Here is a 57671-nt window from a genome sequence, read left to right as displayed (position 1 = left end):
TCAGATGAAGAATTGTCAGCGGAATACGTTATCCCTGCACCATTTGATGCACGAGTAGCGCCAGCGGTAGCCAAAGCAGTGGCAAAAGCAGCAATGGAAACGGGCGTTTCAAGAATCAAAGTAGACCCAGAAGCTGTTGCAGAAAAAACAAGAAAATTAACGATTATCGGCGAGTAATCGAATTGGAAAAGTGTGCACGTTTTTTCTGAATTTGGAGGAAAAACGTGCACCATTTCCTCTCTTTCACGAAATTTTTTTCATCCTAAATGAGATTTTTTTGTAGACGTTCACAATTCACATATACCAACTACTCAGCGCCCCAAACCTATACTCATTTCTCATCAATTCCCCACTGAAAAAATTGAATGAAGGATGACAGCGTTTGACAAAAAAAGTACAATAGTTTCGGTACAGTTATGACATGTCCTATAATAGTGGATGTGCGTGTAAAGAAAAAACCCTTCAAAAAGGGAGGTAGTCATTTGTCAATCAAGAATATTTTCAGTAAAAAGAAAAAATATGCATCTGTACCCTCTGAACAGGCAAGTCAAGATGTGCCTGAAGGCATCATGACCAAATGTCCGCAATGTAAAAAAATAATGCTCACCAAAGAACTAGATAAAAATTTACGTGTTTGCATGAATTGCGGCAGACATTTGCAAATGAATGCAAAACAACGTATTGAAAGCCTTGTAGACGAAGGCACATTTGAAGAATTTAACGGTCACCTCATTTCTGAGAACCCGCTCGGTTTCCCAGGCTACGAAGAAAAGCTTGAGAAAGACAGAGAAAAAACATCTTTGAATGAAGCCATCGTGACAGGAAAAGGTGAAATTAAAGGTCAAAGTGCTGTCATTGCTGTCATGGATGCCACGTTCCGTATGGGCAGCATGGGCTCGGTCGTTGGTGAAAAGATTACACTAGCTATTGAGAAAGCAAAAGCGGACAAGGTGCCATTTATCATCTTCACTGCATCTGGAGGAGCAAGAATGCAAGAGGGGATTCTTAGTCTGATGCAGATGGCAAAAACAAGTTCAGCATTAAAGCTGTTCAGCGAGGATCAAGGTCTGATTATCTCTGTGATGACCAATCCGACAACTGGCGGTGTATCAGCTAGTTTCGCGTCTCTCGGTGATTACAACTTTGCAGAGCCTGGTGCATTAATTGGTTTTGCTGGTCGCAGAATCATTGAACAAACCATTCGTGAAGACCTACCAGAGGACTTCCAAACGGCTGAATTTTTAATGAAGCATGGTCAGCTAGATGCTGTGATTCACCGTGCAGAAATGAAAGAAACATTAGGCCAAATCTTAGCATTACACAGCACAGGAGGTGAACGAGAGTGGCTGGAGAACTAGAATTTGAAAAACCTGTCATTGAACTTCGAGCGAAAATTGATGAATTGAAAAAGTTCACACAAAACTCAGAGATGGATTTAAGTGCGGAAATTGAGCGCCTTGAAACGCGTCTGAGTAAGCTTGAAACAGACATTTATACAAATTTAAAGCCGTGGGACAGAGTACAAATTGCTCGTCATGCGATGCGCCCAACAACTCTCGATTACATTCAAGAGCTGTTTGATCACTTTTTCGAATGTCACGGTGATCGTTTTTATGGCGACGATGAAGCCATCGTTGGAGGAATTGCCACGTTTAAAGGACTTCCTGTCACAGTCATTGGTCATCAGCGCGGAAAAGACACAAAAGAAAACTTGCGCCGTAATTTCGGGATGCCGCATCCAGAAGGTTACCGTAAAGCATTGCGCTTGATGAAACAAGCAGATAAATTTAATCGTCCAATCATTTGCTTTATTGATACAAAAGGAGCTTATCCTGGTAAAGCAGCTGAAGAACGCGGGCAAAGTGAAGCAATTGCGAAAAACCTTTTCGAAATGGCAGGACTTCGTGTACCGGTTGTCTGTATTGTCATTGGAGAAGGCGGAAGTGGCGGAGCACTAGGGTTAGGCGTAGGAAACCACCTATTTATGCTAGAGAACTCAACATATTCAGTGATTTCACCTGAAGGTGCAGCAGCACTGCTCTGGAAGGACTCATCACTTGCGAAAAAAGCTGCAGAATCAATGAAAATTACCGCTCCAGACCTAAAAGAATTAGATATTATAGATGATGTTATTAAAGAAGTGCAAGGTGGAGCACACCGAGACGTGAAACAACAAGCAGCCTACATTGAAAAAACATTAAAACAGTCACTTACATCTTTGCTCAAACAATCGCCTGAAGAATTAGTCGAACAAAGATATCAAAAATACAAAGCAATCGGCAAAGTATCGATTGAAAATCAATATATTGGGGTAAACTAAATAAACGTACAGCCTTTTGGCTGGCGTTTATTTTTTTCGTCTTTTTTCATCAAAACGATCTGATGTAAGCGCTATTTGAAAATAATTTTCTTTTGTTTTCATAAAATTCGAAACGTCTGAAAACGTTGATTTGACAAGGTTTAGAGCACTTGAATCAACTGTTTTTTGAACAAAGTGCTTTCATGACTTTCTTAACTTTTGTTTAAAAACATTTTATTTAATTGTATAATAAGTACGGTTTTAGAAATTCGTATTGAAAACATCCGGTTTTGCTCATGATTGTTTTCAAGCAGTGGAAATGGTATGTTTAATTCATATATGGTCTCTGAGGTGAAAAAGATGAAGCGTATAGGAGTTTTAACGAGCGGTGGGGATTCCCCAGGAATGAATGCAGCTGTGCGCGCAGTTGTAAGGAAAGCAATTTACCATAATGTAGAAGTTTACGGTATTTATAATGGATATTCAGGTCTAATTAACGGTAAAATTGAGAAACTCGAAATAGGTTCAGTAGGCGATATCATTCATCGCGGGGGAACAAAACTTTACACGGCAAGATGTCCTGAATTCAAGACAGTTGAAGGTCGTGAAAAAGGGATTGAGAACTTAAAAAAATTCGGTATTGAAGGACTTGTTGTCATCGGTGGAGATGGCTCATTCATGGGAGCGAAGAAATTAACAGAGCTCGGTTTTCCATGTGTAGGTGTCCCTGGCACGATTGACAATGACATTCCTGGTACTGATTTCACTATTGGCTTTGATACAGCACTAAATACAGTCATTGATGCCATTGATAAAATTCGTGATACAGCCACATCTCATGAACGTACATACGTAGTGGAAGTAATGGGAAGACATGCAGGGGATATTGCCCTTTGGTCAGGTCTTGCAGGCGGAGCTGAATCGATTTTGATTCCTGAAGCAGACTATGACATGGACGAAATTATTGCCAGATTGAGAAGAGGACATGAGCGCGGCAAGAAGCACAGTATTATCATTGTCGCAGAAGGCGTAGGCAGCGGTGTCGAATTTGGTAAGAGAATTGAAGAGGAGACAAGCCTTGAAACGCGTGTATCTGTCTTAGGACATATTCAGCGTGGAGGTTCTCCAAGTGCGTTTGACCGAGTGCTCGCAAGTCGCTTAGGAGCGTATGCAGTAGAACTTCTTCTTGAAGGAAGAGGCGGACGCTGTGTAGGCATTCAAAGCAACGAACTCGTTCATCACGATATTTTAGACATCTTAGATAAAAAGCATACAGTCGATCAAAATATGTACCGACTTTCACAAGAGCTCTCTATATAAAACGAGAAGACCTTAGGAGGAACAGTAATGAGAAAGACAAAAATCGTTTGTACAATCGGTCCAGCAAGTGAAAGCATTGAAAAGCTGACTGAATTGATTGAAGCAGGAATGAATGTAGCCAGACTAAACTTCTCTCATGGAGATTTTGAAGAGCATGGTGCACGTATTGAAAACATTCGCAAAGCAGGTAAAACTTTAGGCAAGGACATTGCGATCCTTCTTGATACAAAAGGTCCAGAGATCCGTACACGTACAGTTGAAAACGGCTCAATTGAGTTAGTTGCTGGTGCTGATCTTATCGTGAGTATGGAAGACATTGTGGGAAACACTGAAAAAATCAGTGTGACGTACGAAGATTTAATTCATGATGTAGAAGTGGGCTCAACCATTTTATTAGATGATGGTCTGATTGGTCTAGAAGTAAAAGAATTAAATAAGGACCGAAAAGAAATCGTCACAAAAGTGATGAATACAGGTACACTGAAAAACAAAAAAGGTGTCAACGTACCAGGTGTGAGTGTGAACTTGCCGGGTATTACAGAAAAGGATGCCAATGATATTCTGTTTGGAATTGAACAAGGTGTCGATTTCATCGCAGCTTCTTTTGTAAGACGAGCTTCTGATGTTCTTGAGATTCGTGAGCTGCTTGAAAAGAACAACGCAGCTGACATTCAAATCATTCCGAAGATTGAAAACCAAGAGGGCGTTGATAACATCGATGAAATCCTTGAGGTATCAGATGGACTGATGGTCGCGCGTGGAGATCTTGGTGTAGAGATTCCGGCAGAAGAAGTACCACTTGTTCAAAAAATGCTAATCAAAAAATGCAACCGTTTAGGCAAGCCTGTCATCACAGCAACTCAAATGCTGGATAGCATGCAGCGTAACCCGCGTCCAACTCGTGCGGAAGCAAGTGACGTGGCAAATGCTATTTTTGACGGTACAGATGCGATCATGCTATCTGGTGAAACAGCAGCAGGAACATATCCAGTTGAAGCTGTGCAAACGATGCACAACATTGCCTCACGTTCAGAGGAAGCACTTAACTATAAAGCGATCCTTTCTCGCAGAAGCGAAGAAGTAGAAGTCAGCATTACAGATGCGATCGGTCAATCTGTTGCGCATACAGCAATGAAGCTTGATGTGGCGGCAATTGTGACACCTACTGAGAGCGGTCATACAGCGAGAATGATTTCAAAATATAGACCAAAAGCACCAATCGTTGCAGTCACAGCAAACGAATCAGTGGCAAGAAAACTTTCACTCGTATTCGGTGTATTTGCAAAGAGCGGTTCAAAAACGACATCTACTGATGAAATGCTTGAGAATGCAGTAGAAAAGTCAATTGAAACAGGCTATGTAAGACATGGTGATTTAATCGTGATTACAGCTGGTGTGCCAGTTGGTGAAACAGGTACAACCAACTTAATGAAAGTGTATGTTGTCGGTGACATCATTGCGAAGGGTCAAGGAATTGGCCGCAAATCTGCATTTGGACCGGTTGTTATTGCACAAAGCGGAAAAGAAGCAGAGGAAAAAATGTACGATGGTGCGATTCTTGTCGCAAACTGCACAGATCGTGATATGATGGGTGCTTTAGAAAAAGCGTCTGCCCTTATCACGGAAGAAGGCGGTTTAACAAGCCATGCAGCAGTCGTTGGGCTCAGTCTTGGCATTCCAGTCATTGTTGGTCTCGACAGTGCCACAACACTTCTAAAAGAAGGCGAAGAGATTACAGTAGATCCAGCACGCGGAGCGATCTACAAAGGCCGTGCAAGCGTCCTTTAAATCACACACGAGGGGAGTTGTCTGACTCCTCTCTTTTTTTATGTTACACTAAAAAAAGTAAACAGCTTTCGATGAAAGAGACCCCATGAGGTGATATGGCTTGAAAAAATATTTTCTACTATTATTGATTCTGTTCCCAGCAGTTGAAATTAGTTTATTTTTAATCTCAAGTAACATCATTGGTATTTTACCAACGATGCTAGTCATTGTGCTGACAAGTGCACTAGGTGCTTACTTTGCAAGAAAACAAGGAATAGAAGCATTTCAGAAAGTGCAGCGAGATTTACAATATGGCAAAATGCCAGGGGCCACCATTGTCGATGGCTTCTGCATTCTGATCGGTGGTTTGCTGCTGCTCATACCTGGATTCCTTTCTGATCTGATTGGGGCTGTTCTGCTCATTCCCATGACAAGAAAACGGATCAAACCGCTCTTTGAGCGCTGGCTTAGAAACATGTCCAATCGCAAACGCTATACGATTATACGCTAAAGAGACCTTCTCATCAGGTCTCTTTTACTTTTGCGCACCATACCGAATGTACTGATAAAGGTCTCTGAAAACCCCTGCATTACGAAACGCCTGCCAAACGACAAGAGAAGCGGGACCGAGTGCAAGTCCAAGAAAACCAAAGCATTTTAACCCGACAAACAATGCCACGAGTGTTGCTAAAGGATTAAGACCGATTGATTTACTTAAGACTTTTGGCTCTGATATTTGTCTTTGAATGAGCACCACAATATACAAAATGCCCAGTCCAATGGCGAGTGAAAGATTTCCTGTCATGGCGGAGTAAATGATCCACGGAAGAAAAACCGTGCCACTCCCGATGTAAGGAAGTAAATCAACTAGACCAATACATAGAGCGATCACAATCGCATGCTCGACCTTTAAGATGAAAAGTCCAATCAGCACGATACCAATGGTCATGGCAACAAGGAGAAGCTGGGCTTTCATAAAGCCAGAAATGGCTTTTTTGATTTCAGATAAAATGGCACGTGTATGAAGCATCCATTTGGCGGGAAAGATACGAGAACCATATTTTTTTAACGTAAACCAATCTTTTGTGATAAAAAAAGTCGCTAGTGCGGAAAATAAAAGCGTCGCTGCTGCATCAGGCAAAAGACCTAAAAAAGCTGGAATGAATTCAAGAGTTTTTGAAAGGAAAGTCCCGATTTTTGCCGCTGCTTCGTCACCAAGTGCTTGGATTTGTCCTAAAATCGATTCCTTTTGACCTGCTTGAAGAGTATTAAATTGAGCAGTCAAATCATGATATAAAGGCAAAATCTGATCTGTGAAAAAACGTTCCACGATCCCAATCATTTGGTCAAGATGACCTGGAAGTACCTTTGCTAAATAAGCACTTCCTGAAATGATTTCCGCTACTAAAAGTGTCATGAATCCGGCTGCTACCACTAAAAAGAGTAATAGCACAATGATGACAACAAAACCTCTTGGCATCCCGGTCATGTTTTCGATTTTACATACGGCTGGATGAATCAAACACGACACGGCAAATGCAATCCAAAATGGATATAAAAACGGAAAAGACTGATATAAAAAAACAACCGCACAAACGGCGATGCTGAAAATCATCAAACTTCGCAAAAAAATGGCCACATACGTGTGATTCACACAATCCCCTCCAAAAAACAAGCATGTCCGATACTTCATTTTATTCAAAAAGATTAGTAATATGAAAAGGTCGCAATAAAAAGAAAGGAAGGGGCGGCATATGTTCACTCAAGCCAATTTATTTTTAATTCTTTTACTCGTCATTGCACTCATAGCGAAGAACAATTCGTTAATTTTAGCGGTTTCTGTGCTGATTGCGATTAAACTCATTGGATTAGATCAAAAAATTTTCCCGGTTCTGCAATCAAAAGGTATCAATTGGGGTGTGACGGTCATCACGATCGCAGTGCTTGTACCGATCGCAACAGGGGACATTGGATTTAAACAGCTTGGAGAAGCAATGAAATCCTCTTATGCTTGGATTGCACTCGGAGCGGGTATATTAGTAGCATTAATTGCAAAAAACGGCATTGTGCTACTCGAAAACGATCCGCATATCACCGCAGCACTTGTATTCGGTACGATTTTGGCAGTCAGCTTATTCAAAGGTGTGGCTGTTGGCCCGCTGATTGGTGCTGGAATTGCCTATTTAGCGATGCAAGCAGTGAAATTTTTCAGCGGTTAAAAAGAGAGTGGCTCATGCCACTTTCTTTTGATATTTTTTCTGACGTGAGCTTTTGCAAAAAAACATAATTAAATATATTAAAAGAAGCAAAATCCCTTTATTCCATGCCCGAACCGGAAGGCTGGAAAAAAAAATATCAAAAAAAATTATAGTTAAACATTTAACAAATGTCTGATTATTGTTTATAATGGGAATAGGCTTAATTTTGAACTCATTGATCAAACACGAGATATGAGGCTAAAAGCGCTCTAACCGTATAGGTAAATGTAAGCATTTTCTTTTCTAAACCTGCCAGCCTATTTTGGTTGGATAGCGCTTTCAAAAAGCGAGAATTTTGCAACGAAGGGGAATCTTTTTAAAAAGGGGAGATTGAACATGACAGCAACAAGAGGTCTTGAAGGTATCGTGGCAACAACTTCATCCGTAAGCTCAATTATTGATGATACTCTTACTTATGTAGGGTACAATATCGATGATTTAACTGAAAAAGCGACTTTCGAAGAAATTGTCTACCTGTTATGGCACTTAAAGCTGCCGAATGAGCAGGAGCTAAGCGAGTTAAAGCAGCAGCTCAATGAAAATGCTCATATTCCGCAAGAGATCATTGAGCACTTTAAATCTTATTCGCTGGATGGGGTTCATCCAATGTCTGCGATTCGTACAGCGGTATCCTTATTAGGTTTACTTGATGACGAATCAGAGATTATGGACAAAGAAGCGAATTACAGAAAAGCCATTCGCTTACAAGCGAAAATTTCTGGACTTGTCGCTGCATTCTCACGTATTCGAAAGGGACTTGAGCCTGTACAGCCAAAAGAAGAATACAGCTATGCTGCAAACTTCTTATATATGCTAAACGGCGAAGAGCCTTCACCAGTAGAAATTGAAGCGATTGATAAAGCGCTCATTCTACATGCGGATCACGAATTAAACGCATCGACATTTACAGCACGTGTATGTGTTGCTACACTATCAGATATCTACTCTGGTGTAACAGCGGCTATCGGCGCATTGAAAGGACCACTTCATGGCGGCGCAAATGAAGGCGTAATGAAGATGCTGTCAGAAATTGGCGAAGTTGAAAACGTAGATTCCTATATTCATGGTAAGCTAGAGAAGAAAGAGAAAATCATGGGCTTTGGCCACCGCGTTTACCGCCAGGGTGACCCGCGTGCAAAACATTTAAAAGAAATGAGCCAGCGCTTAACAAATCTCACAGGCGAGCCAAAATGGTATGAAATGTCTGTACGCGCAGAGGAAATCGTGACATCAGAGAAAAATCTTCCACCAAATGTTGATTTTTATTCTGCTTCTGTCTATCACAGTCTTGGGATTGATCATGACTTGTTTACACCAATTTTCGTGATCAGCCGATTCTCTGGATGGATTGCTCACATTTTAGAGCAATATGATAACAACCGTCTGATCCGTCCAAGAGCTGACTATATTGGACCAGATCTTCAAACGTTTGTTCCGATCAGTGAAAGAGACTAATGTTTATAGAATAGTGGAGGCTGATCCATCTAAACCAATCAGCCTCCATATCAACAAAAAACGAATCATGTGAAAAACTTCTTGGCTTGCAGACATCAAGCTTGGAAGTTTCAAATATTCACTACATAACCTGGGAGGTAATATCATTGTCACAAGGCGAAAAAATTACAGTTACTGGCGGCGTATTGAATGTACCAAATAATCCAATTATCCCGTTTATCGAAGGGGACGGAATCGGTCCTGACATTTGGAAAGCAGCATCAAGAGTTCTTGAAGCAGCTGTAGAAAAAGCATATAAAGGTGAAAAGCAAATCACTTGGAAAGAAGTATATGCAGGTGAAAAAGCTTACAATAAAACTGGCGAGTGGCTTCCAGAGCAAACACTTGAAGACATTCGTGAATATTTAATCGCGATCAAAGGACCACTGACAACACCAATTGGCGGAGGAATCCGTTCATTGAACGTAGCACTAAGACAAGAGCTTGATTTATTCACATGCTTACGTCCAGTTCGCTGGTTCCAAGGCGTACCATCTCCTGTGAAACGTCCAGAAGACACAGACATGGTCATCTTCCGTGAAAACACTGAAGACATCTATGCAGGAATTGAGTATGCAAAAGGATCAGACGAAGTGAAGAAGTTAATCGACTTCTTGAAAAACGAATTAGGTGTGAATAAAATCCGTTTCCCAGAAACATCAGGTATCGGAATCAAACCAGTTTCTGAAGAAGGAACATCTCGTCTTGTCAGAGCAGCGATCCAATATGCGATTGACCAAGGCCGTAAATCTGTGACACTTGTTCACAAAGGAAACATCATGAAATTTACAGAAGGAGCCTTCAAAAACTGGGGCTACGAAGTGGCTGAAAAAGAGTTCGGCGACAAAGTCTTTACATGGGCACAATATGATCGTATTGTAGAACAAGATGGAAAAGATGCGGCAAACAAAGCGCAAAGTGAAGCAGAAGCTGCTGGCAAAATCATTGTCAAAGACAGCATTGCAGATATTTTCCTTCAACAAATTTTAACTCGTCCAGCTGAGTTCGATGTTGTCGCAACAATGAACTTAAACGGAGACTACATCTCTGATGCACTTGCAGCACAAGTTGGTGGAATTGGTATCGCACCTGGTGCAAACATCAACTACGAAACAGGACACGCTATTTTTGAAGCGACTCACGGAACAGCACCGAAATATGCTGGTCTTGATAAAGTGAATCCATCTTCTGTTCTTCTATCAGGCGTGCTTTTACTTGAGCACCTTGGATGGCAAGAAGCTGCTGATCTAGTGATTCAATCTGTTGAAAAAACAATTGCATCTAAAGTCGTCACGTACGATTTTGCTAGATTAATGGATGGTGCAACAGAAGTGAAATGTTCTGAGTTTGCTGACGAGCTCATCAAAAACTTGTCTTGATTCTTAAACTTTAAAGTTAAAGGGGAAAAAGGAAATGGCAAACAAGCGTAAAAAAGTATCTGTCATCGGAGCAGGCTTTACTGGAGCAACTACAGCATTTCTAACAGCTCAAAAAGAATTAGCGGATGTCGTATTAGTGGATATCCCTCAGCTTGAGAACCCGACAAAAGGGAAAGCACTTGACATGCTGGAAGCAAGCCCTGTTCAAGGCTTCGATGCGAATATTACAGGAACTTCTAACTACGAAGATACAGCCGGTTCTGATGTCGTGGTCATTACGGCAGGAATTGCAAGAAAGCCGGGAATGAGCCGTGACGACCTCGTGTCAACAAATGAAAAAATCATGCGCAGTGTGACACGTGAAATCGTTAAATATTCTCCAGAAGCGATCATTGTTGTGTTAACAAACCCTGTTGATGCAATGACATATGCAGTTTATAAAGAATCAGGATTACCAAAAGAAAAAGTCATCGGACAATCAGGAATTCTTGATACAGCACGTTTCCGTACGTTCGTTGCTCAAGAATTAAACCTATCTGTGAAAGATGTGACGGGCTTTGTTCTTGGCGGACATGGGGACGACATGGTTCCTCTTGTACGTTACTCTTATGCAGGCGGTATCCCGCTGGAAACATTAATTCCTAAAGAGCGAATTGATGCAATTGTTGAAAGAACAAGAAAAGGCGGCGGTGAAATCGTCAACCTATTAGGTAACGGTAGTGCGTATTATGCACCTGCTGCTTCACTCGTTGAAATGGTTGAGGCGATCTTAAAAGATCAACGCCGCGTCATGCCGACGATTGCATACCTTGAAGGTGAATATGGCTACGAAGGCATTTACCTTGGAGTTCCAACAATCGTAGGTGGAAACGGCCTTGAGCAGATCATCGAGCTTGAGCTGACAGAAGAAGAAAGAAGTCAGCTTGACCGTTCTGTTGAATCTGTAAAGAACGTCATGAAAGTATTGTCTTAATATGAATAAAAAAGAAGGCTTCTCGTAAGAGAAGTCTTCTTTCAGATTGTTGACAAAGGGCTAAAATGTTGTTTATTTTAGCCCTTTGTCTTCTTTTCAGCGTGATAGAAAACCTTTGCAGTCTAGGAAGGGCGAGTACTGGCGCGGAGCGAATTTGACATTCGTGAGCACCAGCGCGCAGGACTGACACCGAATGCGAGGGTTTGTCTACACGCTGAGAAGGCTTCTCGTATGAGGAGTCTTCTTTTTGTTTACAAAACCAATCTTGTCGAAATTTTAAATTGTTCTCTTGTTAAGCTTTCGTTAAAATGAAAGAGAAAGCATGACTTCTCGCTTTTCACATAAGATACAAAAAAACGGATGCAGGGGAAATCACTAATTGGAGGCACAACATGAATAAAAAAATATTAGTTGTGGATGATGAAGAATCAATTGTAACACTTCTAAGCTATAACCTTGAAAGGGCGGGCTACGATGTCGTCACAGCAAGAGACGGAGAAGAAGCGCTTGAAAAAGCAGCAAGTGAACAGCCTGATCTAATTGTGCTTGATTTAATGCTTCCGAAAATGGATGGCATTGAAGTGTGCAAACAACTGAGAATTCAAAAAATGATGTTCCCTATTTTAATGCTGACAGCAAAGGACGATGAATTTGATAAGGTGCTCGGTCTTGAACTTGGAGCCGATGATTACATGACAAAACCTTTCAGTCCTAGAGAAGTGGGTGCTCGGGTAAAAGCCATTTTGAGAAGAGCACAGCAATCTCAGCCGGCTCCCGTGCAAGAAGAGAAGGAAGAGATCATTGCAGACCAAATCAAAATTGGAGACCTGCGCATTTTACCTGAACATTACGAAGTCTATTTCCAAGAAGAACGTCTAGAGCTCACGCCAAAGGAATTTGAACTGCTTCTTTATTTGGCTAAGCATAAAGGCCGTGTCTTGACGCGTGATCTATTGTTAAGTGCGGTTTGGAATTATGACTTTGCAGGTGATACTCGTATTGTGGATGTGCATATCAGCCACTTGCGGGACAAAATTGAAAAGAACACGAAAAAACCAACATATATTAAAACCATTCGAGGCTTAGGCTACAAATTGGAGGAGCCAAAGCCAAATGAGTAAAGTGAGAACCCGCCTTTTTTCTGGGCTCATTTTTCTCCTGTTTATTGTGTTTGTTGCGCTTGGTCTTTTCTTGGATCATATGTTTCATATTTTCTATGAAACAAAATTAACCGAACGAATGGAAAAGGAATCGAGTTTTCTCCTTTCTTCAATGAATGTTGAAGATTTGAACGCGGAGCAAAACAAGAAGATTCTCAATCAAGCAAAGCAGCATCTCGATATGAATGCGTCGATTGTGGACGTGAAGGGGAATATCATACATACAACGGGTCAAGCAGAACAAAGAGCCGTCATTTTAAACATGCTGGAAAATGAGCAGCTCCAAACAAAAGGAACGTTCATTGAGGATGAGAAAGATGCGCTGTTTCATTATGCAGTTCCAATGATGAAACAAAACGAACCGGCGGGATATTTATTTCTTCATGCTTCATTCCAGCCTTTGAATGAGATTGACGGCCAGCTCTGGCTTGCATTAGCCTTTTGTCTTGGTTCGGCCATCATTATCATCGTCTTTTTTGGCTATCGCATGTCGATGAAGTATGTAAAGCCGATTGATTATGCCACAAAGGTGGCCAAACAGCTTGAACGAGGGAACTATGATACAAATAACTATGAAGAGCTGATCATTGAAACAAGTGAACTCAATACATCAATGAAACGTCTGGCAGAAAGTCTTCAAGACATGACAAGCGCTGGCGAAATGCAGCGAGATCGTCTGCAAACAGTCATTGAAAACATCGGAGCGGGGATTATTTTGATTGATAAAATGGGCTATATTCACTTAGTCAATCGAACATTCCGCAAGCAATTCAAAGTGCAAAAACATATTTACATGCACAAGCTGTATCATGAAGCCTTTACCCATGAAGAGATTATTGAGTTAATAGACGAAATTTTCATGACAGAAACCAAGGTCCGAAAGTTTTTACGTCTCGCTGTTGACATCGAGCGCCGTTATTTTCAAGTCGATGGTGTTCCGATCTTAAGTACAGACGATGAATGGAAAGGAATTGTTCTTGTCTTTCATGATGTAACAGAAACAAAGCAACTAGAACAGATGCGAAAAGACTTTGTCGCTAACGTGTCACATGAATTAAAGACACCGATCACGTCCATCAAAGGCTTTTCTGAAACACTTCTTGATGGTGCTATTGACGACAAAGAAGCGCTCACACAATTTTTGTCCATCATCCTAAAAGAGAGTATTCGTTTAGAAACGCTCATCCAAGACTTACTTGATCTCTCGAAAATTGAACAGCAGCATTTTAAGCTGAATATTCAAGAAGCCAATGCGACAGAAATCATTCAAGAGATTGAAGTGCTGCTAAAACAAAAGGCTGCTGAAAAAGGCATTGACCTACAAGTGCGTGTCCCGAAAGAGCCGGTCTATGTCATGGCAGATCCGCTGAGATTAAAACAAATTTTCCTCAACCTGATCAATAATGCCCTCACCTATACACCAGAGGGAGGAAGTGTCACGATCACAGCAAGACAGAGGAAAGACAGCTATGAATTTGATGTAGCAGATACAGGGATCGGTATGAAAAAGAGTGAGATTCCAAGAATATTCGAGAGATTTTATCGAATTGATAAAGATCGAAGTAGAAACTCAGGCGGTACAGGGCTTGGTCTTGCCATTGTCAAACACCTTGTCGAAGCACATGAAGGAACGATTTCTGTTCATAGCAAACAAGGCAAAGGGACGACGTTTACCGTGAGTTTAAAGTCAAAATAGAGAAGAATGGAAAGTGGCGTTAAAATTTACATGATCTTTACAATGAATTCATGTTTTGTTAATCAATCATTGGTAGGATGAATAGGAACCCCTTCATCCAAGGAGCCAATTTTGGAAGGACGAAAACACTTGTTGTTTTCGTCCCTTTTTTATGCAGGCTCGTCTATTTTCTTTTCAAAATAAACTTTGATAAAATGAACATACAATGTGCGAAAGAGACGGCTGAGCCGGCTCAGTCGATGGAGGATTAAAAGATGACAGATCAAAAGAAATTAGTACTTGTGGATGGAAACAGCCTCGCTTATCGAGCTTTTTTTGCTTTACCGCTATTATCCAATGATAAAGGCGTACATACAAATGCCATTTATGGCTTTGCGATGATCTTAATGAAGATGCTGGAAGACGAGAAGCCGACTCATATGCTCGTAGCATTTGATGCGGGTAAAACCACCTTCCGTCACGAGACCTTTAAGGAATATAAAGGCGGAAGACAAAAAACTCCGCCAGAACTATCAGAACAAATGCCATTCATCCGTGAGCTATTAGATGCTTATCAAGTGAAAAGGTACGAGCTTCCGCAATACGAGGCGGATGACATTATCGGCACACTGGCTGTAGAGGCAGAAAAGGACGGCTTTGAGGTCAAGATCTTCTCAGGAGATAAAGACTTAACGCAGCTTTCAACAAACCATACAACAGTAGCCATTACGAAAAAAGGTATCACAGAAGTAGAATATTACACACCGGCACATATTGAAGAGAAATACGGACTCAGGCCAGATCAAATCATCGACATGAAAGGGCTGATGGGAGACTCATCAGACAATATTCCTGGCGTGCCTGGTGTTGGTGAAAAAACAGCGATCAAATTACTAAAACAGTTTGAAACGCTTGAAAATCTGCTTGATCATATTGACGAAGTCAGCGGGAAAAAGCTAAAAGAAAAGCTTGAAGAATATAAAGAACAAGCGGTGATGAGTAAAAAGCTGGCGACGATTCTCGTAGAAGCACCAATAGATGTATCAAGCAAAGAGCTCGCCTATGAAGGTCCTCACATGGAGCAGGTCATCTCGCTTTATAAAGAACTGGGCTTTCAAACGCTGCTAGAGCGTTTAGGAGAAGCGCCAGAATCAGATGAACCAGTAGAAATAGACGAACTAGACGTGAAGAAAATGACAGATGTCACGGAGGACATGCTGACAGATCACGCTGCACTTGTGGTAGAACAGCTAGGAGACAATTATCACGAAGCCGATTTGATAGGGTTTGCGATCCATAATGAGAACGGTGCATTTTTTATGACAAAAGAAGATGCTCTGCAATCTGAAGCATTTAAACAATGGGTACAGGATGAAACGAAGAAGAAATGGGTCTTTGATTCCAAAAGAGCGGTTGTTGCCCTCAGATGGCATGATGTCGATCTTAAAGGTGTCGATAACGATGTCCTGCTCGCTTCCTATGTGGTCAATCCGCAGAAATCCTATGAGGACGTTGCAAGTGTGGCGAAGGAATATGGCCTGAACATTGCCCTTTCCGATGAAAAAATTTACGGAAAAGGAGCGAAACAGGCGATTCCACCTGAAGAAGAGCTAAAAGACCATCTTGGAAGAAAAGCAGCAGCGATCTCTGCGCTGCATGATTTGACCCTTGAAGCGTTAGAAAAAAATGACCAGCATGAGCTGTATGAAGATTTAGAGTTGCCACTTGCCCTCATCTTAGGTGAAATGGAATCTCTTGGGGTAAAAGTGGATGTTGAACGTCTTCAGAAAATGGGTGAAGAACTCACGAAGAAGCTGAAGGAATATGAAGAAACCATTCATCGGTTAGCAGGAGAAACATTTAACATCAATTCACCGAAGCAACTTGGTGTGATTTTATTTGAAAAATTAGGACTGCCTGTTATCAAAAAGACCAAAACCGGCTACTCTACGTCTGCGGATGTCCTTGAAAAGCTTGAAGACAAGCACGAAATTATTCGGTCCATTCTGCATTACCGTCAAATAGGAAAGCTGCAATCTACTTATGTGGAAGGCTTAATGAAAGTGACGCGCAAAGATACGCATAAAGTGCACACAAGATTTAATCAGGCACTTACACAAACAGGAAGACTAAGCTCAACAGATCCAAACCTTCAAAACATCCCGATTCGTTTAGAAGAAGGCCGAAAGATTCGTCAAGCATTCGTTCCGTCAAAAGAAGGCTGGCTCATGTTTGCAGCTGACTATTCTCAAATTGAGCTGCGTGTACTCGCGCACATTTCTCAAGATGAGAACTTGATTGAAGCCTTTACGCAAGATATGGATATTCACACGAAAACAGCCATGGATGTGTTCCATGTCTCAGAAGAAGAAGTGACTTCCTCTATGAGAAGACAGGCCAAAGCTGTCAACTTCGGAATCGTATATGGAATTAGTGATTATGGACTGTCTCAAAATCTTGGGATTACAAGAAAAGAAGCAGCGGCCTTCATTGACCGTTATTTAACAAGCTTTAAAGGCGTGAAAACCTATATGGAGGACATCGTGCAGGAAGCAAAACAAAAAGGATATGTGACCACGCTTCTTAAACGTAGACGATATATCCCAGATATCACAAGCCGTAATTTTAATGTGAAAAGCTTTGCGGAAAGAACGGCAATGAACACACCGATCCAAGGCAGTGCCGCCGATATCATCAAAAAAGCGATGATTGATATGGCACGAAAGTTAAAAGAAGAGAATCTGCAGGCAAATCTGTTATTGCAAGTGCACGATGAACTGATCTTTGAAGCGCCAAAAGAAGAAATCGCCATATTAGAAAAAATCGTCCCTGAAGTCATGGAAAGCGCACTTCAGCTCGATGTGCCGCTAAAAGTCGATTTCGCTTCAGGCCCATCTTGGTACGACGCAAAATAAAGAGAGAGAAAAAGGAGCGAGGAGCATGCCGGAATTACCAGAGGTTGAGACCGTCCGGCGCACTCTTCAGCGGTTAGTCAAAGGAAAAACGATTGAAACGGTCGATATCAAATGGCCAAATATCATCAAACGTCCTGGGGAACCGGAAGAGTTCGCTAGAAGGATGGTAGGAGAAACCATTCAAACCATTGAAAGAAGAGGGAAGTTTCTACTCTTTCATTTAGACCACTATGTGATGGTCTCCCATTTAAGAATGGAAGGGAAATACCGTGTACATGAAACTGGTGAGCCTTATGATAAACATGTACACGTCGTCTTTACGTTCACAGATGGTACCGAACTTCGGTATCATGATGTCCGTAAATTTGGGACGATGCATCTATTTCAGCCAGGCGAAGAAGAAAAAGAACTTCCGCTATCACAGCTGGGATATGAACCTTTTTCAGACTCATTTACACCAGACTATTTATGGGAGCAATTAAAGAAAACCTCCCGCGTGGTCAAAACGGCTTTACTTGATCAAAAGATTGTGGTTGGCCTTGGAAATATTTATGTAGATGAAGTGCTGTTTAAATCAGGCATTCATCCAGAAACAAAAGCGAATCAGCTAAGTCTTGCATCTTGTAAGGTGCTCCACAAACATATTATTGACACGCTTCAAGTGGCTGTTGATGCAGGAGGTAGCACCATTCGTTCCTACATCAATTCACAAGGTGATATTGGGACTTTTCAATTACAGCTTCTTGTATATGACCGGCGGGGAGAACCTTGCCAGACGTGCGGAAGTATCATAGAAAAAACAGTGGTTGGAGGGCGCGGCACTCATTTTTGTGTGACCTGCCAAAAACGCCCTTCATAAAAGTAAGCCGTCAGCATGCTTCCTTTTTGCCATGCATACGATAAAAAACATTCTTTTTTCAGCAAGGTGTAGACTGACACACAGCCCACCTGCTCTTCATATAGTGAAGAAGAGTCTAAGGACGCTAGAGACTCTTGATCATCGTTGCATGAACAGAAAGGAAGAGTACAGGTATGATTTCGTTTTCGCTTCTGTTTTTAGCTATTGCCGTCAGCATTGACAGCTTTTCTGTAGGTTTTACGTATGGTCTTCGCAAGATGAGAATTCCATTTAAAGCCATCGTTATTATTGCTTGCTGTTCAGGAATTGTGTTGCTCATTTCCATGCTGATTGGCAGCCTGCTCACGACATTCCTCCCTGTCTCAGTGACAGATAAACTGGGTGGAGGCATTTTAATTGCCATCGGACTTTGGGTTCTGTATCAATTTTATAAACCAGCGAAAGAGCGTGATTTGCTCCTTCATGAAAAAACACTTCTCAATGTAGAAGTGCAGTCTCTTGGGCTTGTCATTCATATTTTGCGAAAGCCTACAAGTGCAGATATTGACCGCTCTGGCACCATTAATGGAATGGAAGCGGTGCTTCTTGGAATTGCTTTATCCATCGATGCATTTGGTGCAGGGATTGGTGCAGCGATTCTTGGTTTTTCTCCAATTGTCATGAGCATCACGGTCGCTGTGATGAGTTCTCTTTTTGTATGCATCGGACTGCGTGCAGGTCATTATTTGGCCAATTGGCGCTGGATCGATAAACTCGCATGCTTACCAGGGCTGTTGCTCATTTTAATTGGGGTGTGGAAGCTGTAAAGGAGGAAACGAATTGACGCTCGTCATTGGATTAACAGGCGGGATTGCTAGCGGAAAAAGCACAGTCTCGCAGATGATAAAAGAGAAAGGCATTCGGGTGGTGGATGCTGATATCATTGCAAAAGAAGCGGTTTCTAAAGGATCGGCTGCCCTTCATCAAATCGTTCAAACTTTTGGTGAAGAGGTTCTTCTGCCAAATGGTGAACTGAACCGGCAGCAGCTTGGAGCGATCATTTTTTCTGATGAAGAGAAAAGAAAAAAGCTCAATGCCATCGTTCATCCTGAAGTCAGAAAAGAAATGCTCGAGCAGCGTGATGAAGGGGTGAGCAACAATGAAACATTTGTTGTGCTTGATATCCCGCTCCTATTCGAGAGCAAGCTGGAAGGGCTAGTCGACCGCATCATCGTTGTGTACACGACGCCTGAATTGCAGCTGTCGCGGCTCATGAATCGAAACGACCTGAGCGAGGAAGAAGCACTGAATCGCATTCACTCCCAGCAGCCTCTTGAGGAAAAATGCCAAAAAGCAGACCGTGTGATAGAAAACACAAAAGATCTTGCTTTTATGAGAAAGCAATTAGAGAACATATTAAACGAATGGGAACATACAGATAAGTAAGAGTACATACAGTACTCTTCTTTTTTTATGCTTTTTTCGTCAATTTCATTGCAAAGAACAGCCCTTTTTTGAAAATATACGTTTATATACTGGCAATTACATTCTAATGTGATATACTAATTTCATAAATAAATTTATTGAGTATAACACATAATAGAGGAGTGACCTGTTCATGAAGGTAAAAGCAGCGATCAATGGGTTTGGCAGAATTGGACGCATGGTCTTCAGAAAAGCAATGCTTGATGATCAAATTCAAATTGTAGCGGTGAACGCAAGCTATCCTGCCGAAACGCTAGCACATTTAATTAAATATGACACAAATCATGGACGTTACGAATGCGATGTGACAGCAGAAGATGACGCGTTGATTGTCAATGGCAAAAGAGTGCTTTTGCTCAATAATAGAGACCCAAAGCAGCTTCCATGGGGAGAGCTTGGGATTGATATCGTGATCGAAGCAACAGGGAAATTTAATTCAAAAGATCAAGCGATGGGCCATATAGATGCCGGAGCGAAAAAGGTCGTACTTACAGCTCCAGGTAAAAATGAAGACGTTACAATTGTAATGGGTGTCAATGAGGATGATCTTGATCCTGAAAAGCACGTCGTTATTTCAAACGCATCTTGTACAACAAACTGCTTAGCACCAGTTGTCAAGCTGTTAGATGATGAATTTGGCATCGACAACGGCTTAATGACAACGGTTCATGCTTATACAAATGATCAAAAAAATATCGACAACCCCCACAAGGATTTGCGCCGGGCAAGAGCATGTGCCCAGTCCATCATTCCAACGACGACGGGTGCCGCTAAAGCGCTTTCTTTAGTGCTGCCGCACATGAAAGGGAAATTACATGGACTTGCACTTCGCGTACCGGTTTCAAATGTGTCGATGGTTGATCTTGTGGTCGACTTGAAAAAAGATGTCACGGCAGAAGAGGTCAATGCTGCCTTTGCAACGGCTTCAAAAACATCTCTTGCTGGCATATTAGATTACACCGATGAACCACTTGTCTCCACAGACTTTAACACAAACCCTTATTCTGCTGTCGTTGATGGACTCACAACGATGGTGATGGAAGGCAGAAAAGTAAAAGTTCTTGCATGGTATGACAATGAATGGGGCTATTCTTGCAGAGTGGTTGATCTTGTAAAGTTTGTTGGTTCACAGATGAAAGAGCTTTCAGCTGTTTGAAATGAAGAAGACTGAACGTCCCTTTTCAAGAAATGAGAGAAAATCCCACTAAAAACACAGCTTGCAAAATGGGTCTAAACAAAGTATACTATTTTTCGTGAACTTCTTGTTCGCAGACTCATTCGGGTATACTTAAAGGGTTAGGACCTCTTTGGACTAACTTTCCCCCGTGGTATATGTCCGGTCCGGCTGCTTAGAACTTCACTCTTTCATTCTTGTTTAAGGGGGGTCCATGATGGAAACAATCGGACGTCACGTTATCTCCGAGTTATGGGGATGCGACTGTGATAAACTGAACGACATGGATTTTATTGAAAAAACGTTTGTAAATGCAGCTTTGAAATCAGGAGCTGAAGTAAGAGAGGTTGCTTTTCACAAATTTGCACCTCAAGGAGTAAGTGGAGTTGTCATTATTTCTGAATCTCATCTGACAATTCACAGCTTTCCTGAACATGGTTATGCGAGCATAGATGTTTATACTTGCGGCGATCTAGATCCGAATATTGCAGCAGATCATATCGGAGATGAACTAGGTGCTGAAACAAGAGAAAACATCGAAATTCCTCGAGGCATGGGACCTGTACAAGTGAAACAGGCGCAAGCCAAAGCACTGTAAACATAAAAAAGATTGCAATGGGAGCTGGCCAAAAGCATTAAATGCCTTTGTGTTATGCTCCTTTTTATATTTGTTCCATACACGGGCATTCAGCATGATCCAACCTGTCTATACTTTTGTTCTAGGAAAACAAAGGTTTTTTTTATAAAATAAAGAAGAGGGTTTATGACAAAGGGGATACGTGTATGACTTTAGGACAAAAGCTCAAACGATTCATTTCAAATCATACAGAAACATCTGACCATCATCCAGTGTCAGAGCTGAAAAGCCATTACTACAAATCGACACAAACTCAAGTTTTTCAAGCGGTAGAAGCCGTTCTTTCAAGAAACGATTCCTATCAAGTGACATCTGTTTCAGCAGAACGAGGTGAAATCAGCGCAAACATACGAACGCCGAAAAAAGCTTTTCTCGTGGCGACTGTCATTTCAATTCGTCCTTTTGAAACAGCTGTCGATTTTAATGTGACAACAGAAACAGCACTGCCAACAGACTTTGGCTACAGTCAAAAGGCTGTTTTGTCCCTCTATAAAGAACTAGACAAACAACTTCCAAGAAGAGATCGGAGCTGATGAAATGAAATGTCCCACATGTCAGCACCTTGGCACAAGGGTGCTTGATTCAAGACCAGTAGATGAAGGGAAGTCCATCCGTCGGAGAAGAGAGTGTGAAAGCTGTCAATATCGCTTCACGACGTTTGAAAAATTAGAAGAATTGCCATTGATTGTCGTGAAAAAAGAAGGAATTCGAGAAGAATTCAGCCGGGAAAAGATGCTAAGAGGCCTCATCAAAGCGTGTGAAAAACGTCCTGTCGCTTTAAAACAGCTCGAGGATGTCTGCTTTAACATCGAGAAGGAATTGCGTAACCAAGGCATGTCAGAGGTGAAAAGCGAGCTTGTTGGGGAAATGGTAATGGACGAGCTGGCGAAAATTGATGAAGTGTCTTACGTCAGGTTTGCGTCGGTATATCGTCAATTTAAAGATATCAATGTATTTATTGATGAATTAAAAGATTTATTAAAGAAAGAACGCTAAAAAAGAGCTGAAGATTCTTCATGCTCTTTTTCCTGCGTAAAGCGTAAAACGCAAAAAGAGTGTACAATGAAGACAACCGTATTAAGGGAGGATCAGCATATGACAGAGCATTGGAAGGAAGTGCTAGCCGTCGATCCGTATGTCGTCAAAAGCGCTTCATTGCTCGGTGACATCGATAGACAGCTTATTACTCTTTTATATCAGCCGCTTATTGGCATGTCCGCTTTCAGTTTATACATGACGCTGTGGGGAGAGCTGGAACAAAATCGAATGTGGGGGAAACCCGCACCTCACCGTCAGCTGATGGTGATGCTGCAAACGAATTTAAATGATATTTTTGAGGAGCGCTTAAAGCTTGAAGCGATCGGATTACTCCGCACATATGAACAGGAAACGGAAGAAGGCAGACTGTTTACATATGAGCTCGTGCCGCCGCTGAGACCGGATGAATTTTTCCAAGACGGTATGCTGAATGTCCTTTTGTATCATCGGGTAGAGAAAGCAAAATATATGCAGCTTCGTGATTATTTTTCTTATCCAGGAGTTCCTGCTGATGCAAAGAACATCTCCCGATCGTTTGAAGAAGTGTTTCACGTCTTGCAGCCAGGAGAGCGCAAGATGACAGAGGAAATCAATCAGGCGTCATCGCTTGACGAGGGCTACGAATATGTGACAGTTGGCTCAAGTCAGCCTGCACCGCTTTCAGATGAATCTTTTGATTTTGATCTATTGTTAGCAGGCATGTCGGATATGATGATTCCGAGAAAAGCTTTGACAAAGCAGGTGAAAGAGACAATTAAGAAGTTAGCGGTCGTCTATGGCATCACCCCGCTGCAAATGCAAAATATTGTCGCAGGTGCCTGTGGTTCAGATCAGATGATATCAACTGAGGATCTGCGAAAAGCAGCGAGAGACTGGTATCAAATTGAATACAGAGGCGAACAGCCGAAGCTGATTGATCAAAAACAGCCAAGACATTTACGTCACAATGTCACGCAAAATTCAGGTGCAGATGCACCTGATGCGAAATTGATTGAAAAGCTTGATCATATTTCGCCTAGAGAGCTTCTAAAAGATATGGCAGATGGCATTGAGCCGACGTATGCAGACTTAAGAATTGTTGAAGATATTATGCTTGAGCAGCAGCTAGAGCCTGGGGTCATGAATGTCCTGATCTACTATACATTGCTAAAAACCGATATGAAGCTGTCCAAAACATATATGCAGAAAATCGCCGCCCACTGGGTGCGAAAGAAAATCAAAACAGTGGCAGCTGCTATGAAAATTGCCAAAGAAGAGAATAGGCAAATGACAGAATGGGCGCAGCAAAAAAATAAGCGTCAATCATATGGATCAGGAAAAGTGATCCGTGAGGAGAAGCTGCCTGACTGGATGAAAGAAGTTGAAACGAAAGAACAGCCAAAAGAACAGACAGATAACTTGTCTACAGAGGACCTCGAACGAGAAAAAGAAAAATTGTTAGATCAGTTTAATAATATGAAAAAGTACAATGCACATTAATGTGAGGTGAGATGGAGATGAAACCGATCGGTCGTTCATTTGATCAGCTAAAAGGGCGGGTAGATTTTCGCGTGAGATACAATCAGATTAAAGAAAGTGTCCTAGCTGATGAAGATGTAAAAGCTTTTTTAAAGGAGCATCAAGAGGACATCCAAGAAGACATGATCAATCGCAGCTTGAACAGGCTCTTTGAATATGTACAACAATCAAAGGGCTGTTCTTACTGCTTAGAGGAAGAGAATGTAAATGTCATTTTAGACGGGTATCACCCGAAGCTTGTGATCAAAGGTCAAAGCATTGATATTGAATATTCCCCTTGTCCTGTCAAACTGCGGCTTGATAGACAGAAAAAACAGCAAGAACTTATGAAAAGCATGTATATTCCGCAGAATGTTCTTCAAGCGACGTTTGCTGATTTAAATGTGGTTGGAAGACAAGAAGTCATTCAAAAAGTAGGTCAATTCCTGCAAAGTTATGATGAAACTGGTAAGGGAAAAGGCCTCTATTTACATGGAAAGTTTGGGGTCGGAAAAACATTTATTCTGGCAGCAATTGCGCAGCAGCTAGCGGTAAAAGAGTATCCATCTCTCCTTGTATACGTGCCTGAATTTGTGAGAGAATTAAAAAATTCATTAGCCGATCATACACTCGAAGAGAAGCTGAATATGGTCAAATCAACACCAATTTTAATGCTTGATGATATCGGAGCAGAGTCGATGACAAGCTGGGTACGAGATGAACTTTTAGGAACAATCTTGCAATACCGCATGGCAGAGCAGCTGCCGACTTTTTTCTCTTCTAATTTCTCACCGAATGAGTTAAAGCATCACTTTACGTACTCACAGCGCGGGGAAAAAGAAGAGGTGAAGGCAGCTCGATTAATGGAACGTATTCTCTACCTAGCTGAACCAGTTCTGCTTGAAGGGGAAAATCGCCGTCATTTATAAAAAGATAGGTCACGTGAAGGGGAGCGGATGCAATGAATAAAAGAAAATGGCTGCTTTTCCTCGTGATTGGGGTTGTAGCTGCTGTGCTATGGTGGCTCAACAAACAGCATCTTCAACTGTCGCCGAAAGATGTGAAGAATTGGATTCTTCAATTTGGGATGCTGGCTCCCTTTGTCTTTCTTTTCTTATCACTTTTTCGTCCATTTGTGCTTGTCCCTCTCACCGTCTTTTCGCTAGCAGCAGGTTTGGCATTCGGCAGTGTCCTTGGGACCATTTATGCCTTAGCTGGTGCGACAGCAGGTGCAACAGGATCTTTCCTGCTTGCCTCAACCTTCCGTTCAAACAAGCGGGAAACCGAATCAAGCAATCGGAAGCTAAAAGCGGTGACGTCCCGTATTCAAGAGCATGGATTTCTTTATATCCTCTTATTACGCATTGCACCCATTCACTTTGATTTTGTCAGTTATGCCGCAGCAGCTTCACGTGCGAATTATCGTGCATTTGCGGCAGCGACTTTTTTAGGGTTAATACCTGGTACTGTGGCGTTAAATGTCCTTGGATCAAGCTTTGTAAGCGGAAATTATGCCGCCTTAGCGATTGTTTGTTTGATTTATTTGATCTTTATCTCAGTGCCACTGATTTTAAAAAGAAAGATGCCTGATTTATTTTAGGCGTCTATTTTTTATGTTCCCCCCATATATATGTAACAGATGTCGTTAGGGGGGACAAACATGCTTGAAATAATCTTTGAAGATGAATATGATACCGCCGCTTTTTTACATCTTGCTGAACACTTGGACAGTCGGCATCACATTTCGATTCAACAAGGGAAAGACCGGCTTCTCATAGAAGCGAAAAAATCAGGAGAAGCCATAGAGCACATTGTGCGGACATTACTGATTCACTTTTTTTTGGAATGCAAAGAAAATGAACGCATGCGCAGCATCCTTGAAAACACATACTTATTTAAAGATCCAGAAGAGCAGCACCAAATTCTTTCAATCGCCCATAGCATCATGAAAGGGGATCTAGATGATATTCCTGGAATTCATCAAGACCCACCGAGGGAGGATCTGTTAAAAAAAGAGCTTGAGACGATTTCTTTACAGAAAGGTGTTTTTTCCATTGGTTCATTTATGACATTTAGGCTTTCAGCGTATGACAGAAGGCTGAAGAACTATGTTGAAGTATCCATCGAAGAATATAAGATGGAACAAGAATATCAAAACTTTATTCAATCCCTTCGAGACTATGTGATGTCAAGAGAACCTAAGCTTGAAAAAGTACATGTTGTGCATCAGGACCGCCTGATGATTTGGGAATTTCGGTACGCTTCTGAGCGTGATCAAAAACAATACATAGACAGACAGTTTGTAAGAGAGCATCCAATGTATATTGATTCGCAGTTGATTGCACCGCTTGTATCCATTGCGCCACAAAAGATTGACCTATTTACAGATGATACAGGTCACTCGATGGTGCAAACCATTCAAAATATTTTTCAAGAAAGAGTTGAGGTATTCCCTCCTCATTCGTTTCAGGAACAGCATGTTCAATTTGTTCCTAGTCATTTGGAAAAGAAAAGTGAAAAGCTTTCTTGATTTTCACGAAAAAACGTTTTATAATACGGTGTAACTTCATACAGAGACCGTATTGATAAGGACATGAACAAATGAACACCCGCTTAAAGAGAGGGAAGCCGTGGCTGAAAGCTTCCTAGCAGAGGACCATTTGCTTTACCACCTTTGAACATCAGCTGTGAACTATTTAGTAATAGCTGACGGGAATTCCCGTTATTGAACCACAAGCCGTATTTGCTTTTGACAAAGCAAGCTGCAAATACGGGAAAAAGGGTGGAACCACGATTCCGTTTATTCAACCTCGTCCCTTTCCAGGGGGCGGGGTTTTTATATTGCCAAAAAAAGGAGTGACTAGAGATGTCAGAACAAATTCAACTTACATTTCCAGATGGAGCAGTCAAGGAGTTTGACAAAACAGCTACAACAGAAGACATCGCGGCATCAATTAGCCCAGGCCTAAAGAAAAAAGCGCTTGCCGGTAAATTGAACGGCAAAGAAATAGATCTGCGTACGCCGCTGTTAGAAAGTGGAACAATCGAGATCATCACAGATAAGAGTGAAGAAGCGCTCGATATTATGCGCCACAGCACAGCGCATTTGCTTGCACAGGCAATCAAACGCATTTATGGAAAAGAGCATCACGTCCAGTTTGGCGTAGGCCCTGTCATCGAAAATGGCTTTTACTATGATGTTGACATCGATGTAGCGATTACACCTGAAGATTTACCAAAGATTGAAAAAGAAATGAAAAAAATCATTAACAGCAATTTGCCGATTGAGCGCATTGAAGTTTCTAGAGAAGAAGCAAAAGCACGCTTTGAAGCAATTGGCGATGAATTGAAGCTAGAGCTGTTAGAAGCAATCCCAGAAGGCGAAGCCGTCACAATTTATGAGCAAGGTGAATTCTTCGATCTATGCCGCGGTATTCACTTGCCGTCTACAGGGAAAATCAAAGAATTCAAGCTGTTAAGCCTTGCAGGTGCTTACTGGAGAGGCGACAGTAACAACCAAATGCTTCAGCGTATTTACGGAACAGCTTTCTTCAGCAAAGAAGAATTAAACGAGCATTTACGTCTGCTTGAAGAAGCAAAAGAGCGCGATCACCGTAAACTAGGAAAAGAATTGAAACTGTTTGCGAACTCTCAAAAGGTGGGCCAAGGTCTTCCGCTCTGGCTGCCAAAAGGGGCAACAATTCGCCGCGTCATTGAGCGTTATATTGTTGATAAAGAAGTACGCCTTGGTTATGAGCATGTGTATACACCCGTTCTTGCGAGTGTAGAATTGTATAAAACATCAGGCCACTGGGCGCATTATCAAGAAGATATGTTCCCGGTCATGGAAATGGACAACGAAGATCTTGTCCTTCGTCCAATGAACTGTCCGCACCATATGATGATTTACAAAAACGAGCCGCATAGCTATCGCGAATTGCCAATTCGGATTGCAGAGCTTGGTACAATGCACCGCTATGAAATGTCAGGTGCTTTATCCGGCCTTCAACGTGTTCGCGGGATGACATTAAACGATGCTCATATCTTTGTTCGTCCAGATCAAATCAAAGACGAATTCATTCGTACAGTACGCCTAATTGAAGAAGTGTATCAAGACTTTGGCTTGAATGACTACACATTCCGCTTATCTTACCGTGATCCAGAAGATACTGAGAAGTATTTCGACGATGATGCAATGTGGAATAAAGCACAGTCTATGCTGAAAGATGCAATGGACGAGCTTGGACATGACTACTATGAAGCAGAAGGTGAAGCGGCATTTTATGGTCCGAAGCTTGACGTCCAAGTAAAGACAGCTCTTGGAAAAGAAGAGACTTTGTCTACTGTACAGCTAGACTTCTTACTTCCAGAGCGTTTCGATCTCACATATATCGGAGAAGATGGAAAACACCATCGTCCAGTTGTCATTCATAGAGGAGTTGTGTCCACAATGGAACGCTTCGTTGCCTTCTTAATTGAAGAATACAAAGGAGCTCTTCCAACATGGCTGGCACCTGTACAATTCCAAGTCATCCCGGTTTCACCATCTGTCCATCTAGATTACGCGAAAAAAGTGCAAGAACGTTTGCAGCTTGAAGGACTGCGTGTAGAACTAGACAGTCGTGATGAAAAAATAGGATACAAAATTAGAGAAGCGCAAATGCAAAAGATTCCGTACATGCTGGTTGTCGGTGATCAAGAAGCAGAAAATGGCGCAGTTAATGTAAGAAAATACGGGGAACAAGATTCAGAAACAATGGACCTCGAAGCTTTTGTGAAACATGCAGTCGCAGAAGCAAAAAAATAATGAAGGCAAACGAAACAGTCAGTGATCTCATCTATTGAGGTTGCTGGCTTTTTTCTTATGGAAAAAAATTCTCTACTAGTGATCCAATTGCGCAAATGATACGTTTAGATAGTACGAAAGTATGGGTAAGTATGTACTATTAGAGAGAGGCAAATTGGGGGAATGAAAGCGATGATTCAAACAACAAACACTTCATCAACACAAGTATTGGAGCAATCAGCTGTGCTTCGTGCGCTAGAGCACTCACTGGCGATGATTGAATTTGATGTCACAGGTAAGGTCCTATGGGTCAATGATATATTTGCAAAAGCCATGAAATATTCAAAGGAAGAAATGATTGGTTTAAAGCATAGACAGTTTTGTCCTCCGCATATTGCAGAAGACACAAGTTATCAAATGTTTTGGAAGCGTTTGAAGAATGGTCAAGTGTTTCAGGAAAAGGTGCAGCGGATCACGAAGTACGGTGACACCTTATGGCTTGAAGCGACGTATACACCAGTGCTCAATGAAGAGGGGAATGTAGTGGCTGTCGTGAAAGTGGCAACAGATATTACGGAGAGAGAAAACACAATGAAGCAGGTAGTAGAAGACCTAAAGGATATGTCTGCAAAATTAATGGAGCGAGCGGAAATCGGCATCCAGCATAGTCAAAGTGTAAATGCTTCTTTTGAACATATCGCGAATGAAACCGATCAAAATATGAGTTTGCTAGAAGGGTTAACAGAGCAGGTGGAGTCGATCAGCTCAATTGCTACAACGATTAACAGTATCGCTTCCCAAACACAGCTGCTCGCATTGAACGCGGCCATAGAAGCTGCGCATGCGGGTTCCTATGGAAATGGCTTTAGTGTCGTCGCGGCAGAAATCCGTAAGCTTGCGACAGATTCAAAGGAAGCGATTGTAAAGGTGGATCGTTATGTGAAGGCGATCCATTTAGAAGTTGAAAAGGTCAGCAACGGAACAAGCCGTGCAAAGACAAGCGTGTTTACAAACCGGGATCTTGTCAAGCAAGCAAGCGAGGAATTCATGAATGTAGGAGAAGCAGCACGCGGCTTAGATCGTCAAGCACAAAGTTTAGCAGCAATTGTTTAGCCGAAAACGAAAAAACACCCAATCTCGATCAGGAGAAGGGTGTTTTTCCTATGGTTTATTTTAAAATATCAAACAATTCGTGTAAGTCTTTAATTTCATAATCTGGTGTCACATCTGTTTCATTTTTCTTGCCATGACGATTGATCCAAACGGTTTGGATGCCAGCGCGAGAAGCGCCGAGAATATCTGTTTTTGGATTATCTCCTACCATGATGACGTCATCTTTTGTGAGATTTAACAGCTGAAGGCAGTGCTCAAAGATGCCAGGATCAGGCTTTCCTTTCCCATAATCTCCTGAAATCACAATTTCATTAAAGTAAGGGGCAAGTTCCGGGACACCTGCAAGTTTTTCTTTTTGCAGACTAGGATCTCCATTTGTTAAAAGGAGTAATTCATAGCTGCCCTTCAGGCGCTCTAAAACAGGATACGTTTCTTCATAGACATACGGGCGTTTTCTGCGCTCTGCTGCAAAGAAGTCTGCTAAGTATTGACCAAATGCTTCATCGTCAATTCCTGCCTCTTTTAAGCCGTTCGTCCATGCGTTTTTGCGATACTCTGGTGCAAGGGCGTTCAGCTTTTGAAAGCCTTCGCTAATCGGCTCACTAAAATTAGACCACAGTCCTTCAAAAGGATTAATGCCAATCATAACAGTATAATCATATGTTTCATAAGAAGAGTACAGCTTTCTTGCTTCTTCACGCACGATCTGTTCAAACGATTCTGGATCAAGTCCATATTTCTTTTCCGCTTCCCTGCATGTTTCCTGAAAAGTGGTATGAATGCTTTTTTCATCCCAAAGCAAAGTATCATCTAAATCGAAAAATACGGCTTTCATGATCTTCTCCCTTGTTATGTATGTAGTTACCCTCAATTGCATGTGACAGGCTCATGTTCATTTTACAATAGAAGGAGAGGGCAATAAAGAAAAGATTTGAGAGATTTTTGAGCATTGACCGTGCATGATAGAATAGATAGACAGTAGATATCACATACATCAATTGGGGTGGCCGGTTTGCTTCATTTAATTATTATGATGATTGAGCGTGTAGGAATCATCGTTATTTTGGGATTTGTGCTTGCCCATGTGAAGGGCTTTCGCAATCTCTTACTACATAATCAAGGGTTTCGAAAAAAAGCAATCCTTGTCTTTATTTTTGCTTCTTTTAGTATCATCAGCAATTACACTGGAATTGAAATCCAGCAGCAGATTGTGATGAACCACGAATTTTCATATCACCTAGGCTCATCAAGTTCTATCGCCAATACGAGAATTATGGGGATCGAAATGGGCGGCTTAATAGGGGGGCCGTTTGTAGGGATTGGTGCTGGGCTTTTAGCTGGCATTCATCGCTATTCACTAGGAGGGAGCACCGCGCTTAGCTGCGCAATTTCTTCCATTTTAGCCGGTGTGATTGCAGGCTATGTCGGCAGGCGATTTAAGCGGAAGAATCGAATGGTCACACCGCGACAAGCAGCGATTTTTGGTGTAGCGATGGAATCTTTACAAATGGTCATTATCCTTCTATTTGCGAAGCCATTCGCTGATGCTTGGGGGCTTGTGAGTATTATTGCGCTGCCGATGATCTTTGTGAATGGAATCGGGAGTTTTATCTTTTTATCCATTTTACAGTCAGTAATTCGCCAAGAAGAGCAAGCGAAAGCGATGCAGACGCATCGAGTATTTTCTATCGCAGATCAAACACTTCCTTATTTCCGGCAAGGGCTAAACGAACAATCATGTAAAAGTGTGGCAGAAATCATTCATCGTTTAACAGAAACAGATGCTGTCTCCTTAACAGATACAGAAAAGATTTTAGCGCATGTTGGAGATGGAACAGATCATCATATTCCATCGAAAAGTCTGATTACAGGGTTGTCTAAGCAAGTGTTGATGAGTGGAAAGATTATGAAGGCGCATTCGAAAGATGACATCAATTGTTCAGTCGCTCACTGTCCTCTTGAAGCAGCCATTGTGCTACCACTCACGTCTAATGGTCAAACAATTGGAACATTAAAAATGTATTTCAATTCTCCAGTCGGATTAAGCAGAGTAGAAGAGGAGCTTGCAGAAGGTTTGGCGATGCTCTTTTCCACACAGCTTGAGCTTGGGGAGGCTGAGACCCAAAGCCGTCTGCTGAAAGATGCAGAGATCAAGGCGCTTCAGGCCCAGGTGAATCCGCACTTTTTATTTAACGCCATTAACACCATCTCCGTTTTGTGTAGAACGAATGTAGAGATGGCAAGGAAACTGCTACTACAGCTGAGTATTTATTTTCGATCAAATTTACAAGGCGCTCGCCAGCTGCTCATTCCAATGCATAAAGAGATTCAGCATGTGGAGGCTTATTTATCACTGGAACAAGCGAGATTTCCAAATAAATATCAAGTGACCTTTCAAATTGAAAAAGAGCTGGAACAGGTGATGATCCCTCCCTTTGTGCTTCAAGTGCTTGTTGAAAATGCAGTGAGACATGCTTTTCCTAAACATCAAACAAATTGTGAAGTCATCGTATCCGCTTTGATAAAAGATGGGCAAGTCTATATGAAAGTCACAGATAATGGCCAGGGGATTGAAGACGACAAGATGGCTCAATTATTAAAATCGCCAGTTGAATCAAAAGAAGGAACAGGTACAGCACTTTATAATTTAGACCAGCGGCTAAGAGGAATTTTTGGCCGGCAAGCTGCTTTATCCATTCATAGTGACAAAGGCACTGACATTTCATTTCGCATTCCAATGGATTATGTAAAAAAGGATGATTCTCGTTGATAAAGGTATTGATTGTAGATGATGAAGTTTTAGCAAGAGACGAATTAAAATATTTGTTACAAAGAACAAAAGAGAATGTTCAAATAGAGGAAGCGGAAAATATAGAATCTGCTTTTGACCGGATGGTCGATCACAAGCCCGATTTGCTCTTTTTAGATATCGATTTATCAGGTGAGAATGGATTTGATATTGCCAAAAGGCTCAACCGAATGTCTGATCCGCCGGCGATCGTATTTGCTACAGCATTTGATCAATATGCGCTGAAGGCGTTTGAGGTGAGTGCACTAGATTACTTAACAAAGCCTTTTGATGAAGAGCGGCTGTTGCAAACGATGCAAAAGTTTAAGAAGTGGAAAGCTATTGAGACGCAGGAGCCGTCTCTTTCAGAAGACAAATTTTCTCACAACCAAAAATTAGCGATCTCTGTCGATGAGTCTATTGTGATCTTGCAGGTTGACGAGATTATGTATGTAGGGCTTAGTGAAGGAAAAAAGGTTGTGAAAACAAGAGATCATATGTATGAGGTGACAGAACCGCTTGTGGTCATTGAAAAGAAATTACCCGAGGCTTATTTTATGAGAGTTCACCGAAGCTATATTGTCAACACGTCTCATATGAAAGAAGTGCAGCCTTGGTTTAATTCAACGTATAATCTTCATATGACAGACGGGTCTATCGTCCCTGTCAGCCGAACATATGCGAAAGAACTAAAGAAGTCGCTCCTATTAGAATAGGGTGGCTTTTTTCATTTGCATTTCAATCCTCATTTTTTGCATTTCAGTCAGGATATTAGGTGAGTTTTATTGTAAACGCTTCATTTGTTTGTTTCATGCCATATACTGAGGGCAGTCGAAGAAAGAGGTGAAAGGGCATGAGTGCCACAAAAGTATATGGATTTCTATCTCAAGCATTTATCTTTGCAACGGTAATGTTCGTTTCTAATCTCATTTCAATGTATTTACCGATTCCGATGCCTGCATCTGTTATTGGTTTGGTTCTTTTATTTATTTTATTAACAACAAAGATTGTGAAACTAGAGCAAGTAGAGCAATTAGGTAGCTCATTGACAGGTCTTATTAGTTTTCTATTTGTTCCTTCTGGTATCTCGGTCATTCAATCATTAGGTGTCATGCAAGAAGTAGGGGTACAGGTAGTGGGTGTGATTATCATTGCAACCATTATGTTACTTGCCGCTACTGGGCTGTTCTCTCAGCTTCTGATGCAGTTATCAGAAAGACCACAGCAACGTCAAAAGACAAAGGAGAGCAAATCCACTCCTTCTCATTCAAATAAACCAGCTTCAACTACGCATTAAAGGAGAGGTGTAAGATGGGTACAAGTACTATGAGTCCTTATTTTGGCATTGTCGTCTCATTAGTGGCCTTTGGGATTGGCACATTTTTATTTAAAAAGTCTAAAGGTTTCTTCTTATTTACCCCGCTATTTGTTGCCATGGTGTTAGGCATTATGTTTTTGAAAATTGGCGGTTTTTCCTATGCAGATTATAATGAAGGCGGTAAGATTATCAAGTTTTTCTTAGAGCCTGCGACCATCGCGTTTGCGATTCCTCTTTATAAACAGCGAGCACTGCTGAAAAAATATTGGTGGCAAATTTTATCCGCTATTTTTGTCGGCTCACTTTGTTCTATTACAATTGTTTATGTAGTAGCAAAAGGGATTCATCTTGATGCTGCTGTTATGAAAAGCATGCTCCCACAAGCAGCGACGACAGCGATTGCTTTGCCAATTGCAAAAGATATTGGCGGAATTGCAGATATTACAGCCTTTGCAGTCATTTTTAATGCGGTGATTGTCTATGCGCTAGGTGCCTTCTTCTTAAAATTGTTTCGGATTAAAAACCCAGTGGCCAAAGGCCTTGCACTTGGTACATCTGGACATGCGCTTGGCGTTTCTGTTGGGATTGAGATGGGGGAAGTGGAAGCGGCAATGGCGAGTATCGCTGTGGTGGTAGTAGGGGTTGTCACCGTAATTGTCATCCCAATCTTCTTGCAATTGATTCTTTAATCGCAGCATTATTTAAATAAGTCTTGCTCAAATCATTTCGTCATGCTAAAATGAAAAAGTTGTTTCAAGAGTTCGGTTACTTGACGGACAAATGAAAATTGTGTAGAATAATTAACGAATTGAATAGATATCACAAGCAGAAGCACCCGCTTCTCACCTGATTGACACATGTTTGTAGTTGACAGGTTGACCGTACATTTATTTTTTCATGCAAATGTTCGCAGTGTGGGTGTTTTATATGCCCACACTTTTTGTTTGCCTGTAAAACATACAACGAAATGGTCAAAATGAATTGTGAACTCAATTCAAAATCTCATGGAGGTGGCTCACTATTAGCAAAGATCAATTAGTTAATGAAGGTATTCGTGCGCGTGAAGTTCGTTTGATCGGACAAAATGGCGATCAGCTTGGGATTAAAACCCGCCAGGAAGCTCTGGAAATTGCTACGAAAGCCAATCTTGACCTTGTGTTAGTTGCTGCAAATGCAAAACCACCTGTTTGCCGAATCATGGACTATGGTAAGTTCCGATTCGAACAACAGAAGAAGGAAAAAGAGGCACGTAAGAATCAAAAAATCATTAGCTTAAAAGAAGTTCGGTTGAGCCCGACAATCGATGAACATGATTTTAACACGAAGCTCCGTAATGCAATCAAATTCCTTGAAAAGGGAGATAAAGTGAAAGCTTCTATCCGCTTTAAAGGCCGTGCGATTACGCATAAAGAAATCGGACAGCGCGTGTTAGACCGTTTCTCTGAAGCTTGCGCTGAAGTAGCAACAGTAGAAACAAAACCTAAGATGGACGGACGCAGCATGTTCCTCATGCTTGCACCAAAAGTCGAAAAGTAAAAGTAACAGAGGGAGGAAACATCCAATGCCAAAAATGAAAACTCACCGCGGATCTGCTAAACGTTTCAAAAAAACAGGTTCTGGTAAACTTAAACGTTCTCATGCGTACACAAGTCACTTGTTCGCTAACAAATCTACAAAGCAAAAACGTAAATTGCGTAAGAGCGCAATCGTAAGTGCTGGAGATTTCAAACGTATCAAACAACAACTTGCAAACATCAAGTAATCTGGAATAGGAAACATAGGAGGGAATTACAATGCCAAGAGTAAAAGGCGGAACTGTGTCGCGTCAGCGTCGTAAAAAGGTTCTTAAATTAGCAAAAGGTTATTTCGGTTCAAAACATAGATTATATAAAGTAGCAAACCAACAGGTGATGAAATCTGGAAACTACGCTTTCCGTGACCGTCGTCAGAAAAAACGTGACTTCCGTAAACTATGGATCACTCGTATCAATGCTGCAGCTCGTATGAACGGTCTTTCTTACAGCCGTTTAATGCATGGCTTAAAGCTTTCTGGTATCGAAGTAAACCGCAAAATGCTTGCTGATCTTGCTGTGAATGACCTAAACGCATTCAACCAGCTTGCTGATGCTGCAAAAGCACAACTAGACAAGTAAGTCATATAAAAGATCATTCCGCCAAGGAGTGATCTTTTTTTCTCATCATGTGAGGTGAAATCAATGAATATCGCTCTGATCGTGCTGCTCATCTTGGTCAATGTCTATGGGTTTTGTCTCATGGGAGAGGATAAACGCCGAGCGAAAGCACACAAATGGAGAATATCAGAAGCGCACTTATGGAGTGCCGCAGTACTTTTTGGTGCTGCTGGGTCATTTCTTGGCATGCAGTATTTCCGTCATAAAACGAAGCATCCTGCCTTTCAAATGGGTATGCCTGCTTTAATTGTTGTCCAATTGGTGATATTGGTCTATCTCAATCTCATCTGAAAAGGGAGCAGACGCCGTTAAGTCGGCGTATCTGCTCCCTTTTTTTGTTTGATTTTTTTGATGGGCTGATCCCAATCAATTTTTGTTTGAGGATACCGTTCAATGATGTTGTCCTCAAGTTTTTCAAAGTCTTCTAATGTGAATTCATTTAGCTTCTCAGGTGACTCCGTCCAAACGTAAATGGAGTGGACAAACAGAGGATGATCCTTAGAAGGAACATGCTTCTCCCCTTCAAACAAGACACCTTTATAGACGAAATTAAAATTTTTACGGGCATTTTGCTGTTCGTCCATAAAATAAAAGCCTTCTTTTAATTGTGCTTGTTTCAGCTTTCTTCTCGGGTTTGAGAAGAATTTTACCGCCATGTAGAATATATAGACAAGCAATGCAACAAGAGCAAGTCTAATGAGGATGACAAACATGACAGGATGCACCTCCAATACCGTTATCTGATGTACTACGAATGAGAAAGACAAAAGGTTTCAACTTTTTTTAAAAAAATATTTCGATTAACGAAAAAATATTCATAAAAAGATCGTATTGAACGAAAGAGGTTTTGTATAATAAGAATGCACCATGAAGAAAAAGGAGGATACACAGAATGACAAAACTAGATCAAACATTAACTATGCTGAAAGACCTAACGGATGCAAAAGGGATTCCAGGAAATGAACGTGATGTAAAAAAAGTCATGCAGTCATACATAGAAACATATGCGGATGAAGTCTCTACAGACCGCCTTGGCAGCTTAATTGCTAAGAAGGAAGGAAATGCAAATGGGCCTAAAGTGATGCTTGCTGGTCACTTAGATGAAGTAGGATTCATGGTGACAAAAATCGATGACAAAGGCTATATTCGTTTTCAAACGGTCGGTGGCTGGTGGTCTCAAGTTATGCTGGCGCAGCGTGTCACCATTGTGACGAAAAAAGGAGACATTACAGGTGTGATTGGTTCTAAACCGCCACATGTTTTATCACCAGAAGCACGAAAGAAATCAATCGAAATCACAGATATGTTCATTGATATTGGGGCTTCGAGCAAAGAACAGGCAATGGAATGGGGCGTCCTCCCTGGAGATCAAATCGTACCTTACTTTGAGTTTACGGTAATGAATGACGAAAAAATGCTTCTTGCAAAAGCCTGGGACAACCGTATCGGCTGTGCAGTAGCGATTGATGTCATGAAGAATTTAAAGGATACTCAGCATGAAAATATTGCATACAGTGTAGCAACTGTCCAAGAGGAAGTTGGCTTACGTGGAGCTAAAACAGCTGCAGCTACCATCCAGCCTGATATTGGATTTGCTATTGATGTTGGAGTAGCAGGTGATACACCAGGTATTACTGAAAAAGAAGCAACAAGCAAACTTGGCAAAGGACCAACGATTGTTGTGTTCGACGCTTCCATGGTTTCTCATAAAGGGCTTCGCGATTTTGTTGTCCAAACTGCAGATGAATTAAACATTCCTTATCAATATGATTCCATGCCAGGTGGAGGAACAGATGCTGGAGGTATTCACTTAACAGGTCATGGCGTTCCATCACTATCCATCGGGATTCCAAGCAGATATATTCATACCCATGCAGCCATGATTCATCGAGATGATTATGAAAATGCGGTGAAGCTTTTAACAGAAGTCATCAAAAGACTTGATCAAAAAACGGTCGAACAAATTACGTACGGTTCTTAATGATAAAACCTTTCCTCAGTATGGGGAAAGGTTTTTTAATTGCGTTGAATTTCCCAGGAAATGAACTTTGGAATGTAAGTTGTGTCAAAAGAACTGTTTTCAGTAAATGAAGTGATATTTTTCTAGTGAGGAAGGCACATGTGATCTATCTTGTATTTATGTAAGATGAAATCAATAAAAAGGACAGAGCCAATTGAGGCTCTGTCAAAAGAGAGTTTATGGAAGTAGGTGAAGCTTATTTTAGATTAAATCAATTATTCCTATTTGTCAACTAGGTTTTAAAAGAAAGAAAAATCACTCAATTTATGTTATATTTGTAACAAATTGTTTATACAAAGGGGATGGTTAAATGAATGCGGTTTCAATTGTGATAGGATCGATGTGTATTTTAGCGATTGCCTATCGCCTCTATGGCACGTTTATGATGGTGAAGGTACTAAAGGTCACAGATGATCATCCTACACCGGCTCATGCACTCGAGGATGGGAAAGATTATGTGCCAACAAACAAATGGGTCACATTTGGGCATCACTTTGCTGCAATTGCCGCTGCTGGTCCATTAGTTGGTCCGATTTTAGCCGCACAATTTGGGTATTTACCTGGTCTCCTTTGGCTCTTAATTGGAGCGGTGATTGGCGGAGCTGTTCATGATCTTGTGGTCTTGTTTGCTTCGATGCGAAAAAAGGGGAAATCACTATCCGAGGTAGCGAAAGAGGAGCTTGGTCCTGTTGCAGGATTTTGCACAGGGCTCGCCATGTTATTTATTATTACAATTACAATGGCAGGACTGTCCATGGTTGTGCTTCATGCTTTAGAACGAAATCCTTGGGGAACCTTTGCAGTTGGTATTACCATTCCAATAGCGATGGGAGTCGGCCTTTATTATAAAAAGACAGGCAATTTAAAGCTGGCGACATCTGCGGGATTCATATTACTGATGTTGGGGGTATTCCTTGGACCGAATATTCAAGGAACAGCACTTGGAGATTTGTTAACACTTGATACAAAAACGCTTGCTCTTGCCCTGCCAATCTATGCGTTCTTTGCTGCGGCCCTGCCGGTTTGGTTGCTTTTGGCACCAAGAGACTATTTAAGCAGTTTTATGAAAATTGGTGTTTTCATCGCGCTGATTGCGGGAATCTTTGTGGTTAATCCAACCATCCAATTTCCGGCGTTTACGGAGTTTGTAAATGGAGGAGGGCCTGTCTTAGCTGGACCTGTATGGCCTTTTATTTCGATTACCATTGCTTGTGGTGCGATTTCTGGTTTTCATGCATTTGTTGGCTCTGGCACAACGCCAAAAATGCTAGATCGTTGGAGTGATATGAAGCCGGTGGCGTTTGGCGCGATGCTCGTAGAATGTTTAGTGGGAATCATGGCGTTAATTGCCGCTACTGCGCTTCATCCGGGAGATTATTTTGCAATTAATAGTACACCTGAAGTGTTCCGTACGCTTGGTATGAGTGTCGAGAATCTTCCTCAACTAAGCAAAGAAATCGGTCTTGACTTAGAAGGAAGAACAGGTGGAGCTGTTACATTAGCTGTAGGGATGGCGTACATCTTTACGGGTATTCCGTTCTTTAGTCATTTGGCCTCTTATTTCTTCCAATTCGTGATTATGTTTGAAGCCGTCTTTATTTTAACGGCGATTGACGCAGGAACCCGTGTCGCGCGATATTTGATCCAAGACTTCTTTGGAGAAGCATATAAACCGCTGAAACGAAATGACTGGGTACCAGGGTCAGTCTTTGCAAGTGCACTTGCTTGTTTTATGTGGGGATACTTGCTTTACTCTGGAGACATTGGGTCCATTTGGGCACTCTTTGGCGTGTCAAACCAGCTAATGGCCTCGGTCGGATTAATCATTGGGGCGACGGTTGTGTTAAAAATTGCGGATAAAAGACGGTATATGTTGACTTGTTTAATTCCACTTGCTTACTTATATGTGACGGTGAATTATGCGGGTTATTGGATGGTTGCGAATGTCTATCTCAATCCTGAAGCATCTGGCTACAGTGTACTGAACGCCGTGCTTTCGATGATTATGCTGATTTTAGGTTTTGTCATTATCGTGTTCGCTATTAAAAAATGGATCGAGATTTGGCGCGATCCAGCTCTTCGAATGGAGACGCCAATCACTGGCTAAATGAACAAAGCCGGCTTGCTCATAAATAAGCAAACCGGCTTCTTGTTATTGCTGATGCTCAGGCTTTAAGCCCTGCTCTAATGTTTCAAGAATTTCATTTTTTTCATCTTCTGATGCCTCTTGCCATAACACCTCAAACAAAACACCAAGCCCTGGTAGCATTTTTTCCTCGCCACTTTGAATCGCATCTAAAATCGTATGCTCAAGCTGCTCTTGATTATGGCCAGTAATGTTTTGAATCACTGCGCCTCTTAAATTAAAATCCATTGCCCACACTCCTTTTTTGATGGTGATAGCCCTATTCTGTCTCAAAGACAGGTTTATTATGTAGTGTGCTTGAGATATAATAAATTCATGATATTTAAAGGAGTTAAAGTCGCTTGAAGTATATAGAATCAGCTAAAAACGCACACATTAAACAATGGAAAAAGCTCCATACAAAAAAAGAACGAACGAAAACAGGGCTATTCCTTGTTGAAGGAAAACACTTAGTAGAAGAAGCATTAAAGAGCGGGGTTGTGAAAGAGTTAATGATCACAACACCTGACATGCTCCCTGCTGACATCGAGCCTGACATTGAGCTGTATGAATTAAGTGAAGAGGCTTTTACTGCGATGACGGAAACGGAAACACCTCAGCAAATCGCAGCGGTTTGTACAATTCCTGTATTTGAGGAGAAAAAGTATGAACGAATGCTTCTGTTAGATGCAGTGCAGGATCCGGGGAATTTAGGCACACTCATTCGGACAGCAGATGCAGCGGGGCTTGATGCTGTGGTCCTAGGGGATGGAACCGTTGATGCGTTTAACGGAAAAACGCTCCGTTCAGCACAAGGGTCTCATTTTCACCTGCCTATCTTAAAACAAACACTACAACAGACAATTCCAGCATTAAAGGCGCAAGGTATACCTGTATATGGCACTGCTTTAAAAAATGCGAAAGAGTATAGACACATAGCATCAGAAGGTCCATTTGCGTTAATTGTAGGCAACGAGGGAGCAGGTATTGATCCAGAGATTCTTCAAATGACAGATCAAAATTTATATGTTCCAATGTACGGACAAGCGGAATCATTAAATGTGGCTGTGGCAGCAGCGGTTCTTGTCTATCATTTGCGCGGATAGTGTTGCATCACGTCCTATTTTTCACTATAATGAAACTAATATTTTAAAAACCATGATAGAGGAAGATTGTTTCACGAAGCGTCCTATTAGGGAGAATGCATCGTAGACTGAAAGTGCATTTAAGGAATGCTGAAACAGGAATTCACCTCTGGAGTTGTCACCGGGACCGCAGGTTTTGCGTAAAGGTGGACCGGATTCGTTTGATTCCGTTATGTCAATGAAGCTTATTCGCACATGTATTTGTGCTTAACAAGGGTGGTACCGCGACCACAACTCGTCCCTTCTTTTTTGGAGGGGCGGGTTTTTTTATTGTCTTCAAACAATCAAACACCCGTTTATTCAGACGGTTTTGTATATTAAAAGGAGGATGACACTCATGCAAGAAACGTTAAAACAGCTTGAAACAGAAGCGATAGCGAAGGTAGAAGCAGCCAGCTCGCTCAAAGAAGTCAATGACATTCGTGTTCAATATTTAGGGAAAAAAGGTCCGATTACAGAAGTGCTGCGCGGAATGGGCAAGCTTTCCGCTGAAGAAAGACCAAAAATGGGCGCACTTGCAAATGAAGTGAGAGAGCAGATTGCTGGTGCCATTGCTGAAAAAAATGAGCAGCTAGAAGCAGAAGAAGTGAAAAAGAAACTGGCTTCTCAAACCATTGATGTCACATTGCCAGCAAGTCCGATCAAAATCGGGGCAAGACATCCATTAACGATTGTCGTAGAAGATATTGAAGATTTATTTATCGGCATGGGCTATACCGTTGAAGAGGGCCCAGAGGTGGAAACAGATTACTATAACTTTGAAGCGCTCAATCTTCCAAAAGAACACCCTGCACGTGATATGCAGGACAGCTTCTATATTACTGAAGACACACTCATGAGAACACAAACATCACCCGTTCAAGCACGTACACTTGAGAAATATAAAGGCCAAGGTCCTGTGAAGATCATCTGTCCTGGTAAGGTATATAGACGTGACAGCGATGATGCCACTCACTCCCATCAATTCATGCAGATTGAAGGACTTGTGGTAGATCACAATATTAGCATGAGTGACCTCAAAGGAACGCTTGAGACAGTCGCAAGAAAAATGTTTGGGGAAGATCGTGAAATTAGACTGCGCCCAAGCTTTTTCCCATTCACAGAACCTTCCGTTGAAGTTGATGTGTCATGCTTTAAATGCGGCGGGAAAGGCTGTTCCGTATGTAAAGGAACAGGCTGGATTGAAATTTTAGGTGCAGGAATGGTTCACCCGAATGTATTAAAAATGAGCGGATTTGATCCAGATACTTACCAAGGCTTTGCTTTTGGAATGGGTGTTGAACGTATTGCGATGCTGAAATACGGCATAGATGACATTCGTCATTTCTACACAAATGATATTAGATTCACGAAGCAATTTAAGCAGGACTAAGAGGAGGAAATCAACATGTTTGTTTCATATAAATGGTTAGAGGACTATGTCGATTTAGAAGGCATTCAGCCGGATGAATTAGCAGAGAAAATCACAAGAAGCGGAATTGAAGTGGAAGCCGTTGAGTATAAAGGCGAAGGCATCAAAGGTGTTGTCGTTGGACACGTCATTGAACGTGAACAGCATCCGAATGCGGATAAATTAAACAAATGTCTTGTTGATATCGGCGAAGACGCACCGGTGCAAATTATATGCGGGGCTCCAAATGTGGATAAAGGACAGCATGTGGCTGTCGCAACGGTTGGTGCAGTCCTTCCTGGAAACTTTAAAATTAAAAAAGCAAAACTACGCGGTGAAGAGTCTCATGGCATGATTTGTTCTCTGCAAGAATTAGGCGTAGAGAGCAAGCTCGTACCAAAAGAATATGCAGAAGGCATCTTTGTTTTCCCGAATGACGTGAAACCAGGAGATGATGCCCTTCAAGCGCTTCAATTAGATGACGCGGTACTTGAGCTTGGCTTAACACCAAACCGTGCCGATGCCCTTAATATGCTAGGTGTCGCTTATGAGGTTGCCGCCATTTTAGGGAGAGACATCAAGCTTCCTGATACAGCGCATGAAACTTCTTCTGAAAAAGCAGCAGACTATATTTCTGTTAAAATTGAGGATCAAGAAGCGAATCCACTTTATGCAGCGAAGATCATTAAAAATGTAAAGATTGGACCAGCACCACTTTGGATGCAAACAAGATTGATGAATGCAGGTATCCGCCCAATTAACAACGTCGTGGATATTACGAATTTTGTCTTACTTGAATACGGTCAACCACTACATGCCTTTGATTATGACCGGTTTGGTTCAAAGCAGGTGGTTGTACGTAAAGCGGCTGAAAATGAAATGATTCAAACTCTGGATGAACAAGAACGTACATTGTCTTCGAAGCATCTTGTCATTACAAATGGCACAAAAGCGCATGCTGTTGCAGGTGTCATGGGCGGTTTTGAATCAGAGGTGCGTGATGAGACGACAACGATTCTTTTAGAAGCGGCATATTTCAACGGTCAAACCGTCCGTCAAGCATCTAGAGACTTAGGGCTTCGCAGTGAATCAAGCACACGATTTGAAAAAGGGCTCGATCCGCAGCGGACGAAATCAGCAGCCGAAAGAGCAGCGCAATTGATCAGTATGTATGCAGGCGGCGAAGTGCTAAGTGGTACAGTTGAGGAAAACCACCTTGAAACAAGTATGAATGTCATCCACGTATCAACTGAGCGTGTGAACAAGGTGCTTGGTATGAGCATTTCAAAAGAAGATATGATTCAGATTTTCAACAAACTAGGCTTTACTGTGGGCGAATCAAATGATGTGCTTGTTGTAACGGTTCCTTCCCGTAGAATGGATATTACGATTGAAGAGGACCTCATTGAAGAAGTCGCGAGATTATACGGCTACGACAATATTCCATCTACACTCCCTGCGACAGCTGGTACCGTTGGTGGTCTTACGCCATACCAAGTGAAGCGCAGAAAGGTGAGACGTTTCTTAGAGGGCGCAGGGCTTTCTCAAGCGATTACGTATTCATTAACGAATCAGCATAAGTCCACAGCCTTTGCTTTAAATCCAGCTTATCAAACAAGACTTTCCTTGCCGATGAGTGAGGAACGAAGTGTGCTGAGACAAAGCCTTCTGCCAAACTTACTTGATTCTGTCGCATATAACTTAGCAAGACAAGCTGATTCTTTTGCCTTTTACGAAACAGGTTCTGTTTTCTTAGCGGAAACGGAAGGCGCAAAACCAGTAGAGAAAGAGCATGTGGCAGGTGCGTTAACAGGTCTTTGGCATAAAAATCTTTGGCAGGGCGAGAAAAAAGCTGTCGATTTTTATGTAGCGAAGGGTATTGCAGAAGGGCTGTTTGAAAAGCTTGGTGTATCAGGAGAGATCACGTATGTTCAAGCAGAGCGTGAGGGCCTTCACCCAGGACGTACAGCTGATGTTCATTTAAATGGAAAAGTGATTGGCTTTGTAGCTGCACTTCATCCATTAGTGGAAAAGGAATTAGATTTAAAAGAAACGTATGTATTTGAATTTGATTTAACAGATGTAATGACGTCTGAAACAGAGGATATGAAATATACGGCTATTCCGAGATTCCCAGCAGTGACAAGAGACATCGCACTTGTCGTCGATCAGCATATTTCAAGCGGACAGCTGGAGCAAGTCATTTATGAAGCTGGCGGCCAATTGCTCACAGACCTTTCCGTCTTTGATGTGTATGAGGGTGAGCATATGGAAGAAGGCAAGAAATCTGTTGCATTCTCTCTGCAATATTTAAACCCAGAACAAACGTTGACCGAGGAAGAAGTCACGGCTGTTCATACAAACGTATTGAAAGCATTAGAAGATACGTATCAAGCCGTCTTGCGCGGATAATAAAAAGAGCTATCGCTTTATGGGCGATAGCTCTTTTTTAATTATAACCATTTTTTCGCTTTTTGGGTGTTGGCAAAATGAAGTTTTGTAAATTGGCGTAAAGCCTCTTCGCCGTGCTGTTTCATCAGCTTTGCTGCCGCTTTGTCAACATGTGGACCGGCCCCTTTTGGAATGTCAAAGCCCGCTGCTTTTGATAATTTATCCATTTCAATTAAAAAAGCATATCTTGCAATAATAGAAGCTGCAGCAACCGATAAGTGGATGCCTTCTGCTTTCGTACTAAAGTATGTACGCTCCCGAATGATCTTTTTCCCCGCAAGGTGCCTGAAATAAATACCCGGTTCGGCAAATTGGTCAATGAGAATGGCTTCTGGTTTCTTGCCATCCAGTTTTTCTAGCACGGAGGTAATGACTTGGTTATGAAGCAGTGCCTTCATTTTCCCTTGGCTCATGCCCTTTTCCTGCATCGCATTGTATTTTTCATTCCGAAGCACGAGAAGGCTGAACGGGATGGTTTTGATCAAGTCTTTGGCAATGTTGATAATCTGCGGATCTTTGAGTCCTTTTGAGTCTTTCACCCCGAGCTCTTTCATGAGAGCAAGCTGACTGGAATCAACATAAGCCGCACAGACCGTAATGGGTCCAAAATAATCGCCAGTACCGACCTCATCTGAGCCAATAACCGACATGGAAGCAATGCCGGGTGGTGGGCTGTACTGTGTGATGGATGGTGTTTTTTTGCTTTTTGTTTCAGCTGAATGTAAATGGTTGAACTGACTCGCTTCAGCTTCTGCCTTTTGTCCTTGGAACAGTACTTTTCCAGATTTGTAGGCTGTAATCGTACAGCCGGGAACCTTTGCTTGAAAAAGAGCGCCTGGTGGCAAAGTGTCAGTTAAATGCTGAGCGTACACGCTCTTCATTTTTTTCATGTCTTCTGATGTTGCTTTTAAGACGGATTGGGGCACAGTGGATAACTCCTTTTTACCTTGATATCATTGATTTCTAAAGTGTACCATAACAGGGAAGGGCTCGTCTTTCCATTCAATGTCTAAACATGTTATGATAGAGACTAGGATTCTCGTGGAATGGAGGAGAAACGTTGTCTGACGGCGGTAAAACGAAAACAACAGTTGAGATTTACGGACAGTCCTATACGATCATCGGTCAAGAAACGAAGATGCATATGCGACATGTTGCTTCAATTGTTGATGATAAAATGAGAGAAATCAATGAAAAAAATCCATACCTTGATATAAACAAATTAGCTGTACTGACAGCAGTCAATGTCGTCCACGACTACTTGAAATTAAAAGAGCAATACGAAAAACTAGAGCTTCATCTAAAAGAAAAGGAATGAAATTACCGTGATCGATATCATCATTTTGTTTTTGCTTCTTATGGGAACGCTTGTCGGTCTAAAACGCGGGTTTATTCTTCAATTTATTAAATTGATTAGCTTTGTTGTTTCTATTTTAGTGGCTTCTATGTTTTATCAGTCACTTGCACCACAGCTTACGTGGATTCCAGCACCTAATTTTAGCGGCGGTCAAGCGCAGCTTGCTTTCTTTAGTGGGAATCTAGAAACAGCTTATTATAATACCATTGCGTTTATCATTCTGTTTATCTTGACCAAAATCCTGCTCGCTATCATCGGCGGATTGCTCACAACCATTGCAAGTATCCCTGTGATTAAACAGGTCAACAAACTGCTTGGCGCTGTTTTAGGATTTCTTGAAACCTATCTATTTGTGTTTATTCTATTGTTTGTGGCCGCATTACTTCCAGTCGATGCGCTTCAAACCATGATGAGCAAATCAATGTTAGCAGATGTGATCGTAAATAGCACCCCTTACCTGTCCGGTCTTGTCAAAGACCTCTGGTCGACGTATGGAGTTTAAGAACTTCTCCTTTCTTGGAGAAGTTTTTTCTCATTCCATGACAGAAAGTTGTCGGATGAAGGGAAAGTTTGTATATTTATATAGGAAGATGCCAAAGCGGCTGGAGGATGAGAGATGAATAAAAAAGATATTATCAAACTTCTTGAAACAATTGCAGTTTATATGGAGCTAAAAGGAGATAATCCTTTTAAAATTTCTGCCTTTCGTAAAGCAGCTGCGGCACTGGAACAAGATGACCGCAGTCTTTCTCAAATAGATGACCTATTAGCATTACCCGGCATTGGAAAAGGAACCTTTGCTGTGATCACAGAGTATATCGAAAAAGGACAGTCTGAAACACTCGAACAATTAAAAAAAGAAGTGCCTGAAGGACTTGTCCCGCTCTTAAAATTGCAAGGACTCGGCGGGAAGAAGATTGCTAAGCTCTACCAAGAGCTTGGTGTTCACGATGCACAGTCTTTAAAAGAAGCATGTGAAGCGGAAAAAGTACAAACGCTTGCTGGGTTTGGCAAAAAAACAGAAGAAAAGATTCTTGCCGCTCTTGAGGAGGCAGGGAAGCAGCCAGAACGACTACCAATTGGCTTTGCATTAGATGTGGCAGAGCGAATTGATGATGCGCTGGAACAGATGGAGGGAATCATCCGTTTTTCAAGAGCGGGTAGTTTAAGACGTGCGCGTGAAACGGTTAAAGATTTAGATTACATCATTGCGACTGACAACCCTGAACAAGTGAGGAAGCAGCTTGTTGCTCTTGATGATGTCAAAGATGTCATTGCGAGCGGTGATACGAAGGTATCGGTCATTCTTGCACTTGATTTTGAAATCAGTGTAGATTTCCGGCTTGTGACAACAGACCAATTTGCAACAACGCTGCACCATTTCACTGGCTCAAAAGATCATAACATTCGTATGCGACAGCTTGCGAAGGAGCGCGGTGAGCGTATTAGTGAATATGGGGTTGAAACGATTGAAACTGGGGATGTGAAAACATTTGAAGACGAAAGCGCTTTTTATGCACATTTCCAACTTCCGCTCATTCCGCCAGAAATTCGTGAAACCGGAGCAGAGATTGATACGTATAAAGAAAGTATGCAATTTGTAGAACGAAAAGATATCAAAGGCGATCTTCATATGCACTCGACATGGAGTGATGGCGCTTTTTCTATTCGCGAAATGGCAGAGGCATGTATCGCAAAAGGCTATGAATACATGGCCATTACAGACCACTCACAATATTTAAAAGTAGCAAACGGTTTAACAAAAGAACGTTTGCGTTTGCAAGCAAAAGAAATTGACAAGCTGAATCAAGAATTCGAGCATTTTTACATTTTCAAAGGGGTCGAAATGGATATTCTGCCGGACGGATCGTTAGATTATGATGATGACTTTCTAGCAGACATGGATTTTGTCATTGCGTCTATTCATTCTAGCTTCTCTCAGCCGGAGGAAGTCATTATGGAGCGCCTAGAAAATGCCTTGAATAATCAGCATGTGGATTTAATTGCCCATCCAACAGGCCGTTTGATTGGTAGACGAGATGGCTATGCCTTAAATATTGATCAGCTCATAGAGCTTGCGAAAAAAACGGGCACTGCACTGGAACTAAACAGCAACCCGTCAAGACTTGATTTAAAAACAGAGCATTTAATGAAAGCAAACGAAGCGGGTGTGAACATCATGATCAACACAGATGCGCACAACATCGCCATGCTCGATCATATGGAAGTCGGTGTCACAGCTGCAAGAAAGGGCTGGACACCAAAAGCAAATGTCGTGAATACATTTTCTCTCGATGAGATGAAAAAGTTTTTAACGCGTGACAGGTAGTCGTTAGGAGGCTGGACCATGCTGCAACAAAAAGTGTTAGCATCATTAGAATTTCATAAAGTAAAAGAAAAAGTCATGTCCTATACTGCTTCGACTTTAGGGAAAGAAAAAGCGCAGGACTTAATACCACTCACAGATATCGAGAGCATTCAGCATCTGCTAGAAGAGGTAGCAGAAGCGCAAGATGTGATTCGTTTAAAAGGATCTGCGCCATTTGGCGGGTTAACGGATATTAGACGAGGCGTCAAACGAGCAGAAATAGGCAGTATATTAAGCCCTTCTGAGCTGATGGAAATTGCGGCGCTGTTATATACCACAAAAAACATGAAGCACTTTCTCGCCTCTATGTATGAGGACGGAGTAGAGATACCCCGTCTTCATACATATGCAGAATCGCTGATTTTACTGTCAGACGTGAGAAAAGAAATCGAAAGCTGTATTGGTGACAATGGAGAAGTGCTTGATCACGCAACGCCAGCCCTCCGCACCATACGAACGCAGTTACGATCACTAGAATCAAAAGTGCGAGATAAATTAGAATCAATGATTCGTTCACAATCTGCCACGAAAATGCTGTCAGACACCATTGTGACCATTCGTAATGATCGGTTTGTCATTCCCGTAAAACAAGAGTACCGCTCGAATTATGGAGGGATTGTTCACGATCAATCTTCTTCAGGCGCAACTCTTTTTATTGAGCCGCAGGTGGTCGTGGATTTAAATAACACCTTGCAGCAAACTCGCCTAAAAGAAAAGCAAGAGATTGAAAAGATTTTGCAAATGCTAACAGCGAGTGTGTCAGAGCACATTGATGAATTGCTTCATAATGTGAATGAACTTCAGACATTAGATTTTATTTTCGCCAAAGCCAAATATGCAAAAGCAGAAAAAGCCACAAAACCTACTGTGAATAACCAAGGGGAGATTTATTTAAAACGGGCAAGACATCCCCTATTGCCACGAGATCAGGTTGTGGCAAATGATATTGAGCTAGGCAAAGATTTTTCTACGATCGTCATCACAGGTCCAAATACAGGCGGTAAGACCGTCACTTTAAAAACACTTGGACTTCTTACGCTGATGACGCAGGCAGGTCTTCATATTCCAGTCGAAGAAGGATCAGAAGTGGCTGTATTCGATCAAGTCTTTGCTGATATTGGAGACGAGCAGTCTATTGAACAGAGCTTGAGTACATTCTCATCTCATATGGTCAATATTGTGGATATCTTAAAGCATTTGACGTCTAATTCACTCGTGTTATTTGATGAATTAGGTGCGGGGACAGATCCTGCTGAAGGTGCAGCACTTGCGATGAGCATCTTAGATGAAGTTCATCAAACAAATGCGCGCGTCATCGCAACGACTCACTATCCTGAGCTGAAGGCATACGGATATAACCGAGAAGGCGTCACAAATGCGAGTGTAGAGTTTGATATTGAAACCTTATCCCCCACATATCGCTTGCTCATCGGGGTGCCGGGACGAAGTAATGCATTTGAAATTTCCAAGCGTCTAGGACTGCCTCATCATTTAATTGATCGTGCAAAAGCAGATATGCACGCAGAACATAATGAAGTCGATCAGATGATTGCTTCATTAGAAGACAGCAAAAAACAAGCAGAAGAAGAACTGCATGAGACGGAATTCTATAGAAAAGAAGCAGAGAAGCTCCATAAAGAATTGCAAAAACAAATCCTTGAATGGAATGAACAAAAGGACAAACTGCTGGAAGAAGCTGAACAAAAAGCGGCAGAAAAAATTGAACAAGCAACAAAAGAAGCAGAAGAGATTATTCAAGAGCTTCGGTCCATTAAAAGTGAGCATCGTTCATTCAAAGAACATGAACTCATTGATGCGAGAAAGCGTCTTGAAGAAGCTGTCCCTGAGTTTGACCGTAAGAAAAAACCAGAGCCAGTGAAAAAAGCAGCAAGACAGCTAAAGCCAGGCGATGAAGTCAAAGTGCTGACGTTTGGCCAAAAAGGAACGCTCATCGAACAAACGGGTAACAAAGAATGGAGTGTCCAAATGGGCATTCTAAAAATGAAAGTAAAAGAAAAAGATATGGAATTTATCAAATCAGCACCGGAATTTAAGCAAGAGAAAGCCATCACGGCGGTCAAAGGAAAAGACTATCATGTATCACTTGAGCTTGATTTAAGAGGAGAGCGCTATGAGAATGCCTTAAGCAGAGTCGAGAAATACTTAGATGATGCCGTCTTAGCTGGCTATCCGCGTGTGTCGATCATTCACGGTAAAGGCACTGGCGCCTTGAGAAAAGGGGTCCAGGAATTATTAAAACAGCACCGTAGTGTAAAAAATGCTCGTTTTGGAGAACAAGGCGAGGGAGGATCAGGCGTCACCATCGTCGAATTAAAGTAAAAAGGAGAAAACGCATGAAAGCCTTTTGGGAAAATGAACTTGTGGAAATTGCCGCCTATTACAGCGTGGCCGTCCTATGTCTTGTCTTATTTCTGACCATATTTGAACTCGTGACCTCCTATAAAAACTGGGAAGAGATTCAGCGGGGGAACTTAGCTGTTGCTATGGCAACCGGCGGGAAGATTTTTGGGATTGCCAATGTCTTTCAGCATTCCATCGCCCAGCACAACTCGCTTCTTCAAATGGTCGGATGGGGCGTATACGGCTTTGTGATGCTGCTCGTCAGCTATTTCATTTTTGAATTTTTAACACCACGATTTAAAGTAGACAAAGAGATTGAGAATGATAATAGAGCGGTCGGGTTTATTTCACTCATTATTTCTGTTGGGCTGTCTTATGTAGTAGCAGCCGGCATTTAAGGAGACGACATGGAAAAACTAGCCAAAGTATTAATTGTAGTTGCCTGCACTTTTGCGGTTATTGGTGCCGTTTACATGTTCCTGTAAAATGAAGAATACATTCTAGAAAGCTGTCAGGGAAAACCTTGACAGCTTTTCACTCATCAAAGGCGGCGAATCAGAATGAATCAAATCTTGCAAAAAGACGAACTCATAAAGCGCATTGACAGTTGTCTCAAAAAGACATCTCTTCCCCAAGACATATATGAACCGTATATTGCACGTCCTTTTCAAACGACTGGTTTTTTTGATGATTTGAGCCCCTATATTGAAATTGATCCAGCCGGCTATTTTCTTATTCAATATGAACGAGGGATTAAAGTGCTTCATAAAAGAACAAAAGAGGCGGATGAAGTCATTTATTGGATTTTAGAAGACACCATCTTTCTAACTGTGTATCTAGACATGATGAGACAATATCAAGTGGACAACATCCACACACATTTACCTAATGACCCTAGTATCCATAAACAGATCGTGGAGAGAGTCCATGAGTCATTTCGTGCGATCGGTGGATTATACGAAAAGTGGCATCATGAAGGGAAAAGAGCCTCTATAGAAACACCGGCGAAAAAATGAAGATGTGTCATGGAACGAGCTCGATTTGAAAAAAGCAAACAGCCATAAGGAAAAGTTTGCTATAATAAAATAGTACGAAAGTTCAGGAAGGAGGGTTTTTATGCAGTCAGATAAACGTTGGCTTCTGCATTACCCGAATCAAATTCCCCACGAACTCACCATCCCAAATGAAACGTTGCAATCTTACTTATTCAGCTCCGCAGAGGCAGCACCTGAGCATACAGCCATTCATTTTTTAGGAAAAAACATCACCTACCAGCAGTTACAAGAAGATGCACTGAAATTAGCCAGTCACTTGATTGACATCGGTGTCAAAAAAGGCGACAGAGTAGCGATTATGCTGCCAAACTGCCCGCAATCGGTGATTTCTTATTATGCGGTTTTAATAGCAGGCGGCATTGTCGTTCAAACCAATCCGCTTTATACGGAGAAAGAACTGGAATATCAAATGGAGGACAGTGGCTCTAAGGTGCTGATCACTCTCGATCTACTGTATCCAAAGGTCTATAAAATGAAAGCGCTGACAAGTATGGAACATTTGATCGTCACGAAATTACAAGATTACTTGCCATTTCCGAAAAACATATTGTTTCCGATTGTCCAGCGAAGGAAAAACAACATGGTCATCCAAGTGGAGAAGAGTGAGACCATTCATCATTTCTCACAGATCATGAAAGAATCGTCAGGAGAACGGATTCCGCAAATATCCTTTCAACCGAAAGAGGATGTCGCAGTTTTGCAATATACAGGCGGAACGACCGGTTTACCAAAAGGGGTTATGCTCACACACGAAAATATAGTAGCCAATACAGAAATGTGTACATCCTGGATGTATAAAACGAACCGCGGAAAAGAGCGGATTCTTGGAATCATTCCGTTCTTTCATGTATACGGCATGACGACCGTGCTAAACCTTGCAGTCAAAGAAGGTCATCAAATGATTCTTCTTCCGCGTTTTGATGCAGCGGATGCCTTGAAGACCATTGAAAAACAGAAACCGACGCTGTTCCCAGGAGCACCAACGATGTATATTGCCCTGCTTCATCATCCGAATATTGAAAAGTATGACCTATCATCCATCACCGCATGCTTAAGCGGATCGGCCGCTCTTCCTGTTGAAGTCAAACAGAGTTTTGAAAAACTAACAGGAGGAAGGCTGGTGGAGGGATATGGACTTTCAGAAACTTCTCCTGTCACTCATGCCAATTTCTTATGGGGAGCGAACAAAATAGGAAGTATCGGGTGCCCTTGGCCGAATACAGATGCCGGTATTTATTGTGAAGAAACGGGTGGACTCAAAGCGCCATATGAGCACGGAGAGATTATCGTCAAAGGTCCTCAAATCATGAAAGGGTACTGGAATCAGCCGGATGAGACAGCGGCAGTGTTAAGAGACGGCTGGTTTTTCACAGGAGACATTGGGTATATGGATGAGGATGGTTTTTTCTATATCGTAGACCGGAAAAAAGATGTCATCATCGCGAGCGGCTATAATATTTACCCAAGAGAGGTTGAAGAAGCCCTTTATGAGCATGAGCTTGTACAAGAAGTGGTTGTGGCGGGTATTCCTGATCCGTATAGAGGGGAAACAGTAAAAGCCTTTGTTGTCCCGAAAAAGGATGCCTATGTAACAGAGGATGAACTGGATCGTTTTGTTAGAACAAGAATTGCCTCATTTAAAGTGCCGCGTGTCTACGAATTTAAGGAATCACTGCCTAAAACGGCTGTAGGGAAAATCTTGCGCAGAGTGTTAATTGAAGAAGAAAAAAGAAAGCAATCATCTTCAACAGAAGAACCAGTCGATCAATGAGAGAATGAACCAGCATCATCCGGTCAAGCGGCCGGATGATTTGAATTGTACGTGTCTGCTCTGGTATGCTAAAGGTTGAAAAGAAAGAAGAACATCACTTGACAAATCACTCGTTTCTTTTTAACATAAAGTTATGAATGAATGCTCATTCAATTTAGAAAGGGACGAAGCACATTGAAGCAGAAAAGACCGAAGTACATGCAAATTATTGATGCAGCCGTTGTGGTGATTGCAGAGAACGGCTACCATCAATCACAAGTTTCAAAGATTGCCAAACAAGCAGGAGTAGCAGACGGAACCATTTATCTCTATTTCAAAAACAAAGAGGATATTCTGATCTCGTTGTTTAAAGAAAAAATGGGACAATTCATCGAACGGATGGAAACAGATATTCAAAAGAAACCGTCTGCGAAAGAAAAGCTTCTTCTCCTCATTCGAGAACACTTTCGCCTGCTATCGCAAGACCATCATTTGGCCCTTGTGACACAGCTTGAACTCAGGCAGTCAAACCTTGAACTGCGCCAAAAAATCAATGAGGTGCTGAAAGGGTATTTAAATATGCTAGACTCCATTTTAACCGAGGGAAAGAAGACAGGAGAATTTAGACAAAATCTAGATGTCCGCTTAGCGAGACAAATGGTATTTGGGACGATTGATGAAACCGCTACAACATGGGTCATGAATGATCAAAAGTATGACCTGCCAGCACTCGCAGAAAGTGTACATGATCTTCTCTTAAACGGAATACATCAATCTTAAAGACAATTGAAAAAGGATGATTGACATGGAAAAAATACTTAGTTTACACCAAGACGAACAGACAGCACTCATCACGATTCAACACCCGCCTGCAAATGCCTTATCCTCTCAGCTTCTCACTGAACTCAACGACATGTTTGATCAGCTTGAACAAAACAGTGAAGTGAGAGCTATTGTCATTCATGGAGAAGGTAGATTTTTCTCAGCAGGTGCTGATATTAAAGAATTTACGACCTTGCAGGAAGAGTCTGATTATGCCAGCCTTGCAGACAGAGGACAGCAAGTGTTTGAACGAATTGAACAATGTCCAAAACCGGTGATTGCTTCCATTCACGGGGCAGCATTAGGCGGCGGGCTTGAGCTGGCGATGTCGTGTGATATTCGAATCGCAACAAAAGATGCAAAGCTGGGACTGCCGGAATTAAATCTCGGTATTATCCCAGGATTCGGCGGAACGCAGCGCCTGCCTCGCTACGTTGGATCAGCTAAAGCACTTGAAATGATGGGAACAGCTGAGCCGATTACAGGAGAAGAAGCATTTGCCTGCGGACTTGTTTCAAAACTTGCGGAAACAGAGGAAGAAGCGCTGGAAACAGCGAAAACATTGGCGGCGAAATTTGCAGCGAAAAGCCCTAAAACGCTTGAGTATGTGCTTGAGTTATTGAATGCGACAAAAGTGTACTCATATGATGGCGGAATGAAGCTGGAAGCCAAAAAGTTTGCTGAGGTGTTCCAGTCGAATGATGCCAAAGAAGGCATCCAAGCTTTTATCGAAAAGCGTAAACCGAATTTTAAAGGGGAATAAGGGATTAGTACGACACAAGGGGGAGAAATGAATGAATATTTTTGTTTTAATGAAGCGTACGTTTGACACGGAAGAGAAAATCTCTATTCAGTCTGGTGCTATTCAAGAAGATGGGGCAGAGTTCATTATTAATCCTTATGATGAGTACGCAATTGAAGAAGCGATTCAGCTTCGGGATGAGCACGGGGGAGAAGTAACGGTCGTGACAGTTGGCAATGAAGATGCGGAGAAACAGCTTAGAACAGCACTTGCAATGGGCTGCGATCAAGCCGTTTTATTAAATGTTGAAGATGATTTGGAGGAGTGGGATCAGTTTTCCGCTTCTACGATTCTATATCACTATTTCAAGGATAAAGAAGCTTCCTTGATCTTAGCAGGGAATGTAGCGATTGACGGCGGATCTGGACAGGTGGCCCCGCGTCTTGCTGAATTACTCGGCTTTCCATATGTCACAACCATTACAAGTATTCAAATCGACGGCGGCTCAGCTTCAATTGAGCGAGATGCAGAGGGTGATGTGGAAGTGATTTCTGCCGAGCTCCCGCTAGTGGTCACCGCGCAGCAAGGTCTCAATGAGCCTCGTTATCCATCGTTACCAGGCATCATGAAGGCAAAGAAAAAGCCTTTAGAAGAATTAGAATTAGACGATCTAGATCTAGATGAAGACGATGTGCCATATAAAATCAAAACAATTGAACGTTTCTTACCGGAGAAAAAAGAGGGTGGCAAGGTGCTGAGCGGCGAGCTTCAGGATCAGGTCAAGGAACTGACAGACCTGCTAAGAAATGAAGCAAAAGTCATCTAAACATCCACTTTACGATATCACGAGAACAAGGGGGAGCTTAAAGGATGAGTAAAAAAGTTGTTGTACTTGGAGAAAGTCGTGACGGTAAATTAAGAAATGTGACGTTTGAAGCGATTGCTGCCGCTCACGAGGTGGCTGATGGCGGTGAAGTGATTGGCGTTTTAATAGGGGATCACGTCAAAGATCAAGCGGATGAACTGCTTTATTATGGAGCGGATCATGTGATGATCGTCGAGCACCCGCATCTTTCTTGTTATACGTCTGATGGTTTTGCGCAGGCGCTTCAAGCAATATTAGATCAAGTCAATCCTGATGCAGTGCTCTTCGGTCATACATCGATCGGAAAAGACTTGTCACCAAAAATAGCTGCACGCCTGCAAACAGGCTTAATTTCAGATGCAATAGATGTAAGCGTTACCGGTGAACACCTTGTTTTCACTAGACCGATTTATTCAGGAAAAGCTTTTGAAAAAGTCATTTCAACAGATCGTCTGCTTTTGGCTACTATCCGTCCAAACAACGTGGCACCGCTGGAGCGTGATGCGTCACGCAGCGGAGAAGTGACGCCAGTTTCTGTCGATATTCAAAACCTAAGAACGATCGTGAAGGAAGTCATTAAAAAAACATCAGAAGGTGTAGATTTATCTGAAGCGAAGGTCATTGTCGCAGGAGGCAGGGGGGTCAAGAGCAAAGAAGGCTTTGAACCGCTGAAAGAACTTGCCCAAACGCTTGGCGCAGCAGTCGGTGCCTCGCGTGGTGCATGTGACGCTGACTACTGCGATTATGCCCTGCAAATTGGTCAAACCGGTAAAGTCGTCACACCTGACCTTTACATTGCCTGCGGGATTTCAGGGGCTATTCAGCATTTAGCCGGTATGTCCAACAGTAAAGTCATTGTTGCGATCAATAAAGACCCAGAAGCTGAAATCTTCAAAATTGCCGATTACGGTATAGTTGGTGACTTATTCGAAGTCGTTCCGCTTTTAAATGAAGAGTTAAAAAAGATGAATATCCATTCTTAACGCTCATACACTCAGAATGCCTAGGTATTCTGGGTTTTTTTGTATGTTATCACGAAACAAAGGAGCGGTTTACAAGTGAATGGAACAGTAAAAGTAAATGAAGTGATTGGACGCATTTCTAAACACATCTA

At 41.9% G+C, this 57671-nt stretch carries 56 protein-coding genes and 2 other annotated features (2 of these 58 cut by a window edge); of the genes, 51 read left to right on the top strand and 5 right to left on the bottom strand.

The genetic code is table 11. The features are described 5' to 3' along the window. The 6 genes from NST09_RS13360 to NST09_RS13335 all read left to right on the top strand — a co-directional run. Nucleotides 1–177: the 3' portion of a malic enzyme-like NAD(P)-binding protein gene (locus tag NST09_RS13360; protein ID WP_007501712.1), read on the top strand. It extends 1056 nt beyond the left edge of the window; the window shows 177 of its 1233 coding nt (coding positions 1057–1233); its start codon lies off the left edge, out of view; it ends in the stop codon at nt 175–177. A 305-nt stretch (nt 178–482) separates the two neighbouring features. Continuing rightward, entirely contained in the window at nt 483–1358 is an 876-nt protein-coding gene (gene accD / locus NST09_RS13355; RefSeq protein ID WP_017358273.1) for an acetyl-CoA carboxylase, carboxyltransferase subunit beta, read from the top strand. After that, a complete protein-coding gene (gene accA / locus NST09_RS13350; protein WP_017358272.1) occupies nt 1343–2320 on the top strand; it encodes an acetyl-CoA carboxylase carboxyl transferase subunit alpha in 978 nt (325 codons plus the stop codon). Before accD ends, accA begins: the two co-directional genes overlap by 16 nt. 339 nt (nt 2321–2659) lie before the next feature. Beyond that, entirely contained in the window at nt 2660–3619 is a 960-nt protein-coding gene (gene pfkA, locus NST09_RS13345; protein WP_017358271.1) for a 6-phosphofructokinase, read from the top strand. Nucleotides 3620–3646: 27 nt separating this feature from the next. Further along, on the top strand, nt 3647–5407 hold the full coding sequence (pyk, locus tag NST09_RS13340) for a pyruvate kinase (RefSeq protein WP_008346071.1): 1761 nt from the start codon (nt 3647–3649) through the stop codon (nt 5405–5407). Nucleotides 5408–5507: 100 nt separating this feature from the next. Beyond that, nucleotides 5508–5897, top strand: a complete 390-nt coding sequence (locus NST09_RS13335) for an FxsA family protein (protein WP_007501703.1) — start codon at nt 5508–5510, stop codon at nt 5895–5897. A gap of 24 nt (nt 5898–5921) precedes the next feature. Here the strand turns inward: NST09_RS13335 and ytvI are convergent, their stop codons facing one another. Then, entirely contained in the window at nt 5922–7040 is a 1119-nt protein-coding gene (ytvI, locus tag NST09_RS13330) for a sporulation integral membrane protein YtvI (protein ID WP_008346068.1), read from the bottom strand. A gap of 100 nt (nt 7041–7140) precedes the next feature. Between ytvI and NST09_RS13325 the strand changes: the two genes are divergently transcribed. The 20 genes from NST09_RS13325 (at nt 7141) to NST09_RS13230 (ending at nt 29808) form a co-directional block, all read left to right on the top strand. Then, on the top strand, nt 7141–7605 hold the full coding sequence (locus NST09_RS13325; RefSeq protein ID WP_017367832.1) for a DUF441 domain-containing protein: 465 nt from the start codon (nt 7141–7143) through the stop codon (nt 7603–7605). A gap of 375 nt (nt 7606–7980) precedes the next feature. Continuing rightward, nucleotides 7981–9099 carry a citrate synthase gene (gene citZ, locus NST09_RS13320; protein ID WP_008346063.1) on the top strand — a complete coding sequence of 373 codons (1119 nt, stop codon included), beginning with the start codon at nt 7981–7983 and terminating at the stop codon, nt 9097–9099. Between the two features lie 146 nt (nt 9100–9245). After that, complete coding sequence (gene icd, locus NST09_RS13315) at nt 9246–10517, top strand: NADP-dependent isocitrate dehydrogenase (protein WP_008346060.1); 1272 nt, start codon at nt 9246–9248, stop codon at nt 10515–10517. Between the two features lie 34 nt (nt 10518–10551). After that, on the top strand, nt 10552–11490 hold the full coding sequence (mdh, locus tag NST09_RS13310) for a malate dehydrogenase (RefSeq protein ID WP_007501693.1): 939 nt from the start codon (nt 10552–10554) through the stop codon (nt 11488–11490). 392 nt (nt 11491–11882) lie between these two features. Continuing rightward, nucleotides 11883–12611, top strand: a complete 729-nt coding sequence (locus NST09_RS13305; RefSeq protein ID WP_007501691.1) for a response regulator transcription factor — start codon at nt 11883–11885, stop codon at nt 12609–12611. Then, nucleotides 12604–14346 carry an ATP-binding protein gene (locus NST09_RS13300; RefSeq protein ID WP_217816498.1) on the top strand — a complete coding sequence of 581 codons (1743 nt, stop codon included), beginning with the start codon at nt 12604–12606 and terminating at the stop codon, nt 14344–14346. The genes NST09_RS13305 and NST09_RS13300 overlap by 8 nt, the downstream gene beginning before the upstream one ends. Nucleotides 14347–14600: 254 nt before the next feature. Further along, nucleotides 14601–17240: a DNA polymerase I gene (polA, locus tag NST09_RS13295; RefSeq protein ID WP_342493053.1), complete on the top strand. Its 2640-nt coding sequence runs from the start codon at nt 14601–14603 to the stop codon at nt 17238–17240. Between the two features lie 25 nt (nt 17241–17265). Then, nucleotides 17266–18099, top strand: coding sequence for a DNA-formamidopyrimidine glycosylase (mutM, locus tag NST09_RS13290; protein WP_007501686.1), 834 nt, complete (start codon nt 17266–17268; stop codon nt 18097–18099). Nucleotides 18100–18272: 173 nt separating this feature from the next. Beyond that, nucleotides 18273–18905, top strand: a complete 633-nt coding sequence (gene ytaF, locus NST09_RS13285; RefSeq protein WP_007501684.1) for a sporulation membrane protein YtaF — start codon at nt 18273–18275, stop codon at nt 18903–18905. A 13-nt stretch (nt 18906–18918) separates the two neighbouring features. After that, a complete protein-coding gene (gene coaE / locus NST09_RS13280) occupies nt 18919–19524 on the top strand; it encodes a dephospho-CoA kinase (protein WP_144684137.1) in 606 nt (201 codons plus the stop codon). 172 nt (nt 19525–19696) lie between these two features. Beyond that, nucleotides 19697–20719, top strand: a complete 1023-nt coding sequence (locus NST09_RS13275; protein ID WP_008346043.1) for a glyceraldehyde-3-phosphate dehydrogenase — start codon at nt 19697–19699, stop codon at nt 20717–20719. 235 nt (nt 20720–20954) lie between these two features. Beyond that, nucleotides 20955–21335 carry an adenosylmethionine decarboxylase gene (speD, locus tag NST09_RS13270; protein WP_003216492.1) on the top strand — a complete coding sequence of 127 codons (381 nt, stop codon included), beginning with the start codon at nt 20955–20957 and terminating at the stop codon, nt 21333–21335. A 185-nt stretch (nt 21336–21520) separates the two neighbouring features. Continuing rightward, nucleotides 21521–21907: a hypothetical protein gene (locus tag NST09_RS13265; protein WP_017358264.1), complete on the top strand. Its 387-nt coding sequence runs from the start codon at nt 21521–21523 to the stop codon at nt 21905–21907. Between the two features lie 4 nt (nt 21908–21911). Then, nucleotides 21912–22370: a transcriptional regulator NrdR gene (nrdR, locus tag NST09_RS13260; RefSeq protein ID WP_003216720.1), complete on the top strand. Its 459-nt coding sequence runs from the start codon at nt 21912–21914 to the stop codon at nt 22368–22370. A 99-nt stretch (nt 22371–22469) separates the two neighbouring features. Beyond that, nucleotides 22470–23891, top strand: a complete 1422-nt coding sequence (locus NST09_RS13255; protein WP_342493052.1) for a replication initiation and membrane attachment family protein — start codon at nt 22470–22472, stop codon at nt 23889–23891. 17 nt (nt 23892–23908) lie between these two features. Next, nucleotides 23909–24838 carry a primosomal protein DnaI gene (gene dnaI, locus NST09_RS13250; protein ID WP_008346034.1) on the top strand — a complete coding sequence of 310 codons (930 nt, stop codon included), beginning with the start codon at nt 23909–23911 and terminating at the stop codon, nt 24836–24838. Nucleotides 24839–24870: 32 nt separating this feature from the next. Continuing rightward, nucleotides 24871–25509, top strand: coding sequence for a TVP38/TMEM64 family protein (locus tag NST09_RS13245; RefSeq protein WP_342493051.1), 639 nt, complete (start codon nt 24871–24873; stop codon nt 25507–25509). Nucleotides 25510–25569: 60 nt separating this feature from the next. Beyond that, entirely contained in the window at nt 25570–26439 is an 870-nt protein-coding gene (gene ytxC / locus NST09_RS13240; RefSeq protein ID WP_008346029.1) for a putative sporulation protein YtxC, read from the top strand. Nucleotides 26440–26482: 43 nt separating this feature from the next. Next, nucleotides 26483–26730: a binding site (T-box leader), on the top strand. A 45-nt stretch (nt 26731–26775) separates the two neighbouring features. Next, nucleotides 26776–28716, top strand: coding sequence for a threonine--tRNA ligase (gene thrS / locus NST09_RS13235; protein WP_007501674.1), 1941 nt, complete (start codon nt 26776–26778; stop codon nt 28714–28716). Between the two features lie 171 nt (nt 28717–28887). Beyond that, nucleotides 28888–29808, top strand: coding sequence for a methyl-accepting chemotaxis protein (locus tag NST09_RS13230; protein ID WP_342493050.1), 921 nt, complete (start codon nt 28888–28890; stop codon nt 29806–29808). 55 nt (nt 29809–29863) lie between these two features. Here NST09_RS13230 and NST09_RS13225 read toward each other — a convergent pair whose 3' ends face one another. Continuing rightward, nucleotides 29864–30643 (bottom strand): HAD family hydrolase, encoded by a 780-nt coding sequence (locus NST09_RS13225; RefSeq protein WP_039964096.1) that lies wholly within the window; start codon nt 30641–30643, stop codon nt 29864–29866. A gap of 177 nt (nt 30644–30820) precedes the next feature. Between NST09_RS13225 and NST09_RS13220 the strand changes: the two genes are divergently transcribed. The 8 genes from NST09_RS13220 (at nt 30821) to NST09_RS13185 (ending at nt 36397) form a co-directional block, all read left to right on the top strand. Continuing rightward, a complete protein-coding gene (locus NST09_RS13220; RefSeq protein ID WP_144684135.1) occupies nt 30821–32578 on the top strand; it encodes a sensor histidine kinase in 1758 nt (585 codons plus the stop codon). Further along, nucleotides 32575–33312 carry a LytTR family transcriptional regulator DNA-binding domain-containing protein gene (locus NST09_RS13215; RefSeq protein WP_048002761.1) on the top strand — a complete coding sequence of 246 codons (738 nt, stop codon included), beginning with the start codon at nt 32575–32577 and terminating at the stop codon, nt 33310–33312. The genes NST09_RS13220 and NST09_RS13215 overlap by 4 nt, the downstream gene beginning before the upstream one ends. A gap of 137 nt (nt 33313–33449) precedes the next feature. Next, on the top strand, nt 33450–33893 hold the full coding sequence (gene lrgA / locus NST09_RS13210; RefSeq protein ID WP_035391171.1) for an antiholin-like murein hydrolase modulator LrgA: 444 nt from the start codon (nt 33450–33452) through the stop codon (nt 33891–33893). A gap of 14 nt (nt 33894–33907) precedes the next feature. Beyond that, nucleotides 33908–34603, top strand: coding sequence for an antiholin-like protein LrgB (gene lrgB, locus NST09_RS13205; protein ID WP_175415461.1), 696 nt, complete (start codon nt 33908–33910; stop codon nt 34601–34603). Between the two features lie 128 nt (nt 34604–34731). After that, nucleotides 34732–34863, top strand: a sequence feature (ribosomal protein L20 leader region). A gap of 71 nt (nt 34864–34934) precedes the next feature. Next, nucleotides 34935–35450: a translation initiation factor IF-3 gene (gene infC / locus NST09_RS13200; protein WP_024718649.1), complete on the top strand. Its 516-nt coding sequence runs from the start codon at nt 34935–34937 to the stop codon at nt 35448–35450. A 25-nt stretch (nt 35451–35475) separates the two neighbouring features. Beyond that, nucleotides 35476–35676, top strand: coding sequence for a 50S ribosomal protein L35 (rpmI, locus tag NST09_RS13195; RefSeq protein ID WP_003216324.1), 201 nt, complete (start codon nt 35476–35478; stop codon nt 35674–35676). A gap of 31 nt (nt 35677–35707) precedes the next feature. Beyond that, a complete protein-coding gene (gene rplT / locus NST09_RS13190) occupies nt 35708–36067 on the top strand; it encodes a 50S ribosomal protein L20 (RefSeq protein ID WP_007501659.1) in 360 nt (119 codons plus the stop codon). Nucleotides 36068–36130: 63 nt separating this feature from the next. Continuing rightward, nucleotides 36131–36397, top strand: a complete 267-nt coding sequence (locus tag NST09_RS13185) for a DUF1294 domain-containing protein (RefSeq protein ID WP_008346019.1) — start codon at nt 36131–36133, stop codon at nt 36395–36397. 17 nt (nt 36398–36414) lie between these two features. Here NST09_RS13185 and NST09_RS13180 read toward each other — a convergent pair whose 3' ends face one another. Then, nucleotides 36415–36819 (bottom strand): hypothetical protein, encoded by a 405-nt coding sequence (locus NST09_RS13180; protein WP_046527305.1) that lies wholly within the window; start codon nt 36817–36819, stop codon nt 36415–36417. A gap of 179 nt (nt 36820–36998) precedes the next feature. Between NST09_RS13180 and NST09_RS13175 the strand changes: the two genes are divergently transcribed. Both NST09_RS13175 and cstA read left to right on the top strand, forming a co-directional pair. Then, nucleotides 36999–38087 (top strand): M42 family metallopeptidase, encoded by a 1089-nt coding sequence (locus NST09_RS13175; RefSeq protein WP_017358255.1) that lies wholly within the window; start codon nt 36999–37001, stop codon nt 38085–38087. 349 nt (nt 38088–38436) lie between these two features. Further along, nucleotides 38437–40233, top strand: coding sequence for a carbon starvation protein CstA (gene cstA, locus NST09_RS13170; RefSeq protein ID WP_039168858.1), 1797 nt, complete (start codon nt 38437–38439; stop codon nt 40231–40233). Nucleotides 40234–40278: 45 nt separating this feature from the next. Here cstA and sspI read toward each other — a convergent pair whose 3' ends face one another. Then, nucleotides 40279–40500: a small acid-soluble spore protein SspI gene (gene sspI, locus NST09_RS13165; RefSeq protein WP_008346010.1), complete on the bottom strand. Its 222-nt coding sequence runs from the start codon at nt 40498–40500 to the stop codon at nt 40279–40281. A gap of 113 nt (nt 40501–40613) precedes the next feature. Between sspI and NST09_RS13160 the strand changes: the two genes are divergently transcribed. The 3 genes from NST09_RS13160 to pheT all read left to right on the top strand — a co-directional run bounded on the left by NST09_RS13160 (nt 40614) and on the right by pheT (nt 45198). Further along, nucleotides 40614–41357, top strand: coding sequence for an RNA methyltransferase (locus NST09_RS13160; RefSeq protein WP_017358254.1), 744 nt, complete (start codon nt 40614–40616; stop codon nt 41355–41357). A 376-nt stretch (nt 41358–41733) separates the two neighbouring features. Next, on the top strand, nt 41734–42768 hold the full coding sequence (pheS, locus tag NST09_RS13155) for a phenylalanine--tRNA ligase subunit alpha (protein WP_008346004.1): 1035 nt from the start codon (nt 41734–41736) through the stop codon (nt 42766–42768). A gap of 15 nt (nt 42769–42783) precedes the next feature. Then, complete coding sequence (pheT, locus tag NST09_RS13150; RefSeq protein WP_079919760.1) at nt 42784–45198, top strand: phenylalanine--tRNA ligase subunit beta; 2415 nt, start codon at nt 42784–42786, stop codon at nt 45196–45198. Between the two features lie 41 nt (nt 45199–45239). Here pheT and rnhC read toward each other — a convergent pair whose 3' ends face one another. Continuing rightward, nucleotides 45240–46163, bottom strand: coding sequence for a ribonuclease HIII (gene rnhC / locus NST09_RS13145; RefSeq protein ID WP_079920306.1), 924 nt, complete (start codon nt 46161–46163; stop codon nt 45240–45242). A 134-nt stretch (nt 46164–46297) separates the two neighbouring features. On the opposite strand from rnhC, the gene zapA reads away from it, so the two are divergent. From zapA to NST09_RS13085, 12 genes are all read left to right on the top strand, one after another. Continuing rightward, nucleotides 46298–46555, top strand: coding sequence for a cell division protein ZapA (zapA, locus tag NST09_RS13140; protein ID WP_008345998.1), 258 nt, complete (start codon nt 46298–46300; stop codon nt 46553–46555). A gap of 7 nt (nt 46556–46562) precedes the next feature. Then, nucleotides 46563–47096, top strand: coding sequence for a CvpA family protein (locus tag NST09_RS13135; protein WP_008345997.1), 534 nt, complete (start codon nt 46563–46565; stop codon nt 47094–47096). Between the two features lie 114 nt (nt 47097–47210). Further along, a complete protein-coding gene (polX, locus tag NST09_RS13130) occupies nt 47211–48923 on the top strand; it encodes a DNA polymerase/3'-5' exonuclease PolX (protein WP_046527236.1) in 1713 nt (570 codons plus the stop codon). A 21-nt stretch (nt 48924–48944) separates the two neighbouring features. Then, entirely contained in the window at nt 48945–51302 is a 2358-nt protein-coding gene (locus NST09_RS13125; protein ID WP_342493553.1) for an endonuclease MutS2, read from the top strand. A 14-nt stretch (nt 51303–51316) separates the two neighbouring features. Continuing rightward, complete coding sequence (locus NST09_RS13120) at nt 51317–51721, top strand: DUF350 domain-containing protein (RefSeq protein WP_007501637.1); 405 nt, start codon at nt 51317–51319, stop codon at nt 51719–51721. A gap of 162 nt (nt 51722–51883) precedes the next feature. Further along, nucleotides 51884–52339: an Imm63 family immunity protein gene (locus NST09_RS13115; RefSeq protein WP_017358248.1), complete on the top strand. Its 456-nt coding sequence runs from the start codon at nt 51884–51886 to the stop codon at nt 52337–52339. A gap of 100 nt (nt 52340–52439) precedes the next feature. Next, nucleotides 52440–54149, top strand: a complete 1710-nt coding sequence (locus NST09_RS13110; protein ID WP_017358247.1) for an AMP-binding protein — start codon at nt 52440–52442, stop codon at nt 54147–54149. 174 nt (nt 54150–54323) lie between these two features. Continuing rightward, nucleotides 54324–54908, top strand: coding sequence for a TetR/AcrR family transcriptional regulator (locus NST09_RS13105; RefSeq protein WP_017358246.1), 585 nt, complete (start codon nt 54324–54326; stop codon nt 54906–54908). A gap of 25 nt (nt 54909–54933) precedes the next feature. Continuing rightward, entirely contained in the window at nt 54934–55713 is a 780-nt protein-coding gene (locus tag NST09_RS13100) for an enoyl-CoA hydratase (protein ID WP_017358245.1), read from the top strand. A gap of 31 nt (nt 55714–55744) precedes the next feature. Beyond that, on the top strand, nt 55745–56518 hold the full coding sequence (locus NST09_RS13095) for an electron transfer flavoprotein subunit beta/FixA family protein (protein WP_035391188.1): 774 nt from the start codon (nt 55745–55747) through the stop codon (nt 56516–56518). Nucleotides 56519–56562: 44 nt separating this feature from the next. After that, nucleotides 56563–57540 (top strand): electron transfer flavoprotein subunit alpha/FixB family protein, encoded by a 978-nt coding sequence (locus tag NST09_RS13090; RefSeq protein ID WP_081114429.1) that lies wholly within the window; start codon nt 56563–56565, stop codon nt 57538–57540. 75 nt (nt 57541–57615) lie between these two features. Continuing rightward, on the top strand, nt 57616–57671 hold the 5' portion of the coding sequence (locus tag NST09_RS13085) for an alpha-N-arabinofuranosidase (RefSeq protein ID WP_058213897.1). It continues 1423 nt past the right edge of the window; the window shows 56 of its 1479 coding nt (coding positions 1–56); its start codon is at nt 57616–57618; the stop codon falls past the right edge of the window.

Origin of the sequence: Bacillus sp. FSL W7-1346 (genome assembly GCF_038593335.1) — a bacterium.
In the GTDB taxonomy this organism is placed as follows: domain Bacteria; phylum Bacillota; class Bacilli; order Bacillales; family Bacillaceae; genus Bacillus; species Bacillus altitudinis.
The sequence above is the reverse complement of the archived record's forward strand: the minus strand, read 5'-3'. Positions and strand labels throughout refer to the sequence as shown.

Coding starts and splice junctions, on each gene's coding strand:
- pfkA (WP_017358271.1), top strand. CDS start 2,660: ATGAAGCGTATAGGAGTTTTAACGAGCGGTGGGGATTCCCCAGGAATG.
- pyk (WP_008346071.1), top strand. CDS start 3,647: ATGAGAAAGACAAAAATCGTTTGTACAATCGGTCCAGCAAGTGAAAGC.
- NST09_RS13325 (WP_017367832.1), top strand. CDS start 7,141: ATGTTCACTCAAGCCAATTTATTTTTAATTCTTTTACTCGTCATTGCA.
- citZ (WP_008346063.1), top strand. CDS start 7,981: ATGACAGCAACAAGAGGTCTTGAAGGTATCGTGGCAACAACTTCATCC.
- mdh (WP_007501693.1), top strand. CDS start 10,552: ATGGCAAACAAGCGTAAAAAAGTATCTGTCATCGGAGCAGGCTTTACT.
- NST09_RS13305 (WP_007501691.1), top strand. CDS start 11,883: ATGAATAAAAAAATATTAGTTGTGGATGATGAAGAATCAATTGTAACA.
- NST09_RS13300 (WP_217816498.1), top strand. CDS start 12,604: ATGAGTAAAGTGAGAACCCGCCTTTTTTCTGGGCTCATTTTTCTCCTG.
- polA (WP_342493053.1), top strand. CDS start 14,601: ATGACAGATCAAAAGAAATTAGTACTTGTGGATGGAAACAGCCTCGCT.
- mutM (WP_007501686.1), top strand. CDS start 17,266: ATGCCGGAATTACCAGAGGTTGAGACCGTCCGGCGCACTCTTCAGCGG.
- ytaF (WP_007501684.1), top strand. CDS start 18,273: ATGATTTCGTTTTCGCTTCTGTTTTTAGCTATTGCCGTCAGCATTGAC.
- NST09_RS13275 (WP_008346043.1), top strand. CDS start 19,697: ATGAAGGTAAAAGCAGCGATCAATGGGTTTGGCAGAATTGGACGCATG.
- speD (WP_003216492.1), top strand. CDS start 20,955: ATGGAAACAATCGGACGTCACGTTATCTCCGAGTTATGGGGATGCGAC.
- NST09_RS13265 (WP_017358264.1), top strand. CDS start 21,521: ATGACTTTAGGACAAAAGCTCAAACGATTCATTTCAAATCATACAGAA.
- nrdR (WP_003216720.1), top strand. CDS start 21,912: ATGAAATGTCCCACATGTCAGCACCTTGGCACAAGGGTGCTTGATTCA.
- NST09_RS13255 (WP_342493052.1), top strand. CDS start 22,470: ATGACAGAGCATTGGAAGGAAGTGCTAGCCGTCGATCCGTATGTCGTC.
- dnaI (WP_008346034.1), top strand. CDS start 23,909: ATGAAACCGATCGGTCGTTCATTTGATCAGCTAAAAGGGCGGGTAGAT.
- NST09_RS13245 (WP_342493051.1), top strand. CDS start 24,871: ATGAATAAAAGAAAATGGCTGCTTTTCCTCGTGATTGGGGTTGTAGCT.
- ytxC (WP_008346029.1), top strand. CDS start 25,570: ATGCTTGAAATAATCTTTGAAGATGAATATGATACCGCCGCTTTTTTA.
- thrS (WP_007501674.1), top strand. CDS start 26,776: ATGTCAGAACAAATTCAACTTACATTTCCAGATGGAGCAGTCAAGGAG.
- NST09_RS13230 (WP_342493050.1), top strand. CDS start 28,888: ATGATTCAAACAACAAACACTTCATCAACACAAGTATTGGAGCAATCA.
- NST09_RS13225 (WP_039964096.1), bottom strand. CDS start 30,643: ATGAAAGCCGTATTTTTCGATTTAGATGATACTTTGCTTTGGGATGAA.
- lrgA (WP_035391171.1), top strand. CDS start 33,450: ATGAGTGCCACAAAAGTATATGGATTTCTATCTCAAGCATTTATCTTT.
- lrgB (WP_175415461.1), top strand. CDS start 33,908: ATGGGTACAAGTACTATGAGTCCTTATTTTGGCATTGTCGTCTCATTA.
- rpmI (WP_003216324.1), top strand. CDS start 35,476: ATGCCAAAAATGAAAACTCACCGCGGATCTGCTAAACGTTTCAAAAAA.
- rplT (WP_007501659.1), top strand. CDS start 35,708: ATGCCAAGAGTAAAAGGCGGAACTGTGTCGCGTCAGCGTCGTAAAAAG.
- NST09_RS13185 (WP_008346019.1), top strand. CDS start 36,131: ATGAATATCGCTCTGATCGTGCTGCTCATCTTGGTCAATGTCTATGGG.
- NST09_RS13180 (WP_046527305.1), bottom strand. CDS start 36,819: ATGTTTGTCATCCTCATTAGACTTGCTCTTGTTGCATTGCTTGTCTAT.
- NST09_RS13175 (WP_017358255.1), top strand. CDS start 36,999: ATGACAAAACTAGATCAAACATTAACTATGCTGAAAGACCTAACGGAT.
- cstA (WP_039168858.1), top strand. CDS start 38,437: ATGAATGCGGTTTCAATTGTGATAGGATCGATGTGTATTTTAGCGATT.
- sspI (WP_008346010.1), bottom strand. CDS start 40,500: ATGGATTTTAATTTAAGAGGCGCAGTGATTCAAAACATTACTGGCCAT.
- pheS (WP_008346004.1), top strand. CDS start 41,734: ATGCAAGAAACGTTAAAACAGCTTGAAACAGAAGCGATAGCGAAGGTA.
- pheT (WP_079919760.1), top strand. CDS start 42,784: ATGTTTGTTTCATATAAATGGTTAGAGGACTATGTCGATTTAGAAGGC.
- polX (WP_046527236.1), top strand. CDS start 47,211: ATGAATAAAAAAGATATTATCAAACTTCTTGAAACAATTGCAGTTTAT.
- NST09_RS13120 (WP_007501637.1), top strand. CDS start 51,317: ATGAAAGCCTTTTGGGAAAATGAACTTGTGGAAATTGCCGCCTATTAC.
- NST09_RS13115 (WP_017358248.1), top strand. CDS start 51,884: ATGAATCAAATCTTGCAAAAAGACGAACTCATAAAGCGCATTGACAGT.
- NST09_RS13110 (WP_017358247.1), top strand. CDS start 52,440: ATGCAGTCAGATAAACGTTGGCTTCTGCATTACCCGAATCAAATTCCC.
- NST09_RS13100 (WP_017358245.1), top strand. CDS start 54,934: ATGGAAAAAATACTTAGTTTACACCAAGACGAACAGACAGCACTCATC.
- NST09_RS13095 (WP_035391188.1), top strand. CDS start 55,745: ATGAATATTTTTGTTTTAATGAAGCGTACGTTTGACACGGAAGAGAAA.
- NST09_RS13090 (WP_081114429.1), top strand. CDS start 56,563: ATGAGTAAAAAAGTTGTTGTACTTGGAGAAAGTCGTGACGGTAAATTA.